This is a genomic window from Kribbella sp. NPDC054772, assembly GCF_053611945.1.
On sequence record NZ_JBSHBJ010000004.1, the window covers coordinates 200,471 to 256,125 of the forward strand.

Here is a 55,655-nt window from a genome sequence, read left to right on the forward strand (position 1 = left end):
GGGCGACACTGCCCCGCGGGACGACCGATGGAGGGCGGATGTGACTGAACTGGCGAAGGTAGCGGTAGGCGCGCACTTGACTTACCCGCACGCCAACGGGTTTCACGCGGGTGGCGATCGACTGGCGACCGTGCGCTGGGATCCCGAGCGGCTCGCGTTCGGGATCGCGAGTGTGCCGTGGCGGGACCCGCGGAGCCACGACGTACGCGAGATCTGTACGGTGCTCGGCCAGCACGACGGCGAGGGAACCGTCTGGTTCGACGTCGCGCGGTCAGCCGAGCGGCTGGTTGGGGTCTGGGCGAACGCTCTGCACCTCGTTGATCTCGCTGATGAGGCCAGCACACCTGAGACCGTGTACCGCGCGCCGTACGGATGTACCCTGCAGGCCCTCGTCAGCATCAATGCCGCGGGTGATCGAGCGCTCATCTCGGAGGAGTGGCCGGGATCGTTCCGGTTGCTCGAGGTCGATCTCGCGACGGGTGCTGTCGAGGAACTGCATGACCGCACGTGGTGGGCGAATCATGCGCACTACTGCCCTGCCGACGAAGGGTGGATCGGTTTCTCGCACGAAGGGACGGCAGACTCTGTTCCGGATCGGGTCTGGGCGCGGCACGGGACGGAGCTGCCCGCAGGTGGCTGTGTGCTCACGCAACCTGAGGACCTGTTTTTCGGACATGAGCGTTGGGCGCACCACGCGGTCGGCGCGGTCGTCGTTGCCTATGGCATCAGTCCGGGCGAGCGACGAGGGCTGTACTGGACCTCGCCTGACGAACCCGCGGGACGGCTGCTCTCGCGCGGCGACCGATTCTGGCACTGCGATATCAGCCGGGACGGGACGCTGGCCGTCGTCGACACGACCGGCCCGGCCGATCAGCCGGGGACAGGGTGGGACGGTGGAAACACTTCCGACGTACTGCTGGTCGATCTCCGTGACGGTCGCACGACGCCGCTCGCCCGCACACTCGCGACTCGCCATCCGGCCCACCCGCACCCGATCTTCGCGCCGGATGGATCAGCAGTCCTCTTCAACAACCTGGACCCCGACGGCACGGTCTCCATCAGCCGGGTCGACATTTGAGCCCGTCCGGAAATATTGTCCGCTGATCGAGCAACGCAGTCCAAGGACTGGTGTGATTCCGGTCGGTACCGTCCGTGGAATGGAAGCTGAGCAGAGAAACGGGATCGGTCGGAGGGCGCTTCTCAAAGCCACGTCGATCGCGGCGGGCGGGATTGTCTTGGGGGCGTCGAGCGCGGCCGAGGCTGCTGGGATCCCCAGTAAGCGTCTGGTGCCGATGAATGACCGGAATATCCGGTCCCAGGGTCGCTGGCAGGAGCAGGCGAACGGGGACATCTACGGGTATTACCAGAGTGGGCTGGAACTGGACTTCACCGGGACGGCTATTTCGCTGACGCTCGAAGGTGCTTGCCGGCTGCTGTACCGGGTGGATGGTGGCGCGGTTCAGCGAAACATCACGGACACCGCGACGGAGACGACCGATGGTCCGCATCCGACCGTCGCCGCTCACGACAAGGTTGCCATCAACTTGGCGACGTCGATTCAGCAGCACTTGCCGGCGTGGCACTGACCTCCAGGGCGATTCGTGGAGGTTGTCCGTCTTCCCACGCGCGGGACCATTCGGTGGCGAACTCGAGGTCGGGGACGCGGCCTTGTCGCAGTACGACGGTCTTCGAACCAAGCAGCCGGCGTGCGGGGACCTGTCTGAGGTCGGCGACGACCTCCGCGAAGCGGTGGCCGGCGGGTTTGACGTGGTTGTCGATGTCGAGGAGCCCGAGGCCGTACTCGAGGTCCGCGAACCCGCCGTACTCGGGGCGGATGTCGTGCGAGGCCCACCAGGACAGGGCGGTGACGCCAGGGGCCGACACGGCGTGGCGGAGCAGTCGTTCGGTGGCGTCCTCGACACTGACGCCGGTGACCCACTCGGGGGCCACGCCGATCTCCTGCACCCAGATCGGTCTCGGTGTCGCCTGGTGTGCGGCGGCGACGTGGGCGAGGTACGAGCCGATCGACCAGGCGAGGTCGTTGTCCTCACCGAAGTGGCCGAGGAAGCCGCTGAAGTACGGCCAGGCGTGGACTGTGGTGATGTCCGGCTCGTTGGCGAGCAGCGCCGGACTGAAACCGGTCTGCGACGTGGTCCATGGCTGGTGGTCTGCTCCGAGCACGACCGGCAGCCCGGGCGCGGCAGAGTGCGCAGCGGCGATCAGCGTTCGCGCCCAGGCGTCCAGGTCTGCCGTGGTGATCGTCTCGGTCTCGAACCCGACCAGCATGTTCGGCTCGTTTCCGAGATCGATGCCGGCGCCCGCCGGGTGCTCACCAACCAGCTCGGTGATCGCGGTGATCAAGGTACTGGCGCCTGTGACCGCCACAGGGTCGGTGAAGAGGTTCTTCCCGGTGAGCCACGGCGGACGGAACACCCACCCGGAGAGGAAGCCGTTGAGCACCGTGACCCAGACATCGAGACCGACTTCCTCCGCACGATCCAGCAGGATGGACAGCCGGGACATGGCGGTCGCCGAGACCGTGGTCGGGAACGGCTGGAAGACCGGCCAGATGCACTGGATGCGGACGTGATCGCAGCCGAGCACGGCGATCGCGGCGAGGTCCTCGGCGATCGAACGCTCGTCGAAGTCGAGCCACGCATTCCACCACTGCTGCCGCGGTACGTAGTTGACGCCAAAGGCCGTGCGGTCCAGGTCGATCATCATCCAGTCTCTCTGATAGGCGGTCATTGGGACTCCTCGGGGTTGCCGGGTTTCCACGCGAGGACCTGGCCGCGCTCGGTGAGTCTGGCCCGCAAGGTTGGGATGTCGATGTCTTGTACGTCGGTTCGCGCCCGGAGTGATTGCACCGCGGCGACGGCCGCGGACTCGGCCAGCACACAGAACACGGGCTCCATCCGCGTCGCGGCGTACCCGATGTGGGTGGCGGAGAGGCAGACCGGGACCAGCAGGTTGCCGCAGTCGGTGGGCTTCGGCGTGATGGCCCGGTAGGGGATCGGATAGGGACGGCCGGTTCCGAGATGGCCGCCGATGAACATGTCGCCCTCGGTCGCCACGCCGACCTGCCCGGTGGCGGGGTCGCGGTGTGCGATTCGTCGTACCGGATAGACGTCGACTCCGAACAACGCCAGTCCGATGCTGTCGGCTGGTTCGGCCAGGTTGGCGACGTCTGCATGGGTGACGGTGTATTCGCCGTCGAGCCGGCGTGAAACCCGGACGTACAGCTGCGGTGGCCACCCGTCGGTGTCGGGGAAGACACTCGCGTCCATTCCGTACGCCGCGGTCTCGGCGCGGAAGTCCGCGGGTACGGCGGGATCCGTCGACAGGAAGTGGTGGAGGCCGCGCAGGTAGTCGATGTGGTCACGCCAGACTCGCGAACGGGTGTCCCAATCGCCGTCCTGGTACTCGCGACTCACACCGACCGGGGCGTTGGTGATCAGGGAGCCCCGCTGGTAGTTGTACTCACCCGAGTTGAGCCAGCCGGGGAAGATCCCGCGGAGCGCGTCGAGGTCGGCGCCGAGGTGGGTGACGTACCGCCGTACCAGCTCGTAGTCAGCAGGCGAGTAGTCGTCGGGCGGAGTGATCTCCTTGCGCGACGCGGCGTCGGTCGTCACATAGAAACGGAAGTTGTAGGCCTGGGCGTACTCGTCCGCCGCGCCGCGAGGGCGGCCGTGATCCGCGTCGAGCAGGGGCAGCAGACCACTGGTGCTGTCTCCGGGGACGACGTATGGATCGATCGACGTCCAGTTGGTCACCGGCTGGACACCTGCGATTTCTTCGCCGAACTCGTCCCGCGACTCGCGCCCGATGCGGTAGGGGACCCCGGCCAACGCCATGAGGTCACCTTCGTACGACGCGTCGATGAAAACCTCCGCCCGTACGTCGATGTCCGGCACCGACCCGCCGGCCGGCAGTGGGACACCCCACTCGTCGGGAGTCGAGGTCTCCAGGTGCACCGCCGTGATGCGGTGACCTTCGCGGGTGACGGAGCGGACGCGGCGCTCGAAGTACACCTCGATCCCCGCATCGGCGATCCATTGATGGAAGGCACGCAGTACGTCGTGCGGGTGCTCGCCGAAGCCGAAGACAGCGTCCTTCGTCAGGCCGCCGACCGCGGCCGGAATCGGGCAGTCCTGCCGGGGTTTGATCCCCGCGCTGAGCATCCCGCCGAGCCATCGGCCCGGCTCGATCATGACGACGGACGCACCTTCCTGATGCGCGGTCATCGCCGCGACACAGCCCGCGGGGGTGCCGCCATACACACAGACATCGACCATGCCATGCACTCTGCCGCGGTGCCTGCGTCGCGTGGGATAGCCAATCTGAACGTCTGCATGTACTTTCTTGCCGTACCGACGCTGGACGGTTACCTACACTGCTCGCTCATCATTGCGTGCCATTGCCGGATGCGCCTTCGCTCCGGTTGACGGTTTGTTGGACGAAGTTGAACGGCACTGATCGCGCCGGCGTCGGTCAGTCGACGACCTGCGCGTTGAAGCGGGCGCCACTCACCGGAAGCGCCGGCTGGGCTTCGGCGGAGCTGTGGTAGCGGGCCTCGCCGGTGCGGGCCCGGTTGCGGTAGGCGGACGGGCTGAGGCCGTAAGCGTTCTTGAACCGACGGGCGAAGTACCCCGCGTCCTCCCAACCGACGCGGGCGCCGATCTGAGCGACCGGTTCGTCGGTCTGCACCAGAATTCGGGCGGCCGCCTGCGCTCGCAGCCGATTGAGGTACGCGATCGGGGGAGCGCCGAGCTCGCGCTGGAACAGGCGGACGAGGTGGGTCCGTTCGGTGGTGGTGGCGGCGGCGAGCTGTGCCAGCGTCCAGGACCGGCCGGGATCGTCGTCCATCAGCTGGGCGGCGCGGGACACCGCCGGGTGCGGCGGGGCGATCGACCGGCGATGGATCGCCTGCTCTGGCGACCAGGAGCGGTTCAGGATGTCGAGATAGATCAGCAGGTGGCCGACGAGCTCGATGCGGGAACGCCGTGCGTGGGTCGTGTTGCTGATGCTGTGCAGCTCGGCGATCGCGAGGCTCATGTCGTACCGGCCCAGCTCGACGCGTTGTGGCAACGGGAGGCTCGACTTGTGTACGGTCTGCATCAGCGGCAGCTCGGCGTCGAGGAACGACAACGTCCCGTCGATCAGCTCGGGTGCGACGAAGCTGTCGAAGACCACGAGGTCCTCGCACTGCGCGTACCCGTGCCACTGGCTCGGCGGTACGACGATGACGCTACCGGGCCCGATCGGGTGGTCCCCGTCGGCCGCGATGTGGACTCCGCGGCCCTGGGTGACGAGCGCGATCTCGAAGAAGTCGTGGTCGTGCGCCGCGACGTCCGCCGGCATCCGATGCCGGTCCGCCCACACCGGGAGGCCGTCCGGATTGAACACGGCGGCCCGCTCGTAGCGAGGCTTGTTGCGGCTGCTGGCCACTTCTGTCCTACTTTCCCTCAATCTGAGCGAAGGTGCGATCTCTCGGCCGTCAATAACATCACATCGTCAGCAACTCTGACAGAGCACGAGATCCGCTGATTCCCGACGAGGAGTGCACCTATGTCCCAACGCGACGTCGCGATCGCGGCGTACTACTTCCCCAACTTCCACGTTGACCCGCGCAACGAACAGTGGCACGGCGAAGGGTGGACCGAATGGGAGCTGGTGAAGCGCGCCGAGTCCCGGTTCGAGGGGCATCTGCAGCCGCGCGTTCCGCTGGACGGCTACCTGGACGAGGCGGATCCGGAGGTGATGGCGGGCAAGATCGCGATGGCGACCGAGCACGGTGTCGACGCGTTCCTCTTCGACTGGTACTGGTACAGCGGCCGCCCGTACCTCGAGCGCCCGCTCGAGGCGGCGTTCATGCCGAACGCGGCGGCGCACGACATGAAGTTCGCTGTCATGTGGGCCAACCATCACTGGAGCAACATCCATCCGTGGAAGTCCGCCACGCCGGCGACCCACCTGGAGTCCGGCACTGTCGACGCTGAGCAGTTCGAAGCAGCCACCGACTACATCATCGAGCGGTACTTCGGGCATCCGGCGTACCTGCGGATCGACGGCGCCCCGTACCTGTCGATCTACGAGCTGGCGACCCTCATCGACGGGCTCGGCGGCGTCGACGAGGCCAAGGCCTCGCTCGACGGTCTGCGCGAACGTGCCGCGCGGGCGGGGTTCCCCGACATCCACCTGAACGCCGTCATCCGGGAGCGGCAAGTGCTTCCGGCCGACGGCATCGCGTTCGACGGCCCGACCTTGATCAGCCGCCTCGGCTTCGACAGCGTCGCGTCGTACGTCTGGGTGCACCACCACCCGATGCCGACCCTGCTCACGCCGTACGCCGACATGCGCGAGCAGGCCGCGGACGGTTGGAAGCGGTACGCCGCCGAGTACGACCAGCCGTACTACCCGAACATCACGGTCGGCTGGGACTCGTCACCGCGCACTGTGCAGTCCGACAAGCTCAACCCCGCGTTCGGCTACCCGCACACGAACATCATCTCCGACGCGACGCCGGAGGAGTTCGGCCGCGCGCTGGAACAGGTTCGCGCATTCGTTGACGAGACCAACGTTCCGCTCGTCACCATCAACGCGTGGAACGAGTGGACCGAGGGCAGCTACTTGGAGCCGGACACCCTGCATCGCCACGGACACCTCGAGCAGATTCGCCGGGTCTTCGGAGCCAAGGGCTGATGGCTCGAGAGCTGTTGCCGTACACCGGCTGATCCCGCCGGCACACCGCGCTCGACACCCTGGTGAAGACATGGCGCAGCAGCGGCGGCGACCTGATGCGCAAGGAGTACGAAGAACGGCTGCAGAACCGGCAGCACGGGAGCCGACGTGTGGGACGTCGACTCGATCCGGCCAGACGTCGCTCGCCGCGGCCGCCGGGAGGCGGTAGGTCGGTTGTCCGGCCGGACAGGACCTTGGGCCCTGGGGTGGGCGGGACCGTGGGGTCACGATGAAGGTGTGTGCACCGTTCGGGTGGCCGGGAGGGGGTTCCGGTGAGTACGCTGCTGGATCGTCTGCACCGCTTCCGCCCTGTGGGCACACCAGGAGGCGCCGGGCCGGTCGGCGTACCGGTCGATGGTCGCGGTGGGGTTCCGGCCGAGCTCGTCGCGGTGTTCGAGGCGCTCGACGGTGTAATCGCCGAGTGCGACGAACTGCGTACACGCGTGACACAACGAGCGGCTGAGACGGTCGTCGCCGCGCAGGTCGACGCTGCCGGACTGGTGGCAGACGCGCGGGCCCGGGCGGTCGGCGAGCAGGCGGAGGCCGCCGCTGCGGTGACAGCCCGTGGCGACGCCGCAGTGGAGCAAACGCTGGCTACGGCGACAGCGGAAGTCACTCGTCTCAGGGTCAGTGCGAGGCAGCGGATGGACGGGCTGGTGGACCTTGTGCTGGATCGGCTTCGGGCTGAGGCTGGAGCCGACCTGTGAGCGCGGGCTGGGTGGCGGCGACCGTTCGGGTGAAGGCCATGGCCCGCCGCCGCGTCGGGGCGGGCGCGGCCCGCGAGCTCGCACTCGCCCCTGGCCTCGCTGACGCCCTCGGGCGGCTCAGCGGTACGGCGTACGCCCGGGCGGCCCGGCCCGGAACGAGCCTGGCGGACGCCGAGTGGCTCGTCGAGGCCGCGGAGTTGTGGCAGTTGCGGGTGCTGTCCGGCTGGCTTCCCAGCTCGGCGGTCGGCCTGGCCCGGGTACTCGCCGGCCGGTACGAGCTGGCCAACATCGTCACGCACGCTCGGGCGTTGGCCGAGCCTGGGCCGCGCAGGATGTACTACGAGCTCGGCAGCCTGGCCATGTCCTGGCCGAGAATCGGGGCGACGACGTCAGGACCGGGCCTTCGCGCTGCTCTGGCGGCCTCGCCGTGGGGCGATCCCGGCGACGCGTCCCCGGAGGCCCTGCACGACGTCCTGTTGCTGCGCTGGCTACGCATGGTCGCGACCGAGGCCCCGGCCGCGGTCGAGTGGGCGACAGGTGCGGCGGTCCTCCTGGTCGCCAAGCAAATGCTGGCGACAACTAGCGGGCCGACCGGCCGGATGGTAGCGGCGGCGGCTCCGCTGATCGGCTCGGACTGGGTGCGGGCACGATCCGTGGACAGCCTCCGAGCTGCGGTTCCGGTGGCAGGTCGGTGGATCCTCGACGGGGTCGGCGAACCGGCCGGTCTCTGGCGGGCCGAAGCCGGTCTGACCGCCCGGATCGAGTCGGACGGCTTCCGCCTCCTACGGCACGGGACGCCTGGGACGGACCCGTTCGTCGGGGCCGTGGCGGTCCTGGCCGTCGACGGCTGGCGGGTGCGAGTCGCGCTCGGTGACGCGTCGAACGGCACCGGTCCGGGGGAGGTGCTCGGTGTCGTGGCGTGACGCCGTCCGTCCGGTACGGATGCAGCGGATCGCGATGGTCGTACAGATCGAGCATCTGCGCGAGTTGCTCGACCGCCTGAGCTCGACCGGCGTCGTCGAGCTGGATCCGGTTCCCTCCGACATCGAGACCGCCGTCGTCGCGGACCGCCGGCCTGAGTGGTCGGCACGTGAACTGGAACTGCGGCGGCGCTCCGCACAGGCGGTCGATCACGGACCGGTGACAGCGCTACTGGGCTGGGCTCCCGCGGCGGCACTGCCGCAGGTGAGTCAGGTCCTGGCGCCCGTCGGCGGCGCCGCCGTACCACTTCCGTCGCCCCCCGGCGTCCAGCCGCCGACGTTGCTGCGGCAGCAGGGCCGCGGGCAGTCGTTCGAGGTGCTCGTGCGGACCTACACCACGGTCCCGTACGCCGATGTCGACCCGGCGCTGGTGGCCGGACTCGCCTACGTGGTGATGTTCGGGATGATGTTCGGCGACGTCGGTCACGGCCTGCTCCTGCTCCTCGGCGCCGCGATCCTCCGCAGCGGCCGCTTCGCCCGGCTCGCCAAGGTCCGGCCGGCCTGGCCGTTCGTGGCCGGCGCCGGTGCCGCCAGCATCTTCTTCGGTGTGCTGTACGGCGAGATGTTCGGACCGACCGGGTTGGTACCGGTCGTCTGGCTGTCTCCGGTCGACGACATCGTCCCGCTGCTGCTGACCGCGATCGGAGTCGGCGCGATCCTGCTGGCCGGCGCGTACGCGCTGGGCATCGTCAACCGCTTCCGCGAAGGCGGATGGGGTTTCGCGCTCTACGCCCGGACCGGGATCGCCGGAGCATTGCTCTTCCTCGCCTTGGGTGGCGTGGTCGGCGGTGTCTACTTCGACAACGCCGGGGTGCTGATCGGGGCCGTTGTGATCGCGGTCGCCGGCCTGGCGCTCACCTTCATCGGACTCCTGACCGCCGCGGGCGGTGGCGGCGCTGGTGTCGCGCAGGCCGCGGTGGAACTGTTCGACGTCGTCGTCCGGCTCAGCTCGAACGTCGTCTCCTTCGCCCGGCTGGCCGCGTTCGGCCTCACGCACGCGGCGCTCGGCGCGATCGTCTGGGCAGGATCCGTGGCGTTGTGGCAGACCGGCTCTGCGTCGGGACGCGTCGGCGCGGGTCTCGTGCTGGTCGTGGGCACCGGCGTCGCGTTCGCGCTGGAGGCGCTGGTGGCCGGCATACAGGCTCTTCGACTCGAGTACTACGAACTGTTCTCCCGCGTCTTCGACGTGGACGGGCGTCCGTTCCGGCCGTGGCGATTGCCCGCGGACGATCTGGAGGTGACATCGTGAGGGAGTTCCTTCGGCGGCATCCCCGGGCGGCGATCCTGCTGGCCGTGCTGAACGTCGCGCTGCTGAGCGTGGCTGTCGCCGTGCTGATCGCCATTGTGACCGCCGACGGGGGCTTCGCGGCCGGTCGGCCCGCGGCGACGGCCGCCGCCACCCAGGCTGCCGCGACCAACGGGTCCGCGTTGATCGGTGCGTCGATCGCGATGGCCGGATCGGCCATCGGGGCAGGGGTCGCGGTCGCCTACACCGGTGCCGCCGCACTGGCCGCGATGAGCGAACGGCCGGAGCTGTTCGGTCGCGCGATGGTCGTGGTCGGCCTGGCCGAGGGGATCGCGATCTATGGGCTGATCGTCGCCATCATCCTGGTGGGGCAGGCGCGATGACCCGGGTCGGGGTGCTGGGCGAGCCGGTGCGCACGGCGGGCTACGGTCTGGCGGGCGCACGGTTGCTGCCGGCAACTACGGAGGCCGAGGTACGGCGGCTGTGGCACGAGCTGCCCGCGGAGATCGGCATCGTCCTGCTCACTCCCGCCGCGGCGGAGGCCTTGGACCCAGGTTCGCTGGAGTCTGCGACCGTGCTCACGGTGGTGCTGCCGTCGTGAGCCGGTTGCCGCCGCCTGCTGACACGGCGCTCGAACCGGTGCGGCGAGGGTTGCTGTTGACGGCGCGCGCCGATGCAGCCACCGTGGCGCGTGATGCGGACTTGCAGCGAGACGCGTTGCTCGACGAAGCACGTCGTACGGCCGATGAGCTCGTCGCTGCCGCCCGCAGAGCGGGGGAGGACGACGCGACGGCGGTCCTCGCGACGCGGATGAGGCAGCGCCGGCGGGAGGCGCGGCAGGCGGTGCTGTCGGTGCAGCGTGAACTGTACGACGAGCTGCGCCGCCGGTGCCGGGCGGCCGCGGCGGCGCTGGTCGATCACCCCGAGTACGACGTACTCCGTCGGCGACTGGCCAACCGGGCCCGGACCCAGCTCGGCCCGGCCGCCACGGTCGGCGAGGCGTCTGCGGGAGGGGTGCTGGCGTCGGCGAGGTCCGAGCGACTCGACCTGAGCCTGCCGACGCTGGCCGATCGCGCACTGAACCGATCCGGGGCGGAGATGGCCGACCTGTGGACGCCCTGACGGCAACCGGCCGGATCCGCCGGGTCAACGGTCCACTGGTCGAGGCGAACGACGTACCGGGGGCCTCGATGTACGAGGTGCTCGAGCTCGGCGAACGCCGGATCCCGGCCGAGGTGGTGGCGATCGACGGTGCGACGGTCACCCTGCAGGCCTTCGAGTACACCGGCGGCCTGACGGTCGGTGACGTGGTTCGCCGGACCGAGCGCCCCTTGTCGGCGCGCCTCGGGCCGGGCCTGCTCGGGCGGGTCTTCGACGGACTGCTGCGTCCGCTGTCGACTGCTCCGACATGGTTGTCGCCACAGACCCTTGAGCCGGACGCCTCGGCGGCCGACGGCTGGCACTTCGAGCCTGCTGCGGAGCCGGGGTGCGCGCTCGGACCGGGCGCCGTGTTCGGTGTGGTGAGCGGGGCGGGTGCGGTTGAACATCGCGTCCTGGTGCCACCCGGGGTGCGTGGCGAACTGCGGTTCGTCGCGGCGGCGGGCAAGGTCCGCAACGACGACGCGGTTGCCCGCGTCGGCGACGTCGAGGTCGGATTGTTCGAGCAGTGGCCGGTTCGGCAGGCCAGGCCGTTCGCGGCCCGCGAGGAGACGCTGGTCCCGTTGCACACCGGTCAGCGGGTACTGGATCTGATGTTCCCGATCGGTGCGGGGTCGGCCACCGCCGTGCCGGGCGGCTTCGGCACCGGCAAGACCGTGCTCCTCCAGCAAATCACGAAGTGGTGCGACGCCGACGTGATCGTTTATGTGGGCTGTGGTGAGCGAGGCAACGAGATGGCCGACGTGCTCGGTGAGTTGGCCGAGCTCGCCGATCCCCGCACCGGCGGCCGCATGATCGACCGCACAGTGATTCTCGCGAACACCTCCAACATGCCGATGATGGCGCGCGAGGCGAGTGTCTTCACTGCGATCACCGTCGCGGAGTACTACCGGGACATGGGCTATCACGTCGTCGTGGTGGCCGATTCGACGTCGCGGTGGGCGGAGGCGCTGCGGGAGTTCGCCTCGCGCACGGGGGCGTTGCCTGCCGAGGAGGGCTATCCGGCCGATCTGTCGTCGTCGCTTGCCGCCTTCTACGAGCGGGCAGGCCGGGTGCATACCGAGGGTGGCCTGGTCGCGGCGGTCACGGTGGTCGGTGCGGTTTCCCCGCCCGGCGGGGACCTGACGGAACCGGTCACGACCGCGACTCAGCGCTTCGTCCGCGGTGTCTGGTCGCTGGACCGTGATCTTGCCTACTCCCGGCACTACCCCGCCGTCAGTTGGTCGGCGTCGTACTCCCACGACGCCGCCGCCGTGGGTGCGTGGCAGGCCGGTCATGGCAACCAGGGCTGGACTTCGCGACGAGCCCGGGCGATGCAGGTCCTGGCCGAGGCCGCGCGACTCGCCGAACTCGCTGAGATCGTCGGTACCAGGACACTGCCCGGGCGGGAACGGATGACGATCCTCGGCGGCCGGCTGCTCAGAGACGCTGTCCTGGCCCAGAGTGCGCTGAGCCCGATCGATGCGAGTTGTTCGGCCGACCGTGGATCCGCCTTGCTGCAATGCGTTCTCGACGTCATCGACCGTTGTATGACGTTGATCGACCGCGGAGTGGCCGCGGCCGAACTGGAGGAGTTCGACTGGGGGCCACTGATCCGGGCGCGCGAGGAAGCACCGGCGCCGGCTGACCTGGACGGTCGCCGGACGGCGCTGATGGCCGCGTTGGAGGCGTTGGCATGAGCGCGCAGGTCGAGTACGGCGCGGTTCGGTCGCTGCACGGATCGCTGCTGGTGGTGAGTGGGGTCCGTGGTGTGGGGTGGGACGAGTCCGCCGTGGTCAGGATCGATGACGGTGTCGACAACGGCACCGAGCGGCACGGTGTGGTCCTGGAGATCGCTGACGATCTCGCCGTACTGCAGGTGCTGGAAGGGACGGTCGGTCTGCGTCCGGGTGCGGTCCGGGTCCGTTTCAGCGGCAGCCCCTTCCGGATTCCGCTCGGGCAGGGCTGGCTCGGCCGGACCTGCGACGGCCGGGGCGAACCGCTCGACGGAGGGCCTCCGATCCTCGGCGCGGCACTGGCCGCGGTGAACGGGTGGCCGCTCAATCCGGTCGAGCGCGAATCACCGCGGGAACCCGTGCTCACGGGGGTGTCCGGCATCGATGCGCTGACCACGGTCGTTCGCGGGCAGAAGCTGCCGATCTTCTCCGTGCCGGGACTGCCACACCTCGAGCTCGCGACGCAGGTCGCGGCCCAGGCCGCGGTCGGGGGCGATCCGTTCGTGGTGGTCTTCGCAGCGATGGGGCTGCCGCACGCCGACATCGACTTCGTCCGTGCGGCACTGGAGGAGCGGGCGGCCGCGGGTGAGCTCGTCATGGTGCTGAACAGTGCGAACGACCCGGTGATCGAGCGACTGCTGACGCCACGGATCGCACTCACCGTCGCCGAGCATCTGGCCTTCGTCGAAGGCAGCCATGTCCTGGTCGTCATGTGTGACATGACCAGCTACTGCGAAGCGGTCCGCGAGGTCGCGGCAGCACGCCAGGAGATCCCTGCCCGGCGGGCGTACCCGGGGTATCTGTACAGCGATCTGGCGTCGTTGTACGAGCGGTGCGGCCGGATCCGCGGGCGACCTGGATCCGTGACGATCATGCCGGTGCTCACGATGCCGGCCGGCGACATCACGCATCCGGTGCCGGATCTGACCGGGTACATCACGGAGGGCCAGGTCGTACTGGCGGCGGATCTGAATGCCCGCGGTCTGTACCCGCCGCTCGACGTACTGGGCTCGTTGTCCCGCCTGATGCGCCACGGTGCCGGCCCCGGACGGACCCGGGACGATCACCTCGAGATCGCCGCCCAGGCGATCGCGGCGCTGGCCCGAGCCCGGCAGGCCGCCGAACTGGCGGATCTGATCGGTGCCGGTGCGCTGAGCGACACCGATCGCGGATACCTCGCCTATGCGACGGCGCTGGAGGATTCGTTGCTCCGGCAGCGCCCGAACGAGTCTCGTGGGCTCGACGACACGCTGGATCGGCTCTGGCGCGCGGTCTCCGTACTGCCTCGTCGTGAGCTGACCATGGTGTCCGGCGCGATGCTGGCCGAGCACCTTCCGGATGGCGCGGGATGACCGGACCGACGACGGGACGTGCCGGCCGGCTGGCCCTGACGGGCCGGCTCGCGACAGCCCGGCGGGCGGTCGAGCTGCTGGACCGCAAGCAGCGCGCTCTGGCGGCCGAGTGCGAGCGGCTCGAACTGGCCGCCGGACGAGCCGGAGAAGCCTTCGAGCAGGCAGATCAGGTGGCGACGATGTGGCTGCGCCGCAGCAGTTCTCTGGACGGTCAGCGGGCATTGCTCGACTCGGGACCGGGAGCAACTACTGAGGTCGTCGTCGGGTACGACGTGACCATGGGCGTGCGGCATCCGACCAGCGCGGAGGTCGAGTTCGGGCCCGAGCCTGCAGTGGTAGGAGGTTCAGCCCTGGTCTTCGCCATGCGAGCGCACCGTACGGCGCTCGCCGCGGCGGTCCGGCTCGCGGCCGCCCGACGCGCCGTCGCGCTGGTGGCGGCCGAACTGGCGCTCACCCGCCAGCAACAGCGAGCCCTCCAACTGCGCTGGATCCCGAAGCTCGAACGGCGCCTGGCAGAGCTGGCGCAGCGCCTCGACGAGTCGGAGCGCGAGGAGAACGTGCGGCTTCGTTGGGCGGCTCGTCACAGCGGGGGTTCGGAGGACTCATGAAGCACCGGTCCCAGCGGCGGGTCGCCTGTGGACGGCCGGATCACCGCGGTGATCGTGGGTCAGCGGCGGCTGGTGCGGTCGTTCATGTACGTACGGGCCGACGCAGTCGTAGGGCGGCACCCGATGGCAGATTGGTCATGCCGGAGGCGAAGGCTGTATCGCAGTGAACGCTGTGCGTGAGTGTGATGATTCGTGACAACCGTCCGGAGGTCCTGGGCGTCATCTGGGCGTCGCGGGTTTGATTGCGTGTCGGAGTGGGGGTGGCCGCGATGGGGCAGGGTGTGGAGCCGACCGGTCAGCGCGGCGCGCCCGGGATCGGGGGAGCTGCGCGTCACTCGCATCGGGCTCGGACTACGACCCGGGCGATGGGCGAGACACTGCTGGCCGCGTTGGTGCCCGGTCTGGGCTTCGTCATCGGTGGCCGGCGGCGGCTCGGTGCGTTGGTGATGGCGTTGGCGGCCGGGCTGGTTGGGTTTGGTGCGTACGTCGTGTTCGTCCGGCGTGATCTGGTGCTGGAGTGGGCGGTTGATCCGAATCGGTTGCTGGTGGCAACCGGTGTCGTCCTGGCGCTCGCTGTCGGGTGGATCTGGGTTGTCGTGGCCTCGCACAAGCTCTTGCGGCCACTGTCGTCTTCGGTGCCGAAGCGGTTGGTCGGGTCGGCGTTCGTCGGGTTGATCTGTTTCGCGATCGGCGTACCGTCGACGCTCGCGGTACAGACCGTGATGGCGCAGCGCGATCTGGTGGGCAGCGTGTTCCAGTCCGAAGGCAGTTCGAGGTCGGCGACCCGGCCGGCGGTGAACACCAAGGATCCGTGGGCGGACACGCCGCGGCTGAACATCCTGCTGCTCGGCGCCGACAACGGCGCGGGCCGGACCGGGACCCGCACCGACACCGTGATGGTTGCCTCGATCGACACCCACACCGGCGCCACGAAGCTGATCTCGCTGAGCCGGAACTGGATGCGGATGCCGTTCCCGAAGAGCTCGCCACTGCACCGGAAGTACCCCGACGGGTTCTGGGACCCGAACCTGGGCGATGTCGAGCAGCCGCAGTACTACCTCGACGCGATGTACGACACGATTCCGAAGCAGTACCCAGGTCTTCTCGGTCAGACCGACAACGAGGGCGCGGACGCGGTCAAGCTGGCTGCTGGCGCGGCGCTCGGGCTGGACGTCCAGTACTACATGCAGGTGAACCTGGCCGGCTTCCAGCGGATCGTCGACGCGGTCGGCGGGATCACGGTGAACGTGAACTACCCGGTGCCGATCGGCGGCGAGTACGGGATCGGGCCGGGCGCGAACGCGCCGAAGAAGCCGTCGGGTTACATCGAGCCGGGAGCGAACCAGCACCTCGACGGCTACCACGCGCTGTGGTTCGCTCGCGGTCGGTACGGGCTCGACGACGCGTCCCGGCAGGAGCGGCAGCGCTGCACGGTCCGCGCGCTGGTGAGCAGCGTGAGCCCGGGGACCCTCGTGACGCAGTACCAGCAGATTGCTGCGGCGAGCCGGCAGATGTTGCGCACCGACATACCGCAGGAGTTGCTGCCGGCGTTCGTTCAGCTGGCTCTCAAGGTGAAGTCCGCGGGTGTGTCGACCGTGAACCTGGACCCGAACAAGAACTTCCCGACCGGCCGGAACCCTGACTACGCGGCGATCCGCAAGCTCATCCAGCAGGCGATCACCCCGCACACCGCCAGGAAGCCGTCACGGGCGAACCCGGCTGTGACCCCGCACACAGCGCAGAACCTCGACGACGCGTGTGCCTACCATCCGGGGAACAGGCGCTCGTAGCCGCCGTGATCCGGGTGACTACCGCGCTGTTGGCGTGCTGCCTCCGGTCGGGCAGGTCACGATCGAGAACGGGTCGCCGAGCCGTCAGGGCACGCGGTGGCCCGCGGTGCGGAAGAGTTCGTACCACTCCAAGCGGGTGAGCGGGACGTCGGAGCCCTGTGCGGCGCCGGCGACGCGCTCGGGGGTCGTGGTGCCGAGGACGACCTGCATCTGGGCCGGGTGCCGCGTGATCCAGGCGGTGGCGATCGCGATCGGCGGTACGTCGTACTGCTCGGCGAGGCGATCGATCACGGCGTTCAGCTCCGGGTACTCCGGGGAGTCGAGGAACGGGCCGGTGAAGAACCCGGCCTGGAACGGTGACCAGGCCTGCACCGTGATGCGGTTGATGCGGCAGTAGTCGAGGACACCGCCGCCGTCCACCACGACGGCCTGGTCGAGGCCGGCCATGTTCGCGGCCACGCCCTGCGCGACGATCGGCGCGTGCGTGATGGACAGCTGTAGCTGGTTGGTCACGAGCGGCTGGCGTACGGCGGTCTTCAGCAGCTCGATCTGCAGCGGCGTGTGGTTCGACACCCCGAAGGCGCGGACCTTGCCGGCCGCCTCCAGGTCGTCGAACGCCCGCGCGACCTCGGCGGGCTCGACGAGCGCGTCCGGGCGATGGATCAGGAGTACGTCGAGGTAGTCGGTGCGCAGCGCCCGCAGTGAGTCCTCCACGGAGCCGACGATGTGCTCGTAGGAGGAGTCGTACCCGGCGTCCGGGACGATGCCTGCCTTGGTCTGGAGCGTGATCTCGGCGCGCTCGGACGCCGTCAGCTTGAGCGCCTCCGCGAACCGCTGCTCGGCGCCGTGCAGCCCAGGACCGTACACGGCGGCGTGGTCGAAGAAGTCGATGCCGGCGTCGCGCGCGGTCCGCACGAGGGTACGGATCTCGTCGTCGGTCTTGCTCCCGATCCGCATCAGCCCGAGGGTCACGTTCGGGACGGCGAGGTCGGTGGCGCCGAGAGGCACAGTCTTCATCGAGGGTCCTTACCAGGTCGGGTACCGATGACGGAGCGAGCCTACGTGCCCACCACCGGAGCCCCGGCCGGGTGGTCACTTCCAGGTGTCGGTGATCGGTGCCGCGTTCGCCGCGGCGCCGGCGTGCGGCAGGCCGTACATGTCCTCGACGGTGCGCAGGACGCGGAAGTGGTCGATCCGTTCGTCGTAGCTGCCCGGCTTGACCTGCTGGCCGTCGACGATCGTCGCGATCCGGTTGCCGCTGGAGTTGTCGTCGTCCTCATCGAACGTGGTGATCAGCAGACTGTTGTGCGTCGCGGCCCACTGGACGTACCCGTCGAGGTGGCTCTTGAGCCAGCCGTCGCCGGTCTCGGTGGAGCAGTCGTGCATGTCGTTGCACAGGTTGGGGATGACCCACGACACCGTCGGTAGGTGGCTGTAGTCCGTCGGGAAGTCGCTGAACGGTTTGCTGTCCGCCGCCGGCACGTTGGTGAAGTTGACCCACGGGACGTGCTTGCGCGCGTACCGTCCCGACGTACACGCCGTCGATCCCGCGGACGGCAGGTCGTCGGAGTAGCCCGCGAAGGTGAGGCCCTTGGCGATCAGCTCGGCGCCCTCGTTGTCGGTCGAGAAGGTGTTCGGGCACGAGTCGTCGGTGACACCCTGGTTCGCGCCGGAGAACAGATCCAGGTAGTTCGGCTGGCTCGGGTGCTCGATCGCGTACGAGTTGGTGAAGCTCGCTCCGCTGGACGCGAGCTGGTTGAAGTACGGCGCGTTGCTGTTGCCGAGGATCGATTCGGCGCCCGTGTTCTCGAACAGGACGATCACGACATGTTCGGGCCGCGGCACAGTTCGGGCCGCACCACCGGATGACGGTGCACTGGGCGGGGCACTCGATGGTGCGGTCGACGGAGCAGTCGATGGTGCGCCTGACGGGGTACAGGCAGTGACGATCGCGGCGACTGCGATTGCGGGACCGAGGATGCGCACCGGACAGCAGCTCTCAGGTGTGCGCTTCGACGGTGGTGAGGAAGGTGGTGAGTTCGGCGAGGTACTGCGGACGGTTGTCGCGGCGTACCGAGTGACCGGCTCCGGCGATCTGCACCGCACGGAACTCGCCGGCCGCGGCTCGCGCGCAGTCGTCGGCGTACTCCGGGGAGATGAGGCCGCCGCGCTCGGTGTCACCATGGATCAGCAGCACGGGACACGTGATCGAGGCCAGCAGCTCGGTCAGGGCGATCGGTTGCTGGAACGTGAGGTCGAACAGGTGCGGGTTGACCTGCGCCTTCGACACGGCCCAGGGCTCGAGCTCGTCGTCGGGCCAGTCGGGATCGTCGGCCCGTCCGCGCGCGACACGTGCTTGAAGGTCGAGGGCCCGGAGCCCGGCGAGCCAGTCCGGCTCGGGCCACGGTTCGTCCTGATGGTTGCCCGGGGCCCCGGTCGGCGGATCCTCCAGTACGACGGCGCGCACCAGCTCCGGCCTCGACGCGGCCAGGTACGCGGCCGCCATCGCCCCCATCGAATGCCCGACCACGACAACGTCTCCGTCGCCGGGCTGGCTCGACAGGACGAGAGCGGCGTCGTCACGGTGCGCGGTATAGCGCACAGGCTCCTCAGGAAGCCCGGACTCACCGTGCCCACGCGCGTCGATCGCGAGCGTCCGCACCCCCGGCAGTGCGCGGATCACCGGCCCCCAACACTCCGCCGAGTCCGAGAACCCATGCAGAAAGGCGACGTCCGCCGCCGCCTCATCGGTCCGGTACCAGGCCAGATGCCCCGTTCTCCCTCGCATGCCACCCATGGTTTCATCCGCCGCACCCCCGGAGGAAGTCATTGCGGGACCGCTCGGGGGCTGTTGCGTTGGCGGGTGGAGATGAAGTGGATGGCTGTGGCGAGGAGGCAGAGCCAGGTGAGGGCGAGGGTCCAGCCGGCGAGTACGTCGGTGGCCCAGTGGTAGCCGAGGTACACGCGGCTGAGGCCCATCGCGATGCTCAGGACGACGGCGAGCGCCGTACCGGCGATCTTGAGGGCTCGGGAGGCGGCTGAGTACCAGAGCAGGCCGGCGAGCAGTAGGAAGAAGGTCGTGCCGCTGAGCGTGTGGCCGGACGGGAAGGAGAAGCCGGTGTTGACGGTGCCGATCACCATGCTCGAATCGGGTCGGTGACGGCCGATCAGGAGTTTGATGATCGTGGTGAGGAGCGCGGCGCCGCTCATGCCGACGAGGAGGATGATCGAGGATCGCCAGCGGTGGGTCAGGAGTCTCAGCAGGCCGGCGACGATCACGGTGATCGCGGTGAGGACCGGTACTCCGCCGAAGAAGGTGATTGTCTGGGCGAGTTTGCTCAGTCCCGCGGTGCGGTGCGCGACGAAGTCCTGGGTCAGGTGCGGGTCGAAGGCAGCGAGTCCGTCACCTTCGACGACAGCGTCCGCCTGGACGACGAATCCGATCGCCCCGAGGAGGGCCACCAGCAGACCGAGCACCACACTTCGTGACAGCGGCCACAAGGCCTTCGGCTCGGGGGAACGTGGCGGTGATTGCGGTTCCAGAGGGATCAGCCGCCGTCGGGATCGATGCGGTAGCCCATGCCGCGAACGGTCTGGATCGCGTTCCGTTCGAACGGCGCGTCCAGTTTGAGCCGGAGGTACCGGATGTAGACCTCGACGACGTTCGGGTCGCCGTCGAAGGCCGGGTCCCAGACGTTCTCCAGGATCTCGCCCTTGCTGACCGTCTCGCCGCGGTGCCGCATCAGGTACGCGAGCAGGCCGTACTCGCGGCGGGTGAGGACGATCTCCTGGCCGGCCCGCTCGACCCGGCGCCGAACCGGGTCCAGGCTCAGATCGCCGGCGCTCATCACGACCGGCCGCTCGGGCGCTCCACGGCGGATCAGGGCCCGCAGCCGGGCGACGAGGATCATGAAGCTGAACGGCTTGGTCAGGTAGTCGTCGGCGCCGAGGTCGAAGGCGTCGGTCTGGTCGTAGTCGCCGTCCTTCGCGGTCAGCATCAGGACCGGGGTCCAGACGCCGCGTTCGCGGATCTGCTCGAGCACTTTGTAGCCGTTGAGCTTGGGCAGCATGATGTCGAGCACGATGACGTCGTACGGGTGTTCGGTCGCGGCCCACACGCCGTCCACGCCGTTGTGGACGACCTCGACCACGAAGCCGTCCTCGGTGAGCCCATGCCGGACCGTCTCGGCCAGGGGGATCTCGTCCTCGACTATCAGTACCCGCATGTTTCCAGTGTCCGACCCCTCAGCTGAGAGCAACCTGAGTCGGCCCGCGTGACTCAGCTTTCTCTCAGAGTAGCTCCGGACCGCGTTCTCAGGGGAGTGGCAGCATCACCGTCGCCGTGGTGCCGCCGTCGTCGGCCGGGCTCAGGGTCACGGTGCCGTTGTGGGCCTTGATGATCTCCCGGACGATCGCGAGGCCGAGGCCGGAGCCCCCGCTGGCCCGGGCGCGGCTCGTGTCCAGGCGGACGAACCGCTCGAAGACCCGTTGCCGGTCCCTCTCCGGGATGCCGTCGCCGTCGTCCTGGATCGTGAGCAGGGCGTGACCGTCCTGTGCCGTCGTACTGAGCCGGACCGTGCTGTGCGCGGCCGTCGCGGCGTTCTCGACGAGGTTGCGGATCAGCTGGCTCAGTCGCAGGGGATCGCCGAACACCCGGACCGGGTGTACGTCGCCCACGACCTTGATCTGGTTGCTCTCGCGGAGCCGCAGGATCTCCATGTCCACCAGATCGTCGAGGTCGACCTCGGTGCGATGCATCGGCAGGGCGGCGTCGTCGGCCTTCGCGAGCAGGAGCAGGTTCTCGACGAGGCGCCGCATGCGCTCGGCCTCGCCTTTCATCAGGTGGTGCAACTCCTGCCAGGTCTGTCCGCGGGCGGAGGCCTCGATGACGTCGAGGCCGGCGGCGATGGTCGCGAGCGGAGACCTGAGCTCGTGGCTGGCGTCGGCCACGAAAGCACGCTGGGTGGCTTGTCCGGTTTGCAGGCGGTCCAGCATCTCGTTCATCGTCGCGGCGAGGCGCGCGATCTCGTCATCGGTCTGCGGCACGGGCACCCGTTCGGTCAGGTCGCTGGACTCGATGCCCTGCACCCGCCTCCGGATCCGTTCCACCGGCCTGAGCGCCTGCCCGGTGAGCAGCCAACTCGCCGTACCGACCACGAGCAACAGCACCGGAAACCCGATCAGCAGGTACTGCGTGACGGTCGCGAGCGTCGATCGCTGCGTGGCCACGGATGACGCGACCACGACCGAGTACGTCTGACCGCCGTACTGGACGCCGCGCGCGACGATCAGGTAGTCGTGATCGTCGTCGAGCAGCCGCATCTCGCCGACCTCGGCCCGCTGCACGGTGTTCGCGGCGGGTTTCAGGTGCGTCAGCGGCGCCGACTCCGCCCGCGCGGACGAGGCAGCGACCACCTTCCCCGAACTGTCCAGCACCTGCACGATCTGACTCGCTCTGGTCGTCTTGGCGAGATCGGTACCGAGGTTCTCGACGCCCTCGTCACTCACCTGGGCAGCGACGTCGGCCGCGCGCCCGTCGGCCGCGTCGGACACCGCGGAGATGAGACCTCGCTGCAGCAGGAACAACAGGAGAGCGGCGCCGACGGCCATCGCCACCGCGACGACCAGAACCGCGGCCGCGGTTGATCTGCTCCGCACGCTCGCGCGGTTCAGTCTGGAGATCGCGTTACGCAGTCCTGACAACTGGAGCTCCCTGTCCTCTGCTCGTTGGCTCCTCCGTCCCGGCCATCGTCGCAAGGGACAGCGGTGCAGAGGCGGACGCTGCATCAAGTGTCGCGTCCGGAGCCTGAGGGCCGCCTGAGAGGCCGTCCCGGGATAGTTGCTGTCGGCACCGGGAAGGATCGTGGTGGCTCAGCACACTCTCAGCCGGCAGTACCTAGCGTCGACAGCATGATCGCCGACAGTCCCAGCACGCAGTCGCTGTCCGGTTGGGGTCGAACGCTCCGCCGGACGGCCGAGGTCCGAAGACCGGCCCTCGAATCCGGGCTGGTCGACGTGGTGCTGTCCGAGCCCAGGATCACCGTGCGCGGCGCGGGCAAGAGCTACGGTGACGCGGCGTTGCCGGGGGAAGTCGCCGATGACGGAGTCGTGCTGGACCTCACCGGTCTGGACCGAATCAGTGCGTTCGATGAGCGGAACGGCATCGTCGTCGTCGAGGCCGGTGTCCTGCTGAAGGACCTGATCGACCAGACGCTCCCGTTGGGCTGGAAACTGCCGGTGGTCCCCGGAACCGAGCGCGTCACGGTCGGCGGCGCGATCGCCAGCGACGTCCATGGGAAGAACCATCCGGGAGCAGGGTCGTTCGGACACCATGTCCTGTGGATCAACGTACTGCTCTCCGACGGCAGTGCGGTTCGGATGTCGGCCGGCCAGGATGCCGACGGTTTCTGGGCCACGGTCGGCGGTATGGGCCTGACCGGGGTCATCCTGCGTGCCGCGATCCAGTTGCAGCGCGTGGATACCGGCTGGATGGTCAGGAACCGCGTCCGGACCCACTCGCTGGACGAGACCGTCGAGGCGATGCGTACGGCGGCCGCGCGGCAGGAGCTCGATCCGGATCGGCACGTGATCGCCTGGCTCGACGCGAACGCGCGGGGCAGCAGAGCCGGGCGGGGGATCGTCGACGAGTACTACGACGCCTCGACACTCGATCTACCTGGTGTGGTCGCGCCGTTCCCCGAGACTCGCGTGACGAGTACGCGCGAACTCCGATCGTTGCCAGGACCGGGGGTCGTTTCCGCTGCGACCATCGCCACGGCGTCCGCCGCGCGCTGGCACTTGACCAGGTCGGCCAACTCACAGCTCGTCGCCAGGCGTACGGCGCTCTGCCCGCTCGATCGTGCCGACGCGTGGCCTGCGGCGTTCGGGCGCCGCGGCATGGTCCAGTACCAACTCGCCGTACCGCCGGATGAAGTCGGGGTGCTCCACGAGGTGCTTGCCTTCTTCAGCACTCATGGGATGACGCCGGCGCTGGCGACCTTGAAGAACCTCGGGTTCGGTACGGCGGGGCCGCTGACGTTCCCGATTCCGGGCTGGACGCTGGCCGTCGATCTGCCGGCTCGGTGGTTGCACGACGCCGGCGCGTTGCATCCGATCGACAAGGTAGTGGCCGGTGCCGGTGGTCGGGTCTACCTGGCAAAGGACGCGGTCACCGATGCCGAGTTGATTCCCGTGATGTACCCGCGGCTCCCGGACTGGCAGCGCACTCGAAGCCAACTGGACCCGGCTGGGGTCTGGACGTCCGGGCTCGCCGAGCGACTGAAGCTGCTGTCATGACCGGTTCGGTGCTCCTTGTGGGTGGATCGTCCGAGATCGGGATGGCCGTGCTACTCCGATTGCTCGGACCGGCGCCGCGCCGGGTGATCCTGGCCGGTCGGCCCAGCGGAGAGCTCTGGAACAACGCCGAGAAGCTCCGCGATGCGGGGTACTCCGTGACGACGGCAGAGTACGACGCCGGGCTCGACTCCGCGGAGATCGACGGCATGCTCGAGCACGCGTGTGCGGAGCATCCGCTCGAACTCGCGATCGTCGCCGTGGGGTCGATGTCCACGAAGTCGTTCGCGGAGGGCGTGATCGTGAACGGCTTTGCGGTAGCGCTCCTGCTCCGCGCATTGGTACAGCGCAAGCCTCAGCAGATCGTGCTGTTGTCCTCGGCGGCCGCGGTGCGTCCGCGGCAGTCGATCGCGGAGTACTCGATCGGCAAACAGTTGGCGGACTCAACGGCAGTCCTGCTGGCGCGACAGGCCGCGGAGACCGGCGTACAGCTGCTCGTCGTCCGGCCCGGCTTCGTCACGACCCGGATGACCGCCGACCTCGCGAAGCCCCCACTCGCAACGGATTCCGAGCATGTGGCTCGTCGGGTCGCCGCGGCCTTGGACGGTCGCAAGACGATCATCTGGGTGCCGCGCCCGATGGGCTTCGTCGTACGGGCGTTGGCTCTGGTACCGCGACGGCTGCTGCCCGTTGCCTGGCGGTGACTTTCTCCGTGTCCTCTCAGGACGGCCTCGATCTACTGGGGTCATGAAGCAGAACGCTCGGAGGCGCAGGCGGCGGGTGCGGAAACGGTGGATCGCACTAGCCGTCTGTCTGCTGATGGTCGTTCCCGTGGTGTCGTACGTGCGGGCGTTGCTGTACCCCGGAAACGCCAGCTTCTCGGTCCGGACGGTGGAGTGGTTCCGCGATCATGGCGGCGGGGTGGTGATCGACACCATCGAGACCTGGAAGTACTCCCACCAGCAACCGTCGGCGACCGGAGCGCCGATCGACACCACCACCCCGGAGACCACCTCATCGCCAAGGCCCGGCCGGCCGGCTGTTCACGCGAGTACGGCCGCTCTGCCCGTGGTTCGGCTGCTGCCGAAGCCGTTCGCGCACGAGGGGACCTGGGCGGTAGCGCGGCAATCACGGTCCGGCGTGCCCGTGGTGTGGACGACCTGGTTCCGGCCCGATCCCGGGCACTTGCCGGTCACGGCGGCAGCGGCCTTGTTGCCGCGGGGGACCTATCACCTGCACCTGATGCCGGGGACGCGGGAGCCGGTCGTCGGAATGGCGTCCAAGGAGGGGTACTCCGTTCCGCCCGCCGACCGTTCCGCGTTGGTGGCGACGTTCAACGCCGGTTTCAAGATGAAGGATTCGCACGGCGGATGGTGGACGAACCAGGAGCCGGCGGTGCCGCTGGTCGACGGTCGCGCGTCCGTGGTGATCATGCGCGACGGTTCGGCGCGCATCGGTACCTGGAACCAGACCGTGGGGATGACCAAGGATGTGGTGGCGGTCCGGCAGAACCTCGATCCGGTCATCGTCGACCACCAGATCGTTCCCGGCCTGACGGTGAATGCGAACGGGCGCTGGGGAACGGTGCGCAGCCAGTTCCAGTACACCTGGCGGTCCGGGCTCGGGACTGATGCCCACGGCAACTTGATCTACGTCGCCGGCAACAAGCTGACCCTCGCGACGCTGGCCGCCGCCATGGAGCAGGCGGGCATCGTGCAAGGTATGGAGCTCGACATCCATTCGGCGATGGTCAGCTTCGACATCGAGCAGCCCGGGGCGAACGGTGCCGTGACCGGGCAACGGCTGCTGCATTCGATGAACTCGCCGACGGATCGCTACCTGGTTGCCGACCAGCGCGACTTCTTCTATGTGACTGCGTCATGACCGACCTGCAGACCCGCACCTCGGTCGTGCGGCACGAATCCACCGCAAGGGCGTTGCTGCGATTGAGCCGGCCGCAGCAGTGGCACAAGGCGGTGATGGTGTTCGCGGCACCAGCGGCCGCAGGCGCCCTGACGTCTCCTGTCGTGCTGCTGGAGGCTGCCCTCGCCGCGGTGGGGTTCGTGTTGCTGGCGGCGGCGATCTACGCCTTCAACGACATCCGGGACGCGCCCGACGACCGGCGGCATCCGCGCAAGCGCTTGCGGCCGATCGCGTCCGGTTCGCTGAGTCCGACGATGGCCGTGGTGTTCGGCGTGACCGCTGCGCTGCTCGGGCTCGCGATCGAAAGCAGCCTGGGATTGTCGACGTTCGCGCTCGCCGCGGCGTACCTCGCCTCTCAGGTGCTGTACGTCCTCGGGCTGAAACATGTCGCGGTGGTCGACCTGATGATCGTCGCCCTCGGCTTCGTCCTCCGCGCGGCGGCCGGCGGGACGGCGACGGGGATCCCGGTATCGCATTGGTTCCTGCTGGTGTCGTTGTTCGGTGCGATGTTCCTGGTGACTGGAAAGCGGAAGGCCGAGCATGTGTCGGCCACCAATGCGGTGAGCAGGCCGGTACTGGCTGCTTACCCAGCGTCATGGCTCGACCAGGTGATGACCGTGGCCTTGCTCGGTACGGCGTTGTCGTACGGGATGTGGGCCTTCCAGTACCTCGGTCACGACGTACTCCGCGAACTTCTGGCGATCTCGTTCGTCCCGTTCCTTACCGGATTGCTGCGCTACGGGCTCCTGGTCTCGACCGGCCGTGGGGAAGAACCCGAGCACGAGATCTTCCACGACCGCGTGCTGTTGATCGCGGGCCTCACCTGGGCAGCGCTGCTGGCCATTGGGATCTATAGCGGCTGACACGCCATTTCTCTCAGGTCCCGCTCAGGAGAGCGTCGGTACGGTCCTGTCGACACCCGCACCGACCGAGGAGAGCAGTTGACGCACGGCGTGACGATCTGGGACTCGCTGGTCCTGGGGGTGGTCGAGGGGCTGACGGAGTTTCTGCCCGTGTCGAGCACCGGCCACCTGACCATCGTGTCCAAGATGCTCGGACTGTCGATCGACGATCCGGCGGTGACCGGCTACACCGCCGTGATCCAGGTCGGGGCGATCGCTGCCGTCGTCCTGTACTTCTGGAGTGACATTCGGCGGATCGTGGTTGCCTGGGTCCGAGGCCTGGCCAACCGGGACGAGCGGACCGACTTCGACTACAAGATGGGCTGGTACGTGATCGTCGGCTCGGTGCCGATCGGTGTCGTCGGCTTTCTCGCGAAGGACATCATCTCGGGTCCGCTGCGGAGTCTGTGGTGGGTCGCGGCAGGCCTGATCGTCTGGTCCCTCGTGATGGTCCTGGCCGAACGGTTCGGGAAGCGGACCCGTCCGTTGACCCGGATCCGGATGCTCGACTCGGTGGTGATGGGCGTGGTGCAGTGCGTGGCGCTGATTCCCGGGGTGTCGCGGTCCGGCGCGACGATCTCGGCCGGTCTGTTTCTCGATCTGGATCGCGTGGCGGCGACCCGGATCGCCTTCCTGCTCGGCATCCCGGCGCTGGTCGGGGCCGGTCTGTACGAGCTGAAGGACGCCCTGAGCGGTGGCACCGGGGCAGCGGCCCTGGTCATCGGGACGGTCGTGAGCTTCGCGGTCGCGTACGCGTCGGTCGCCTGGTTGTTGCGCTTCGTCGCCAAGCACTCGATCGAGGTGTTCGCGTTCTATCGTGTCCTGCTGGGTACCGCGCTGTTGGTGGTCCTGACCAGTGGCGTGGTCTCGGCCACGTAGTACGACATGAGAGCGTCGGAACGCTGTTGGGCGGTGCTGCTCGGGGCACTGGGGTTCTTGGCGCTGAGTCTGGCTCTTCCGTCGAACGCGACCGCGGCGCCGCCGGCCGACCCCCAGGTGATCGTGCTCGGCGTGGGCGGGCTCGAGTGGTCCGACGTCTCGGCTTCCGCGACGCCGAATCTGTGGCGTCTGGTCGGGCAGTCCGCGGTCGGGGCCGTATCCGTGCGTACGGCGGACGTGACCAGCTGTCCCGCCGATGCCTGGCTGACGCTCAACACCGGCGTACGGATGGTTGCGCCGCGGACGAATGGAATCTGTCCCGATCCCGCTGAGTTGGTGTCGTCGCAGGGGAGTACCAGCGTCTCCCGATGGTCCGAGATCGGGAGGCTAGGCGCCGATTCGTCGTACAACCCGGAGCTCGGTCTGTTGGCGGCCGGGGCCGCGCACCGCGGTTGCGCGAACGCGGTCGGTCCTGGAGCCGGCCTCGCGCTCGCCGACGCCCAAGGTCACGTGGCGCGCTATGCCCCGCGACTCGACAGTGCCGATCTGAGCGCGTGTCCGTTGACCGTGGCCGACCTCGGGAGTCTTCCGCAGGGCCAGGGGCGTCGCGCGGCCCTGAGCGCGATGGACGCCGAGATCGGCAAGGTAACCAGCGCGCACCCGCACGCCGAGGTTGTTCTGGTTGGCATGGCCAACGAGTCGACACCGCACCTGCAGACGTTGTTGGTGCACGGCGGCGGCTTCCCAGCGGGCTGGATCGAGGCGAATTCGACCAGGCAGCGCGGGCTCGCGCAGCTGACCGACGTCACCCCGACGATCCTCGCAGGGCTGGGCGTCGACGCGCCGCCTCGAGCCGTCGGTTCGGTACTGCGGACCTCGCCCGGTGCACCGCGTGATCCGCAGGCGCTGGTCCGTGAGCTGAGCCAGTTCGACCGCGCCGCACAGACCATCGACGGCAACATCGTCGCGTTCTACTGGTTTGTGGCCGTCGGCGCTTTGGTCGCCAGCGCGCTGTTGATTGCATTCCGCCGGCCGCAGTGGCTGCTGCTCGTCGCCGCCTCGTTGCCAGTGGCATCCTTCTTGGCGAACCTGACCCAGTGGTGGCGGTTCTCCCGGGCGGGCATCGGTCTGTGGGCGAGCGCCATCGGGTGGGCGGTGGCGATCGGGACTCTGGCTCGGTTCGGTCCGTGGCGGCGACATCGCCTCGGGTCGGCAGGGTTCGTGGCAGCAGTCACGGCCGTGGTTCTGGCGGTGGACATTGTGACCGGGTCTCGTCTTCAGCTGTCGAGTCTCTGGGGCTTGTCACCGCTGGACGCGGGCCGGTTCTACGGGTTCGGAAACGTCGCGTTCGCAGTCTTCGCGGTGAGCGTGCTGATCGCCAGCACGTGGATCGCCAGTCTGCTGATCGGCCACGGGCGCCGTCGATGGGCCGTGGCGGCCGTCGCGGGGATCGGTGCCGCGAGTGTGGTGGTCGACGGGTGGCCGTCGTACGGCGCCGACTTCGGGGGAGTGCTCGCGCTGGTCCCTGGCTTCGCGGTCCTGATCGCGGCGGTCGCGCAGATCCGGCTCCGAACCCGGTGGGTCCTGGTCACCGCCGGAGTCGCAATCGCGGCGGTCGTGGGGATCGCGCTCGCCGACTGGTCCCGGCCCGCCGGGAGCCGGACGCACCTGGGCCAGTTCGTCCAGCAGGTCATCGACGGAAGCGCCGGCAGCACGGTGCGGCGCAAGCTCGATGCCAACGCGCAGTCGTTCATCGACCGACCCTGGATCGCCGTTCTCGTCGCTGTGATCGTGCTGGTCACGGTCGCACTGGTGACCCGGCCGCAGCGATTCCGAGCGCTGCGCGCCGACGCGGCCTTCGCCGCCGAACCGTTACTCCGGCCGTGCATCGTGGCATGTCTGGTCACCGCGGTCGTGGGTCTGATCGTCAACGACTCCGGCGTCATCATCCTTGGTGTCTGCTGTGCGGTCGCGGTCCCGCTGCTCGTCGACGCCTTGGCCTTCAGCGATCATGGCCTGACGATCGAGCCAGTACGTCCCGATCGTCAACCGCGCCGCGGCGCGGCCTGAGCGAGTTCTGGTCGGTCTCGCTCAGGCCGTCAGAGGTCAGCCGAGGGTTTTCAGGAGGGCGTCGATCGCCTGCTTCTCGGCCGCGGGGCTCTTGGTCTCGCGGACTGAGGTGAACAGGGCGTCGTTCTCGTTGTCGATGAAGGCCCAGGCATTCTTGTCGAGCGGTTCGAGCTTGTCCTGGTCGTCGTCCCAGGCCTTCTCGTAGGCGTTCACGGCGCCGTTCAACGCGCCCTGATCGTTCTTCGCGAGATCGGTCCGCATGCTACGGACCAGTGCCTGGTAGCGAGCGACGTCGGCCTTCGGGAAGTGCGCGACGGCCTGCGCCGACGTCAGGTGGATCTTCGCGCCCGGGTTCGGGCCCTCGTTCTCGGCGGCCGCGTTCGCGTGCGGCTGGGCGGACGCCCAGTTGAGCAGGACCGCGGCCGCGACGGCGGAGGCGAGCATGACGCCGGCCATCGGCCACTCGCGTCCCGGCCGGTGGTACTTCGCGCTCTGGTCCCGGTGCTGATGGCCCTCGATCACGTCGGACTTGGTCAGCGTCAGATAGACGACAGTCGCCAGAATGGCCGCCAGAAAGATGATGCTGGTCACCAGCGTCCCCAGTCCCAGGCCCTTGTCCGGGACCTTCGGCGAGGCGAGCCAGTCACCGAGGTTGGCTCCGAGCGGGCGAGTGAGGATGTACGCGACCCAGAACGCCAGTACCGGGTTCGCGCCGAATCGCCAGCAGCTGACGACGATCGCGATCAGGGCGAGCGGCAGCAGGACGGACACACCCGGGCTCCACCCGGTCAGTTCGAGCGTCCAGTCGCCGGCCGCCGTACCGAGAGCGAACGTGACCAGGACGGCCAGCCAGTAGAAGGCCTCACGGGGCCGGGTGACGATGCTGTGGATCGACAGCGTGCGCTCACGGGCCCACCAGATGCCGAACACGACCGCGAGTCCGATGCTGAACACCGTGGTGCTGATCCACAGCGGTACGCCGAGTTGGTCAGTCAGGATGTCCGTGTACAGCGTGCCGGTCACGCTGACGACCACGACTGTCAGCCAGTATGCGGCCGGCTGATAGCGCGACCGGGTCATCTGCCAGATCAGGACCGTGGCGAACACCACGGTGAAGATCACTGCGGTGGCGATGAGTCCCACGCCGAGCTGCATGTTGATCCAGTCGGCGAAGCTCTCACCCACGGTGGTGCAGAGGATCTTGATCAGCCAGAACCAGATGGTGACCTCGGGCACCTTGTTCAGCAGCACGCGAGGCGCCGCCGTACGGGATGCAGTTTCTGTAGTCATGCCGGCCAGACTTGCCTATTCCACCTGCACACAACCTGACTACGAATCGGTCAGGTGCGCGGCAATCGGACCTCGACGTGACCGTTGCCTTCCGCAAGCGCCCGTACGCCGATCCCGGTCGCCGTCGCGATCCGCCGTACGACGGCCAGCCCCAATCCGTGCCCGCTCGTCGCGCTGTGGCCGGGCGTGAACGCACGCTCGACGTCCTCCGGATCGAAGCCCGGCCCGTCGTCGAGGACATGCACGAGGACGTCGGCTCCGGCTGTCTCGACGACCAGCGACACCTTGGTACTGGCGTGCCGCGTGGCATTGTCGAGCAGCGGGGCGAGCACGGACAGCACGACCTCTGCGGGTACGGCGACCTCGACATCCGTCGGCCCGTCGACTTCGACGCCCGTCGACTTGTCGGCCGGTATGGCGCGACTCTCGACGGCTTGGCGGATCACCGGACGCAATCTGCAGGAGGAATCACGGCGGCTCCGTGTGCGGGCGGCATCGAGGATCGTGCTCACCGCCGTCGCGAGGCGATCGGATTCGGTGAGGACGACCTGTGGATCGACCTGTGTTCCCGAGATTTCCGCGAGCTGAGCCTCGCCACGCAGTACCGTCACCGGCGTGCGCAGCTCGTGGGCGATCTCGTCGGTCAGCCGGCGCTCGTCGGCGATCGTCGCGGACACGCGGTCGAGCAGCCGATCGAACGTCTGGGCCAGCTCACCGAACTCGTCGCGCGGCGGTCCGAGGCCGAACCGCCGGTCCGGATCGTGGTCGCCCCATTCGTCCGCCAGCGCCGACATCTGGTGGACGACACGTAACGCGCGGCTCACCCCGACGTACGCCACGACGCCGGCGAGGACGATGACGAGCGCACCGAGGATCAGGGACATCACCAGGTTGCGCTGCTCGGACTTCTCGAACGGTGCGAGGTCGACCATGACCACCACGGTGACCTTGTGTCCGGGGACCGCCAGCGGTTCGGCGTACAGGAGGTAGTGGCCCGTCGGCAGGAAGTCGTTGCGGCCGGTCAGTCCCAGCCGCTCAACCGCATCTGCGACGGTCGGGTGCAGCTCGCCGTCGATCAGACGGCCGTCGGAGACGACCCAGGCGACGGTGTCGAAGGCGTCTCCCGCGCCCTCGACCAGGGTGATCTTTCCGTTGCCTGATTCAACGGTCGCCGCGACGGCGTCGGCCCGGGTCCGAGCGAGCGTACGCGTGTCGGTCTCGGTCGCCCGCGAGGCGAGCACATGGCTGAGAACGATCAGTACGGCGACAACGAGCGTCGCCGTGAGCACCGCCAGCGAGACGATCCGCGCCCGGAAGCCGGTCAGTCCCATCGGTAGCCGACCCCACGCACAGTGCCGACCCGCTCAGCCACCCCGAGGCGGTCCAGTTTCACCCGCAACCTGCGGAGGTAGGAGTCGAGTGTGTTCTCACTGACCTGAGCCCCGTGCGGCCAGCCCGCCGCGACCAGCGAGTGCCGGCGAACGACCTCACCGGGCACGGAGATGAGCCGCCCGAGCAGCCGGAACTCGGTCGGCGTCAGCGACTCGCCGGCATGCCCCCGCCGTACCTCGTGACTCGTCGGATCGAGCACCACCTCATCCGCCGCAACCGCAACCGTGGTCCGCTTCAGCAGCGCGCGGACGCGGACCAGGAGCTCCGGGATGTCGAACGGCTTGGTCAGGTAGTCGTCCGCCCCGGCCTCGAACCCACTGACCTTGTGATGAGTACCGCCCAGGGCCGTCAGCATCAGAACCGGCGCATCAACGCCGCGCGCCCGCAACGCGAGGCACACGTCCCGCCCGTCGGCGTCCGGCAGCCCGATATCGAGGATCACAACCTGCGGCTCCGGCACGAGCCGGCCAAGCATTTCCCCAGCCGTCGCCGAAGCAACCACCTGGTGCCCATCCCGCCGCAAGGCCCGACTCAACAGCCCACGCAGCGCCAAATCATCCTCACACACAGCAACCCTAGGCATCGAAGCACCGTACCCACCCCCACCTGAGAACCATCTGAGCCGAAGACCGTCGCCCGCGGCTCTCAGATCGCCCGCCCAGCCCGCCGAGTCGTGGCGAAAGGCGGACACCCGCGCCGTCGAGTCGTGGGTTCTGGTCGGTGTTTCGGTGCCAGGGGCCACGACTCGGCGGGTGTACGTCGGCTTGGGGTGCACGGCTCGCGAGGGGATGTCGTACCGGACCGGCAGCGCTCGAGCGAGCCGACCGGCTCGACGTGGCCGTGAACACGGAGGAGGGCCGTCGCGTTCACGTTGTCGTACTCCGAAGCGGGGATCGGCGCATTCTTTTGGAGGTGCATGGGGTAGGTCGCTTGGTGGTTGCGCGGAGCCGAGTCGCTCGAGCGCGTCCTGATGTAAGCGTTTGAGCGAGGGGCCGTGTCTGGTTTGATGGTGGGGTGTTGCGGAGTTGGAAGTTTGCGGTGGGGTTCTTGGTGATGGGGCTGGTTTTCGGCGGCTGGTCTTGGACAGGCGGTTCGCGGGGTGTGGCCGTGGTGGAGCTCGTGGTGTGCGTGCTGCTCGGGCTGCTGTTTTCGCCGGTGGCGTTTCCGCGGTCGGTGAGTGTGGCGGAGGCGGGGCGGGCGGGGAAGCCGATCGTCTACTGGCGGCCGGGGTGTCAGTTTTGTTTGCGGCTGCGGTTCGCCTTGCTCGGCTCGGCCGGCGGAGCTTCGTGGGTGAACATCTGGTCCGACCCGAAGGCGGCCGCGGCGGTGCGGGCGGTGGCGGACGGGAACGAGACGGTGCCGACCGTCGTGGTCGGTGGCGAGAGCCGGGTGAACCCAGCGCCGCGCTGGGTGCGTGACCAGCTGCCCTAGAAGCGGAACGGAAGCCAGGGCGAGACGATGAAGAACAGTTGCACGACCGCGAGCGCGATGATGGCGGCCGGTGGGTTGAGCAGCGAGATCGACGCGGCCAGCGCGTAAAGAGTCTGGGCGACCACGAGCCGACGCCGGATCAGGAGCACGGACTCGGACCGCTCCGCGAGGCCGGCCCGCATGACGTGGACGACCTGCCAGCCGAGCGTGACCCCGAGACCGAGCAGATTCGCCCAGTAGACGCCCACGGCAAGCGCCAGGTGAACGTGTGAGGACAGTACGGACGCCGAGAACGGCAGCGTCGACACGAAGAAGAGGAACGCCAGCACGGACCACGCCAGCGTTCGGTCGGAGCGCTCGCACACGTTCAGCAGCGTGTGCTCCGCCAGCCAGAACGTGCCGAGCATGGTGAAGCTCAGCAGGTACGCCGCGAACTGCGGCCCGAGCGCCTGCAGCTCAGTCCAGAGACCGCTGTTGGTCGTCGCCTCGGTGCCTTCGGGTAGGCGTACGTCCAGGACCAACAGGGTCATCGCCACGGCGAAGACACCGTCAGCCAGCGTCCGCAGCCGTTCGGCGTCGCGCCCGGACAGTTGGTTGTAGCTGGTCCCCACGTCCACCATGCCCATAGTGTGCACGCCGAGAAGTACCACCGAGCGCGCACTCAGCGACCGAGTTCGCGCCCGGCGCCCGGGGTCCGTCGAACAGGGGGATCAGGCGGCGGAGTTCGTCATCGGAGACGGTGCGTCCGTAGTCGGCGAGTTGGAAGGTCTCCGCATGCTGTACGGCGTTCGCGCGCGCCTCACCGTAGTACTTCGCGAGTGAAAGCGGCTTGAAAGTGGGAGCGGGCAGGCTCAGCAGCCACGGATCGAGGAGGTGCCGATGGGACGATTCCTGGAGATGCTGCTCGCCTTCACCCGCTCCTGGCTGTCACCCACCGGCCCGCTCCACGAGCCGGATCCAGCTGCTGAGGAAGAACCCCACGACTCTCCACCGACCGCCGATCAGCCCGAGCGCAGCGAGTGACCAGCGGTGCGGGGTTCCTCGTTGCCGACGCGGATCTGGCACGCCACCCGCGGCGCACTTCAACAGCTGAACCAAGCTGACCACGTCTGCGGCCTCCCACCGCGCCCGTCCTGTCCGGATCCCGCGAGGACTCGATCGCCCTAGTGCACCCCAGGCCCCTCGGCCGCTCCGATGGCCGGGGCGCGGTCGGCGGAGACGGGATGGCCGAAGATGTCGCGGCCGCCGTTGGACGGGATGACCGTGCCGGCGCCGAGTGCGGGCGAGCCCGCGCGGAGGCGGTAGCCGGCGAGGTCGGCGATCCCGGTCGCGGCGCCCGGCCCGGCGAGCAGCGGATCAGCGGTCGAGCCGCCCGGGTTCGCGAACGTGCCGCCGATGTTGACGAGCAGGTTGTACGACGGGCGGACCGACGTACCGGGCTGGAGACGCATCGCTGCGGAGCCTGCGCCTTGTTTGACGACGATGTTGTTGTCGAAGCGGACGTTGTGTGGTGCCGTCGTGTTCTCGTTGATCACCGTCATCGAGTGACCCGCACCGACGTAGATCGTGTTGTTGTAGACGTGTGCGCTTTGGAGCGGGCCGGAGCACATCTCGACTCCGCGGTACGAGTCGTTCTGGCTGACGTTGTAGCGGACCACGGCGTTGGCGACCCGGCCGGCGGCGTTGCAGAGCAGCAGGAAGCCGCCCGCGTTGTCGTGGCTGTAGTTGTACTCGAACACGGTGCCGTCCGTGCCCTGGTCGACGTCGAACGCCATCCCGTCGCGCGTGGTCTCACCGCCCGACACTTCGTTGTGGCGGAACGTCGTACCGTCGGAGTTCCACGGCCACATGCCGGCGTTGTAGCCGGTCGACCGGCGCTGGAAGCCGTCGATCCGGTTGCCTTCCACGAGCGCGTCCTTGGCGGTCAGGACCACGATGCCGTCACCGCCGACATCCCGTACGTCGTTGCCGCGAACAACGATCCGCGTGTTCGGGGTCCACGGTTTGGTGAACGGCGCCACGGAACCGACCACGGCCCGCTGCTCCCACTGCGACGGCACCAACCGGATGCCGCCCCGGTTGACGCCGGCGACGTGGTTATTGGTGACGGCGACGTCGTCGAAGTTGCTCTCGCGCACGTCGCCGACGACCGAGAACAGGATCCCGTCGCTGCCGCCGGTGCTCTTCGTGTCGTCGCCCCAGATGTCGTGGACGAAGAGGTTGTCGATCACGTAGTGCCGGCCCTGGCCGTAGTCCTCCAGCAGGACGTGGACGCCGCGCCGGTTGCTGCCGGGGTTGGCCGCGTTCGTGACCTCCAGGTCGCGCACCTCGATCTGCTGCGTGTTCCGCAACAGGACGGCGTCCGGGGCTCCGTTCCCGTCGATGACCGGCCGCGCCTGGCCGGCTCCGTACGCGCCGATCCGCACCGGGGCGCCGGCCACACCCGCGCCGGACGGAGCAAGGGTGCCGACGCACCGCGAACCACGTTTGAACAGCAGGGCTTGTCCAGCGTGCAGTTGTACGGCGTTCGCGGCGGCGAGCGTGGTGAGCGGCCGGGCCGCCGTACCGTCTCCGGAACCGCTGCCGGAGCAGTCCACGTGGATGACACCGGTGCCGTTATCGGCCGACGCCGGCGCCGACGGAACTGCGAACGACAGGCAGCCGACCGCGGCGACCGCGGACAGCAGACGGGTTCTGGAGAACATAGGGCGGCTCCGATCGCGATGCGCACTGCTGCGCACGAATAATCAGTATCGAACACAATTAGGCACCCCTGACAGAGTGTCAACGGTTCGCCCAGACTTTTCTTCGGAGTCTTGGCGTAATACCGGGAACGGCCGGCGACAAAAGAGCAAGGACGTCGTGCCGCGGTCGTGTGACGGTGCGGACTGGCTGTCGGAGCTGTGGTTGAAGTGGCGGCGGGCGGTGCCGGATCGTCTGTTGGAGTGATGCCGCCTGTTCTTAGCGGCCGATGGCTTGGGCGGGGCCTAGGCCTAGGGTCTTGCGGGCGGTGTCGAGGAGTTCTTCGCGGGCGCCGCGTCGGCGGAGGCGGAGTTGTTGCCACTCTTCCTCCGACGGTAGGCCGTTCGATGCGAACACGGCGCTCGACACCTGATGGCCGGCCTCGTGCAGGCGCTCGGCGGCGAGTACGACGTCGCTCGGTGCGAGCAACCGCAGCCTGGTGAGCGCGTCGATCTCGGTACGTCGCGCCAGCTCGCTCTCGTGACGATGTTCAGAGAGATCGTCACGCCGCGAACGAGCGTCGTACACGCGCTGCCCCGGGCCCGAGAAGCTCGCGTCGAGAAAGGTCACCAGGGTGTCGGTCATCGCTTCGCGACGCCACCGGCGTTCCTCCCGACGACCGCCGACGAACAGCGAAAGCCCGGACAGGACAGCGGCGATACAAGCCGCGGTGGCGGCAATCAAGTCAGGCATGAGCACCTTGCACTGTGGACCGTTCGGCGGACGCTTACAGCGGAATGCTGTAGAGGATGAAGCCGCGGTTTTCGGCGACCTGGTCGTAGAGGTGGCGGGCGGTGGTGTTGGACTCGTGGGTCGACCAGTAGACGCGGGCGCAGTCGTGGTCTTTGGCCCAGGTGGTGACTGCTTGGATGAGGGCTCGGGCCGCGCCTTGGCCTCGGGCCTCGGGGGCGGTGAAGAGGTCCTGTAGGTAGCAGGAGTCCGCGGCCGTCGTACTGGCGTGCGTCAGGAAGTGCACGATGCCTACCAGTTGCCCGTCCAGGTAGGCCCCGAGTGCGTGGACCTCGTCGTCCCGTTCGAACCTGAGCCAGGCCTCGTCGAAGAACGCGTCCGGCATCGTCCGGCCGTAGAACTCGTTGTAGCCGGCAAACAACGTCTGCCAGGCGGCGCGATCGGAGGGTCCCAGACGGTCGATGGTGAGCACCGGGACACTCTATGTCCCGCGCTAGTCGAGGTAGCCGGTCTCGGGGTTGATGCCGGAGAGGAAGGCGCGGACCGCCTGCTCGTGGTCGGCCTGCGTCCGGAGGTGCTGCTGCGGGCCTGATTCGCTGAAGCCGTAGCCGGGGTTCGGGCCGGAGACCCAGTCGTAGTCGTAGGTACCGGGGTGGTCCTGGCGTACCGAGACCTCGAAGAGCTCACCGTCGACCCGGAGCCTTTCTGTATACATATGCATCTCCCAGAGATCGTCAGTAGGCGGAGGTGTTGCGCGGCTGAAGGTTAGGTGACCAGGCCAGCTTCTACCTCACCCCGGCCACCCGCGCCGCCGAAGCCATCGCTCGCCGCACTCCTCGCACCTAGGTTTTCCATCGCGGCACCAGGTCTTGACAAGCTTGCGCAAGTTGCCGCAATCTTGGGGAAACCTTGGCGCAACCTTTGGGAGCCTTCGTGAACCCCACCCTGACCGACGTGGCGCAGCGTGCCGGTGTGTCGCTGTCCACCGCGTCCCGGGCCTTCAGTGACCCGGACCGGATCGGCCGGGACACCCTGCGCCGGATCGTCACGGCCGCCGAGGAGATCGGGTACGTCGCCTCGGCAGGCCGCCGCTCGCGCTCCGCCGGCTTCCCGACCCGGTCGGCCACGGTCGCGATGATCGTGCCGGACATCGGCAACCCGGTGTTCGCGAGCTTCGTGAAGGCGGCCCAGGCGCACGGCTGGAACCGGCGGCAGACCATCGTGCTGACCGACACCGACGGCAGCCCGGACCGCGAGCGGGAGATCATCGGCGAGCTCCAGGAGCGGGTCGACGGGTTCATCGTCTGCTCGCCGCGGCTGCCCGCGCACGACATCGTCGAGCTGATCGGCGACACCCCGCTGGTGCTGGTGAACCGGACGAGCGACGAGACGAACAGCGTCGTACCGGATTCGGCCGACGGGCTGCGGCAGGCGGTGGAGTACCTGCGCGTCCTCGGGCACGAGCATGTCGCCTACGCGCAGGGGTCGCCGCTGTCGTGGTCGAACCAGAACCGCGTCGGCGCGATCAAGGACCTCGCCGAGCAGTCCGACATCGAGCTCGACCTGATCGGCTGGCAGGCGGAAACCGTCGCCGGTGGTCAGGCCGCGGCGGCGAGTGTCGTCGCGTCCGGTGCGACCGCGGTGATCGCGCACAACGACCTGATGGCGTTGGGCATCATGGCCGGCGCCGTCGCACTCGGCGTCGAGGTGCCCGGCGACCTGAGCGTGATCGGCATCGACGACACGCCGCTCGCGGAGGTCGCCCGACCGACCTTGACGAGCATCCAGGTGCCGATGTCGCGCGCCGGCGTGGTGAGTGTCGACATGCTGCACCAGCGGCTGAGCGCCGATCCCGGGGACCAGCCCGCGGAATCACGGGTCGTCACGTTGCCGACCCAGTTGGTGGTCCGGCAGAGCACTGGCCCGGTGGCCGGTTGGTCGCCCGCGCGCCGGGGGAGCGAAGCATGAGAATCGTCGTCACGGACCCGAACCTGCTCCCGCTCCGCGAAGAGTTCGAGGCGCTCCTGCCCGCGTCCACCGAGGCTGTCTGGTTGCCCGACGACCTCCTGAGCGCGCTGCGAACCGCTGACGTGCTCGTCGGTCCGGCGTTCACACAGGAGATGGCCGACGCCGCGCCCGGCCTGCGACTCGTGCAGGTCGCGGGCGCCGGGACGGATCGGATCAAGGCGTCCGGAGTCCCGGTCGCGAACACGTACCACCACGAGGACTCGATCGCGGAGTACATCGTCTGGGCCTTGATCGGTCTGCGTCGCGAGCTTCCCCAAGCAGACCAGGCGCTCCGGCAGGGACAGTGGCGCTCGCCCGTCTACGACCGCGGGCTCGAGCAGCCACAGACGTTGCAGGGGGCATCGATCGGCTTCCTCGGGTTCGGTCACATCGGTCGCGCGACGTGGCGAGTGCTGCGAGCGTTCGGGGCGCGGGCGCAGGTGGTGACCGCGAGCGGCAAGGCCGACGCGGACGACCTCAACTGGGCCGGCGACACGACGCGACTTCCCCGTCTGCTGGAGGAGTCCGACGCGCTCGTCGTCTCCGCGCCGCTCACCGAGTCCACCCGCGGCATCATCGGTACGCCGGAGCTGCAGCTGCTCGGGAATCACGCCGTACTGATCAACGTCGCCCGTGGGCCGCTCGTGCAGGAGGACGCGTTGTACGACGCTCTGCGCGACAAGGTGATCCACGGCGCGGCCCTCGACGTCTGGTACTCCTACCCGTCGGACGGCGACCGCGGCGCGCCCGCGAACCGTCCGTTCGGTGAACTCGACAACGTCCTGCTGACGCCGCACCTGTCCGGGATCACCCGGCAGACCTTCCGCGGCCGCGTCCACGACATCGCCGCGAACGTCAACGCCCTTGCCGACGGCAAGCAACTGCGTAACGTCGTCCAACTCTGAAGGCACGCACATGAGCGATCGCATCATCGCCGCCGAGGTGATCCTGACCAGCCCCGGCCGCAACTACGTCACCCTCAAGATCCAGACCGCCGACGGCGTCGTCGGGTACGGCGACGCCACGGTGAACGGCCGTGAGCTCGCCGCGGCGAGTTACCTGCGCGACCACGTCGTCCCGCTGCTGATCGGACTCGATCCGGCGCGGATCGAGGACACCTGGCAGTACCTGTACCGCGGGGCGTACTGGCGCCGCGGACCGATCACGATGGCCGCGATCAGCGCCGTCGACCTCGCGCTGTGGGACATCAAGGGCAAGGCCGCGGGCATGCCCGTGTACCAGTTGCTCGGTGGCGCGGTGCGCAACGGAGTCCTCGCCTACACGCACGCTTCCGCGTGGGAGCTTCCGCAGTTGCTCGACGAGGTGGACGCGCGCCGGGCCGACGGATTCCGAGCGGTGCGCGCGCAGTCCGGCGTACCAGGGCTGGAGACCGTGTACGGCGTGCATCGGGAGGCCAGCGGTTACGAGCCGGCGAAGCGTGGTGCGTCTCCTGTGGTCGAGTCGTGGGACACCGACGCGTACCTGCGCCACGTTCCCGCCGTACTCGCGGCTGTTCGCGAGCACGTCGGACCTGAGCTGGCGTTGCTGCACGACGCGCACCACCGGCTCACGCCGCAACAAGCCGCGCGGCTCGGCAAGGCACTGGAACCCGCGGACCTGTTCTGGCTCGAGGACGTCACGCCCGCCGAGAACCAGGCGGCCCTGCGTCTCGTCCGGCAGCACACGACGACGCCGCTGGCCATCGGTGAGGTCTTCAACTCGATCTACGACTGCAAGGACCTGATCACCGAGCAGCTGATCGACTACATCCGGGTCGCCGTCGCCCACGCGGGCGGGATCAGTCACCTGCGCAGGATCTTCGCGCTCGCCGACGTGTACCAGGTGAAGGCCGCGCCGCACGGGCCGTCCGACGTCTCGCCGGTGTCGTTCGCCGCGAGCGTCCACCTCGGGCTCTCGACGCCCAACTTCGGGATCCAGGAATACATGGGGTACGACGCGCTCGCGCACGAGGTCTTCCCGCACGCGTGGTCCTTTGCCGACGGGTACCTGCACCCGGGGGAGGCGCCCGGACTCGGCGTCGAGGTGGACGAAGCACTCGCCGCGAAGTTCCCGTACGAACCTGCCTACCTGCCCGTCGCGCGTCGCCTCGACGGCAGCGTGACCGACTGGTGACCGCGATGAACCGCACCACGGTCCCCGCACACCTGCTCAGCAGCAGGCCGACGAGCTCGGGCATCGTGCATCTCGGCCTGGGCAACTTCCACCGCGCACACCAGGCGGTCTACACGGCGCAGGCCGGTGACGGGTGGGGGATCCTCGGCGTCGCGAGCCGCTCGGCGGCCGTCGCGGACGCGATGAACGCCCAGGACGGCCTGTACTCCGTTCTGGAGCTGTCGCCCGCGGGATCGTCGATCTCGGTCCCCGGCGTGCACACCGGCGCGATCGTTGCCGCTGACAACCCGGGCGCGGTCGTCGACGCCATCGCGGACGAGGAGACCCGGATCGTCTCGATGACGGTGACCGAGCACGGCTACTGCCTGGACCCGAGCACGCATCGCCTCGCACTCGACCACCCGGGGATCGCGGCCGATCTCGCCGGCGCCACCCCGACGACCGTGATCGGCCAGATCGCGCGCGCCCTGGAGCACCGGGCCCGGACGCACGGGGCGCCGATCACCGTCCTGAACTGCGACAACATGCAGTCGAACGGTACGCAGACCCGCGGTCTCATCCTGGAGTTCCTGCAGGCGGCGCGCTCCGGCGCGATCGACTGGGTCGCGGAGAACGTCGGCTTCCCGAACTCGATGGTCGATCGCATCGTCCCCGCGACCACGGACGCCTACCGAGAGACGGCGTACCAGCTGCTCGGGGTGCGCGACCGGAGTCCGGTGCCGGCCGAGCCGTTCACGATGTGGGTGATGGAGGACCGGTTCACCGCCGGACGCCCGGCCTGGGAACGCGCCGGCGCGACCTTCTCCGACGAGGTCGAGGCCTACGAGCTGGTCAAGCTCCGGCTGCTGAACGGCACCCATTCCCTGATCGCGTACCTCGGTGCGCTCGACGGACGCGCGACGATCCCGGAGGCCCGGGGCGTCGACTTCATCGAGTCCGCCGCCCGCTCGGTGCTCGAGGACGAGTACCTGCCGACGATCACCCTGCCGCGCGACTTCGACGTCGAGTCGTACGTCGCCTCGCTGTTCGATCGTTGGTCGAACCACGCACTTGGTCACCGGACCCAGCAGGTCGGCACGGACGGCTCGGTGAAACTGCCGCAGCGTGTTCCCGAGCCCGCCCTGCAGTTGCTGGGTCAAGGTGTGATGCCGGAGCACCTGGCTCTCACCGTGGCCGCCTGGATGTGTTGCGTCGTACCCCTGCCCGGTTTCGATCCCGGTCCGCACGCGCGGGCGATGGTCGATCCGGCCCGTGAGCGGCTCGGGGCGCTCGCGGCGCGGTCCCGTAGTACGGAGGACCTGATCCGGTCGGTGATCGGCCAGGTGTTCTCCACCGAACTTGCCGAGAGCAACGAGTTTGCCCGGCGCGTCACCGACTATGTCGCCGTCGTCACCCGCGACGGCGTCCGCGCCGCGGCCCGCGAGGCCGCGCGCTCCCGAACGTCCCGGCCGCAGGCCTCGCCAGCTGCCTGAGACCCCTGAAGGATCCGCCATGGAAACGATCCACACCCCTCGTCCGTCCCAGCCCGAACCCTCGAAACAGGAGGTCCGCCGGGCCGCGTTCGCCGGCCTGATCGGCACCGCTCTCGAACAGTACGACTTCGTCATCTACGGGACCGCCTCGGCGCTGGTCTTCAGCCACCTGTTCTTCCCGAACATCTCGGCGACGGCCGGTCTGCTCGCCAGCTTCAGCGCCTACGCGGTCGGCTTCTGCGCCCGGCCGCTCGGCGGCTTCTTCTTCTCCCGGTACGGCGACCGGCTCGGGCGCAAGTGGATCCTGGTGGCCACGCTGACCCTGATGGGCGTCGCGACGATGGCGATCGGCGTCCTGCCGACGTACGAATCGGTGGGCGTGTGGGCGCCGATCCTGCTCGTGCTGAGCCGGTTCCTGCAGGGCTTCGGCGCGGGGGCCGAGCAGTCCGGCGGCGCCACGCTGCTGACCGAGACCGCGGCCCGCGGCAAACGCGGCCGGCTCGCGGCGCTCGTGATGACCGGTGCGGCTGCCGGTACGGCGCTCGGCGCGGGAGCATGGGCACTGGTGCAGTTGCTGCCCGAGGATCAGTTGCTGTCGTGGGGTTGGCGGGTCGTGTTCCTGAGTAGCGCGTTCGTCACGATCGCGGCGTACATCCTGCGGCGCCGGTTGAAGGAGACGCCGGTGTTCGCGGAGATCAAGGCCGAGCGGGCCGCCGCTGCCGCGCCGGTGCGTGAGGTGTTCCGGAACGGCAAGAAGGCCGTCGCGCTGGTGACGCTGATGACGGTCGGGTTGAGCGTCCAGTCGTACACCTACCAGGTGTTCATGGCGTCGTACCTCAAGAGCACGGTGAAGATCGACGCGCAGACGGTGCCGGAGATCCTGCTGGTCGGCGCGATCTTCGGCGGCATCGGCGCGGTCGTCCTCGGGTACCTGTCTGACCTGTTCGGACGGCGCAGCGTGTTCCTCGCGATCGCCGGGTTGCTGCTGGTGCTGCCGGTCCCGACGTTCGTTGCCTTGAGCACCGGGAATCTCGCGATCATCTACGTCGCGATGATCATCGGGTTCGTGTTCGCCTGCCAGGGCGGGGTCGCGGTGACGATGAGCTACTTCCCGGAGCTGTTCGGCAGCCGGTACCGGTACGCCGGTGTCACGCTCGGCCGTGAGTTCGCCGCCGTACTGGGTGGTGGGTTCGCGCCGCTGATCGCCGTCGCCCTGATGGGTGAGTTCGACTCCTGGGTGCCGGTCGCGATCTACATGACCCTGGCGATGGCGATCACGTTCGGCGCCGCGCTGTTCGCGCCGGAGACCAAGGACCGCGACCTGCTCGCCCCCGAGAACGCCACCGACGGCGCGCTGGTGACGCGCACGTCGACGGCCACCGCTACGGCCTGACCCGTTGACCACCGATCCGAGGAGCGTCATGAAGGCGATCGTCATCCAGGGCAAGCTCGACCTCGTCGAGCTGGACGTCCCCACCCCCGAGCCGGCGGCCGGCCAGGTCCGCCTCCGGATGGCGTACGGCGGCATCTGCGGATCGGACCTGCACTACTACCACGAGGGTGCCAACGGCTCGTTCGTCGTCCGCGAGCCGTTGGTCCCGGGCCACGAGCTGTCCGGCACTGTCGACCTCGACCCGTCCGGCGACCTGGCACCAGGCACCCCGGTCACCATCCACCCCGCCACCTTCGGTACGCCGGAACGCGGGATCGAGGACCGGCCGCACCTGTGGCCGAACGGCGCGTACCTCGGCAGCGCCTCGACCTGGCCGCACACCCAGGGCGGGATGTGCGAGTTCGTTGTCGTGAGCAAGGACATGGTCCGGGTCCTGCCCGCGTCGCTGCCGCTACGCCGCGCCGCGCTGGCCGAGCCGCTGGCTGTCGCTCTACATGCCCTCGAGATCGCCGGCGGGGTCGCGGGCAAGAGTGTGCTGGTGTCCGGCTCGGGCGCGATCGGACTCCTGGCCGCCGCTGCTGCGCTCGCGGCGGGTGCGACCGAGGTGGTCACGACCGACGTACTCCCAGGTCCGTTGCAACGGGCCAGGGAGCTCGGCGTCCACGGCACGCTGCAGGTCGGGACCGACGAGATCCCGTCGATGGCCTTCGACGTGGTCCTCGAATGCACCGCGGTTCCGGTGGCGATCACCGCAGCCCTCGAGGCCGCGCGCCGCGGCGGCACCGTCGTCCTGGTCGGCATCCCGGCCGACGAACCACGCCCGGTGAACCTCGCTCCGGTGGTATCCCGCGAACTCCAGGTCCGCGGCACGCTCCGCTTCAACGACGAGATCGATCACGCGATCACCCTGCTCGACCAGAACCCCCACCTCGAACAGATCGTCACGCACGAGTACCCAGCCGCAGAGGCGGTAGAAGCCTTCGCCACGGCCACCAACTCCAACACCTCAGGCAAGGTCCTCCTCACCCTCTGGCCCTGAGCCCGGAGTTCTCACCCGATCTGAGGTGGCTGGCCGGCGCGTTGTCGATTGAGGGACAGCTGGGACGAGGCTGCTGTGGGGGAGTTGGTCGAGGAGTCGAGCGGGCGTCCAGGCGGCGCCTGGCCGGCCATCATGGAGTGGAGGTGCGCGACCTCCGGAGGTACGGCGCTTTCGGCCGCGATCTCGCGCAGGGTCGTCAACGCCTCCGCCGCAGTAGGGCGGTCGCCCGGATCCTTGGCGGTCATGTCAGCGACCAGTTGGTCGAGCTTCGGGGGCACGGTGTCGAGAACCTCCGCCAGCCGAGGCACCCGAGCGTCGATCTGCGCCCACCGGTCGTTCGCGTTCTCGAACACGAGCCGACCCGTCGCTGCTTCGTGCAGGATCAGCCCGGCCGCGTAGACGTCCACCGCGGGGTCCGGGACCGGTCGCACGAAGTTCGGGCGGCGGTTGAGCAGGGCGCCGTGAGCATCCGCTGACTCGGGAGCGGCGTACCCCCAGGTGCCCACCGTGTGCTCCACCTCCGGGTCGCCGCGCCGCGCCGTACTGCCGAAGTCGATGAGACGGATCTGCCCGTCGTCGGCGATCATCACGTTCTCGGGTTTGACGTCGCGATGCACCAGGTCGGCCGCGTGGATGGTTCGCAGCGCGTCGGTGAGCTGGATCCCGACCTCGGCCACGCGGCGGGCATCCATCGCGCCGTCGGCGTGCATGCGGTCGTCCATCGTCCGCCCCGGGACCAGCTCGGTCGCGAGGTACGGCGTGAACTCGGTGCCGGACGCATCGACGTCGAACGCACGCAGGAGGTTCTGGTGCTCGAACCGTGAGGCCGTCTCGAACTCACCGGCGAACCGCTTCAGGATGTACGGAAGGTACTCCGCGCGAATCGGCATCTTGAGCGCGACATCGGTGCCCCTGGTCAGGTCCCTCGCCGACCAGATGGTGCTCGCTGCGCCCTCACCGATCCTCCTCGAGAGCTCGTAACGACTCGGCAGTACAGGTGCGTACTCCGGCACCAGAAACTCTGCGATGATCGCGACCCTTCAGATTCGACCGCCTACTGAGCCGGCAGATTAGCCTCCCAACAGACCATCCGACGTTTGTTACTGTGATGTCTCGACAGATCTGAGGGAGAACAGACGTGGTGGGTGACGACGACATCTCCGGGTGAATCCCGAGGTGACAGGCCGCTGGCTCTTGAGCTGTGGCCTTTTCGTCGTTTTGTCTTCCTGTCTTTCCGCTGAGCGGCGCCGTTGCGCGCTCGGCGTCTCATCTTGGGGTTTCTGCATGTCTGTCTCTTTACAGGCCTTCGACCTGGTTCGTACGTTCGGTGCGCGGCGGGTGCTCGACGGCGTATCACTGACCGCGCAACCCGGGCATCGGATCGGTCTGATCGGCGAGAACGGGGTGGGGAAGACCACCCTGCTGCGGCTGCTGGCCGGTCGGGACGAGCCGGATGGCGGCACCGTCGTACGGCCGGCACAGCTGGGGTTTCTCGAACAGGAGTTGCCGTTCGACCCTGCGCAGACGGTGGCCGACGTACTCGATGATGCTCTTCGGGAGGCGCGTCACGATCTCGCTGAGCTCGATCGGTTGTCCGCGGCGCTGGCCGACAGACCGGATGATGCGGAGTTGCTGACGCAGTACGGCGATTTGCTGGAGCAAGCCCATGACCGGCAGGCCTGGGATGCGGATCGACGTGCCGCAATCGTGCTGGCGGGGATCGGGTTGGGGGAGCTGCCGCACGATCGGGCGCTGGGGACGTTGTCCGGTGGCGAGCGCGGGCGGCTGGCGCTGGCCGCACTTCTCGTACGCCGGCCCGCCGCGTTGCTGCTGGACGAACCGACCAATCATATTGACGATGCGGCTGCCGGGTTCGTCGAGGAACAGCTGCGGGGCACGCAAGGTGTCGTGGTGGTGTCGAGTCACGACCGCGCGTTCCTCGACGCGGTGTGCACCGACATCGTCGACCTTGACCCGGCGGTGGACGGCCCGGTGCGGTACGGCGGCAACTACACGGCGTACCAAGACCAGAAGCGGGCCGAACGCGATCGCTGGCGACGGCGGTACGACGAGGAACAGGCCGAGCTGGATCGGCTCCGAGTCGCGCTGGTCGAGACCGTGTACGACGTCGCGCCCGGCCGGCTGAAGCGCGACAACGAGAAGATGGGCTTCGGTCACACCACGGGGCGGGTTCAGAACCAGATCTCACGCCGGGTCCGCAGCGCCGCGGCCCGCCTGGAGGTGCTGGAACGCGACCAGGTCCCCGAACCGCCCACCCCGCTCCACTTCCATGCGTCCCTCACCACACCGGCCGCCGAAGGAATCGAACCGCTGGTGTCCTTGCGCGACATCGACGTTCCGGGTCGGCTCGCGCTGCCTCGCCTCGATCTGCGGCTCGGTGACCACCTGCTGATCTCGGGGCCCAACGGTGCCGGCAAGTCCACGCTGCTCGCCGTGCTCGCCGGCCACTTGGAGCCTACGGGCGTGGTACGTCGACGGACCGGGCTCACGGTCGGTCTGCTGACCCAGGACACCGTGTTCGAGCACGCGGATCGCAGCGCCCGCGAGACCTACGACCTCGCACTGGGGGAGGAGCGGGCCGAGGCGATTCCGCTGAGCAGTCTCGATCTGCTTGCTCCGCGAGACCAAGAGACGCCGGTGGGGCGCTTGTCAGTAGGCCAACGCCGCCGGCTCGCGCTGGCTCTGCTGATCGCCGATCCACCCGAGCTGCTCCTCCTCGACGAGCCGACGAACCACCTCTCCCCGGCCCTCGCCGGCGAACTGGAACTCGCCCTCGGCACCACACCCGGCACCACCGTCCTCGCCACCCACGACCGCTGGCTCCGAAACCGTTGGCCCCACCCACAGCTGCGCCTCTGAGAGCGTTATCCGACGAGGGCGGAGCCGAAGACCCAGTCGGAGGTCTGGGCGATGAAGTCGATCGGAAAGCCCGGCGTGAAGTCAGTGGCTGCTTCCAGACGGGTGATCGCTTCTGGTGGGAGAGTGAGGTCGGCGGCGGCGAGGTTCTCGCCGAGTTGCTTGGTGGTGCGCGCGCCGACGATCGGGTGAACCCGCGGGGAGCGACTCATCGTCCAGGCGATCGCCACTTGTGAAGGGGTTGTGCCGAGCTCGTCGGCGACTTCTTGGACGACCTGGGCGACGGCGTGATCCTTGGCTGACAGGGATTCCGCCGACAGACGGCCCTCGGCGGCCGGCGTCGCGCGGGTGTACTTGCCGGACAGGACACCGCCGCCCAGCGGGCTCCACGCGGTGACTCCGAGATCGAGGGCCTCGGCCATCGGCAGGAGCTCGCGTTCGATGTCGCGTTGCAGCAGGCTGTACGGGACCTGCAGTCCGATGAACGGACTCCACCCGTGCCATTGGGCCAACGTGTTGGCGCGTGCCACCACCCACGCGGGTGCGTCCGAGATTCCGACGTACAGAACCTTTCCAGCCTGTACGGCGTCGTCGAGTGCTCGCATCGTTTCCTCGAGCGGTGTGTGCTGGTCCCACATGTGCACCCAGTACACGTCGACGTAATCGGTGCGCAGGCGGCGCAGGCTTGTCTCCAGGGATGCGCGCAGGTTCTTTCGGTGGTTCCCGGCGGCGTTGGGGTCGGCACGGTCGCGGGAGACGGTGTACTTCGTTCCGAGGACGAGCGACTCGCGGCAGCCGTCGAGCAGTTCGCCGAGGAACTCCTCGCTGGAACCGGCGCGGTAGTTGATCGCGGTGTCGATCATGTTGCCGCCCGCCTCGGCGTACAGGTCCAGCATCTTCCGGCACTCCGGCAGCGGCGCGCCGACCCCGCCCTGCTCGCCGAACGTCATCGCGCCGAGGACCAACTCGGAAACCCGGAGCCCACTCGCCCCCAAGGTGCGGTACTTCATGCCGTCGTCGATCCGGCGAAGAGTTCGGCGGCGCGGTCGGCGAGTTCCCCGGCAGGTACGTCGCGCAGGTGCTGATCGACTGCCCAGCGGTGACCGGACGGGTCGAGGAACTGGCCGGTGCGGTCACCCCAGAAAGCGTCGTGCAGCGGCTGGAAGATCGTCGCGCCGGCCTGCAGTGCGCGTGTCCAGGCGAGGTCGGCGTCGGCGACCTGGAGGTGGAATGCGGCGGGCGTGCCGCCGAGCGCGGCGGGGGTGCGCATGCCCTGGTCGGGCATCTCGCCGGCCACGGCGAGGATCGTCTTGCCGACCCGGAGTTCCACGGTCAGCGTGCGGCCATCGGGAAGCGTGAGGCGGCTGGTCTCCCGGGCGCCCAACGCTTCGGCGTACCAGGAAGCGGCCTGGTCCGGGTCGTTGACGACCAGATGAATCGCGATCTCAGTCACGTCCTCACCATACACACTGTATGGTCAGGACGTCCATACACAGTGTCCGGACACTTATGATGGGTGCCATGCCTGCCAAACGCACAGTGCGCGACGCCCGTCGATCAGCGGCGGCTCCGGCTTCCGCGGAACTGCGGGAGCGGATCCTGTCCGGGACGCGCGAGTTGCTCCGGGACCACCGGTTCGACGCGCTCAGCGTGGCCGACATCCTGACGGCCGCCGGTGTGTCCCGGGCCAGCTTCTACTTCTACTTCCCGAGCAAGCAGGCCGTGCTCGCCGACCTGGTGCGCGATGCGGTCACGCAGGGGCAGCGGGCGGCGCGCCCGTGGATCGACCGGGAACAGGATCCGGTCGACGCGCTGCGGTCGGGCGTGGCCGATGGTGCCCGGCTGTGGCTCGACAATGCCGGCGTACTGATGGCCATCGTCGAGAGCTGGGGATCCGACGAGGGACTGCGGGAGCTGTGGCTCGAGCAGATGAACCTGTTCACCGACGCCGCCACCGCGCGGATCGAATCCGACCCGCAGGCGCGCGAACGACTCGGCTCGACGGAGGCGCGCGCCGTCGCCGCCTCGCTGACCTGGATGGGGGAGCGGCTCTACTACCTCGCCGCGGCCAAGGTCCCGCCGTTCGACGACGAGGAAGTCCTCATCGACACCCTCACCACCGCCTGGACCTCGATCCTGTACGGCGATGCGCCGCGGGCTGACGGCCTCGCGGGTTAGTCGAGCGGGGTGTTGGGGAGGCAGCCGCAGGAGGTGCGGTGCATGACCATCGGCTCCAACGCGGGTGTCCGCGATGCCCGTTGCGGGAGGGTGTCGGTGGTGGTGTGGGGAGTTGTGCTGGTCGTTCTGGGTGGGTAGTGCTCCCCGGTCGTGCAGGGGCGGCCTCGGCGGGGTCAGCTAGCGCTGTTTCTGGCGGACGTCGAGGCTGAGGCTGATGGTGAACGCGGCCAGGATCAAAACGGCACCGATCAAGGTGATCGCGGTGTCGCCGAGGGATGTGGCCAGGAGGATCACGGTCAGTACGGCGAGCACGGTGACGACGGCGGCAGCGATCTTCCAGTCGTCGCCGATGATGAAGTCGTACCAGAACTGCCCGAACGCTTTGAGGTACTTCACGGTGCGACCTCCACGGTGACGGCTGCGGCTGGTTTGCGGAGCGCGGCGATAGAGATCCGGCTGAGCAGCAGCCAGGCGGCGAGCAGCACCAGGATCATCAGGTCGTGGCCCGGCCAGGCGAGGCTCTCGTGACCGGTCCGGAAGATGCCGATGCCCTCGACGGCCCAGTACGTCCCGAAGGACGCGAGCAGCAGACCCACGCCGTACTTGAGCAGGTTCTCGTTGATCATCGACAGCGGGCGGCGGAGCGCGACGGCGATACCGAGGACGACGACGACCGCGGCGAGTGCGCCGGCCGCGGCGACCGGGATGTTGTTCGCGTTCAGGCCGAAGGTCAGCACGATGAACACGACCTCCATGCCTTCGAGGAAGACGCCCTTGAACGAGACCATGAAGCCGAACAGGTCGAGGCCGCCCTTGGTGTCACCGGCGGCCTTGGCCGCTTCGACCTCCTCGCGGTAGATCGCGTCCTCGTCGTGGACGGCCTTGCGGCCGGACGATCTGAGGATCGCCTTGCGCAGCCACTGCAGGCCGAAGATCAGCAGCAGGCTGCCGATCGCGAGCTGCAGCGCCGATTCCGGCAGCCACGTGGTCAGCGCGTAGCCGGCCGCGAGCGTCACGACGGCGAGGACGCCGAGTGCCGCGAAAGTGCCGGCCAGCGCGGACCGCCAGCCGCGGGTGTACCCCATCGCCATCACGATCGTGGTGGCTTCCACCATCTCGACGAAACACGCGACGAAGGTCGCGATGATCAAGCCCCAGGTTGCCGCGTCCATCCGCTACTCCCAGTCTGCTGAAACAGATGCTGCATGAAACAGTAGTTACATCAGCAGGTGGGCGTCAATGGTCCAGGCCCCGGCGGTGCAGAATGTCAGGCCTGGCCTTCGGTGCGTTCGTACACGTCGGCCTCGAACTCCTCGAGCAGTCGCTCACAGTCGGCGACCTTGCTCCGCGCGAGATCCTTGCCGTCGGCGCCCATCCAGTCGCGGCCCTCCACCTTGGCGAGCCAGCGGCGGAGCTTCTCCAGGTCCTGGCGGATCTCCTCGGCTTCCTCGAAGGTGTAGTTCTCCCGGAAGCGCTCGAACTCGATCTCCTTGACGAACTTGGTGTCGCACTCCTCGACGATCTCGGCGTACTCCTTGGCCGACTGGGTCCGGAAGCCGTCGACGAACTGCTCCCGGACGTCGTCCTCGACGTCGGTCAGGGTGAGGAAGACACTCGATCCGCCGAGCTCGGTGACGCGGTCGCGGACCTTGTCCATCCCGGCGCGCAGGTCCTCGCGGTCCGGCAGCACGCAGACCGCCTGCTGCACGTAGAAACCGCCGAGCCGCTTCAGGTCCCGCCAGACGGCGACCCGGGCCCGGGAGGACTCGCTGGGCACCTTGTAGATGAGCAGCAGCCAGCTCTCCGGCTTCCGGGTCTTCGTACGTCGGGTCGTCGCCATGTCGCACAGGCTATCCGCTGATCCCATGGCGCCCTGAACGGCAGAGTCCTATGACAAGCCGGTGCCGACGGCCAGACCGATCGCGAACGTCACCGCGGCGGACAGGCTGCCGAGCAGCAGTTGGCGGCCACCGCCGTACCAGAACGGGCGGGCGGTGATCTTGCCGACGATGCCTCCGGTGACGACGAGGCCCAGTGCGCTGAGCAGGAGCGCGGGCAGCACGCTGCCGGCCCCGAAGACGAACGGGATCAGCGGAATCACCGCACCGATGGCGAAGGCCGCGAAGGAGGAACCCGCGGCGGTCCACGGGGACGGCAGGTCGTTGGGGTCGACGCCAAGCTCTTCGCGGACGTGGACGTCGAGCGCGACCTTCGGGTTGGTCGTCAGCTCGTGCGCGACCTCGGCGGCCAGCTCCGGACGCAGACCCTTGGCCTCGTACATCAGCGCGAGCTCGCGTTCCTCTTCTTTCGGGTGGATCTCCAGTTCGCGCTGCTCCACGGCGATCTCGGCCTTGATCAGCTCGGACTGGGACGACACCGAGGTGAACTCGCCGGACGCCATCGAGCAGGCGCCGGCGACCAGACCGGCGAGTCCGGTGACGATCACGACCTTGCCGGTCGCCCCGCCGCCGACCACGCCGGCGACCAGGGCGAAGTTCGAGACCAGGCCGTCCATCACGCCGAACGTCGCGGGCCGGAGCCAGCCGCCGGTGACGTCGCGATGTGAGTGGTGCAGCTCGGGAACCGGCTGCTCCGCGATTTCCGCCGTCATCAAGAACGTCCTTCCGAAGGTGAGGTGAGGCTTGCCGCAGTGAGGTTTGTGTAACCTCAGTTCTAGCGAAGCATCTGTTACATAACTCTATTCGTTATGTCTGATCGAGGCAAAGCAGCCAGTCGGTGCACGGCGTCGGCCATCGCGTGCCACGGATCGGGCTCGGCGACAGGTGCGTCCGAGCCGAATTCGAGAGAATCTCGGCGCCCTCTACCGTGCCGCCTCGAATGGCTCGAAGCCATCCACTGACTCACTCTCGCCACCCACTCGCCCATCGCCGATCTGAACGCCAAGGCCGACGAACTCCTGCCCGAGGCTCACACGCTGTCAGGCCGGCGACTCCTCGTTGCCGGGACGGTGCGCGGTGAGAAAACGGCACTGTGCACCGGGACGATCGCGGAGCATGATGTTGGGTGTGGAGTCGGCCGATCGGACCCAGGCATCTCACGCGGAGGAAGGGCTGTCCGCGGTGACCGGGGAGAAGACGGCCGCGGACCTGTTCTCACGCCTGGCCACGGAGTTGCACGACTCCGGGGGCGTCTGCGAGACGGTGCAGGCGGTGGTCGAGTTCGCGCTGCTGGCTCTCGGGTGCTCGCATGCAGGCGTGGCCCTGGCGACCAAGGGGTCACCAGAGGTGCCGGCGACGACCGACCCGGTGGTGGAGGAGATCTACCGGTGGCAGATGGTCCGTGGAGTCGGCCCGCTGGTGGAGTCGATACGCGAGCGCCGGACGATTCTGGTCCGTGACACGGCCGCCGAGACCCGGTGGCCGGCCTGGTGTGCCAAGGTGCTTTCCCTTGGTGTGCACAGCGTTCTGGACATCCCGTTGACAACGGCTTCGGGCACGGTCGGCGTGCTCGGGCTGTACAGCGCGAGCGCGGATGCGTTCGACGCCGACGACGAGGCGATCGCGCAGATCCTCGCCAGGCATGCGTCAGTCGCGGTCGCGAGCGCGCGGACCGAGGAGAACCTCGCGCGTGCGGTCGACAGCCGGAGGCTGGTCGGTGAAGCGATGGGGATCCTGATGGAGCGGTACGGCGTGGACGGGGATCGGGCGTTCGCGATCCTCCGGAGGTATTCCCAGGTCACCAACACCAAGCTGCGTGAGGTCGCCGCGCAGCTCATCGACACCCGCCGGTTGCCGCCGCACCCCTAGCGACCAAGGAACGCTGGCGGTAGGTGCTCAGGCTCCGGAGTCGGATTCGCTGGCAGGGAGTTCCTCGAGGGCGGCCCTGATCCCGGCCAGCGCCTCGCTGAGTTCCGCGTCGACGGCCTCGTCGTGGTTGGTTCGCACGCGCACCGTGAGCTTCGACTCGTTGTCGGCGACGAAGTCGACGGTCAGCTCACCGGCGTACTCGTGCGCACCCTCGGCACCCCACCGGAGCACCCGGTCCTCGTCGATGACGTCGATCCACCCGGCCTCGTGCCCGACCCCAGTGGTCGTGACGTCGACCTCTTCGTGCACTGGTTGATGCGGTAGCCGAAGCTCCAGGCCCTGGGCCTCGACCGGGCGCGGCCTGGTCCGGCGCATCGCGGTCATCCAGGGCAGGTAGTCGGGAAGGTGGTCCAGATCGGCGAGCCGGTCGAACACCACGTTCGGCGCGACGTCGATCCTCGTCCAGGCTTCGTGGTCACCCATGAGAATGCTCCCTCCGAAGGCGCAGTTCAGGCAGGACCTCGATGCGGCAGAGGTTCATCAAGTCAACGATGCGCCCCAACACGCGGAACGTACACCTCACCGGCTGATTGGCCAGGGCGGTGGCGGGTACCGGACGGACGGTGAAGGGAGGCGACGATGCCTGCGGGAGCGAATCGGAAGCGTGAGCGGCAGTACGAGCACATCAAGGCCGGCCTCGAGGACCGTGGCCGGAGCGCGGACGTTGCCGAGGAGATCGCGGCACGGACCGTGAACAAGGAGCGCGCCCGGTCCGGCGAGGCGACGCAGACGAGCCGGAGTTCGACCGACGACATCTCCTCCAGCCGGCGCGGTGGGTTGCGTTCGCACAGCGGGTCCGGGGGCCGGACCAAGGCGCAGCTCTACAACGAGGCCAAGGACAAGCACGTCAAGGGCCGCTCGAAGATGACGAAGGCCGAACTGGCGAGGGCCGTCGGACGGTAGTCCGCGGCGACCCGGCAAGGGTAGATGTGGTGAGTGGAACCGTGAGTGAGACTCATCCGTCGGCGGTGGCGATCGGTCGGTTGGCGACCGAACTGCAGGATGCCGACGGGGCGGAGCAGACCGTCGAAGCGGTGGTGCGGTCCGCGGTGCGGATCGTTGGGTGCACCTACGCCTCGATCGTGCTGACCGACGGCCGGCAGAGCCTTGACCTCACGGCGTTGTCCGACCCGAAACTGGCGGCGCTGCACCAGGACCAGGTCGACCTCGGGGAGGGTCCGCTGATCACCGCGGCGCGGGAGGGCGAGGAGCTGGTCGTTCCGGACGTGCTGATCGAGACCCGCTGGTCGCACGACTGGACGAACAAGGCGCTCTCGGCCGGGATCCGCAGCGTCGTCCACGTGCCGCTGATGGCCGGGAACAGTCCGTCGGCGGTGCTGAGCCTGTTCAGCGACAAGCCGAACGGGTTCGACGTCGACGACGTCGCGATCGCGCACGTCCTGGCCAGTCACGCGGCCGCGGCGATCGCGGCCGCGTGGGACGAGTCCGACTCGGTCATGGCGGTCGACGCCCGCGAGCTGATCGGCCAGGCGATCGGCATCCTGATGGAGCGGTACCACCTGGACGACGGCCGCGCTTTCGAAGTACTCCGGCGGTACTCGCAGGACTCCGACCGCACGCTCCGCGACGTGGCGCACGAGCTCACGGACTCCCACAACTCACCCGGGGACGACACCGGCTCGAACCCCGACGGAGCCTCGCCGGACTCGTGAGATGCTGGCCGCGCGGCGGCATCCCAGACGGCGAGGGGGAGTATGAGCAAGCGGCGCGTGACGTCGACCGACGTCGCGAAGGCGACCGGAGTGTCCCGGTCGTCGGTGTCGCTGGTGCTCAACGGCCGCGGAGACGGGATGGTCGAC

General features: G+C 68.6%; 58 protein-coding genes (1 of these 58 cut by a window edge). 33 read left to right on the forward strand and 25 right to left on the reverse strand.

The genetic code is table 11. The annotated features are described in order from the left end of the window. The first annotated feature begins 40 nt into the window (after positions 1-40). Positions 41-1,078, forward strand: coding sequence for an oligogalacturonate lyase family protein (locus ACWGID_RS09065; protein WP_452195864.1), 1,038 nt, complete (start codon positions 41-43; stop codon positions 1,076-1,078). 79 nt (positions 1,079-1,157) lie between these two features. After that, the gene (locus tag ACWGID_RS09070; protein ID WP_452195865.1) at positions 1,158-1,586 is read left to right on the forward strand and encodes a hypothetical protein; all 429 of its coding nucleotides are present in this window, start codon (positions 1,158-1,160) and stop codon (positions 1,584-1,586) included. On the opposite strand, the gene ACWGID_RS09075 is transcribed toward ACWGID_RS09070, so the two are convergent. The 3 genes from ACWGID_RS09075 to ACWGID_RS09085 all read right to left on the reverse strand — a co-directional run bounded on the left by ACWGID_RS09075 (position 1,540) and on the right by ACWGID_RS09085 (position 5,448). After that, positions 1,540-2,748 carry a glycoside hydrolase 5 family protein gene (locus tag ACWGID_RS09075; protein WP_452195866.1) on the reverse strand — a complete coding sequence of 403 codons (1,209 nt, stop codon included), beginning with the start codon at positions 2,746-2,748 and terminating at the stop codon, positions 1,540-1,542. The genes ACWGID_RS09070 and ACWGID_RS09075 overlap by 47 nt on opposite strands. Then, positions 2,745-4,295 carry an FAD-dependent oxidoreductase gene (locus ACWGID_RS09080; protein WP_452195867.1) on the reverse strand — a complete coding sequence of 517 codons (1,551 nt, stop codon included), beginning with the start codon at positions 4,293-4,295 and terminating at the stop codon, positions 2,745-2,747. Before ACWGID_RS09080 ends, ACWGID_RS09075 begins: the two co-directional genes overlap by 4 nt. A 196-nt stretch (positions 4,296-4,491) precedes the next feature. Continuing rightward, positions 4,492-5,448: a helix-turn-helix domain-containing protein gene (locus ACWGID_RS09085; protein ID WP_452195868.1), complete on the reverse strand. Its 957-nt coding sequence runs from the start codon at positions 5,446-5,448 to the stop codon at positions 4,492-4,494. A 120-nt stretch (positions 5,449-5,568) separates the two neighbouring features. On the opposite strand from ACWGID_RS09085, the gene ACWGID_RS09090 reads away from it, so the two are divergent. From ACWGID_RS09090 to ACWGID_RS09140, 11 genes are all read left to right on the forward strand, one after another. After that, the gene (locus ACWGID_RS09090) at positions 5,569-6,702 is read left to right on the forward strand and encodes a glycosyltransferase WbsX family protein (protein ID WP_452195869.1); all 1,134 of its coding nucleotides are present in this window, start codon (positions 5,569-5,571) and stop codon (positions 6,700-6,702) included. A 311-nt stretch (positions 6,703-7,013) separates the two neighbouring features. Continuing rightward, positions 7,014-7,448 carry a hypothetical protein gene (locus tag ACWGID_RS09095; RefSeq protein WP_452195870.1) on the forward strand — a complete coding sequence of 145 codons (435 nt, stop codon included), beginning with the start codon at positions 7,014-7,016 and terminating at the stop codon, positions 7,446-7,448. Continuing rightward, positions 7,445-8,371 carry a hypothetical protein gene (locus ACWGID_RS09100; RefSeq protein ID WP_452195871.1) on the forward strand — a complete coding sequence of 309 codons (927 nt, stop codon included), beginning with the start codon at positions 7,445-7,447 and terminating at the stop codon, positions 8,369-8,371. Before ACWGID_RS09095 ends, ACWGID_RS09100 begins: the two co-directional genes overlap by 4 nt. Further along, complete coding sequence (locus tag ACWGID_RS09105; RefSeq protein WP_452195872.1) at positions 8,358-9,677, forward strand: V-type ATPase 116kDa subunit family protein; 1,320 nt, start codon at positions 8,358-8,360, stop codon at positions 9,675-9,677. The genes ACWGID_RS09100 and ACWGID_RS09105 overlap by 14 nt, the downstream gene beginning before the upstream one ends. Further along, positions 9,674-10,057, forward strand: coding sequence for an ATP synthase subunit C (locus ACWGID_RS09110; RefSeq protein ID WP_452195873.1), 384 nt, complete (start codon positions 9,674-9,676; stop codon positions 10,055-10,057). The genes ACWGID_RS09105 and ACWGID_RS09110 overlap by 4 nt, the downstream gene beginning before the upstream one ends. Next, the gene (locus tag ACWGID_RS09115) at positions 10,054-10,275 is read left to right on the forward strand and encodes a hypothetical protein (RefSeq protein WP_452195874.1); all 222 of its coding nucleotides are present in this window, start codon (positions 10,054-10,056) and stop codon (positions 10,273-10,275) included. The genes ACWGID_RS09110 and ACWGID_RS09115 overlap by 4 nt, the downstream gene beginning before the upstream one ends. After that, a complete protein-coding gene (locus ACWGID_RS09120) occupies positions 10,272-10,796 on the forward strand; it encodes a hypothetical protein (protein WP_452195875.1) in 525 nt (174 codons plus the stop codon). The genes ACWGID_RS09115 and ACWGID_RS09120 overlap by 4 nt, the downstream gene beginning before the upstream one ends. Continuing rightward, a complete protein-coding gene (locus ACWGID_RS09125; protein WP_452195876.1) occupies positions 10,784-12,511 on the forward strand; it encodes a V-type ATP synthase subunit A in 1,728 nt (575 codons plus the stop codon). Before ACWGID_RS09120 ends, ACWGID_RS09125 begins: the two co-directional genes overlap by 13 nt. Further along, positions 12,508-13,899, forward strand: coding sequence for a V-type ATP synthase subunit B (locus ACWGID_RS09130; RefSeq protein ID WP_452195877.1), 1,392 nt, complete (start codon positions 12,508-12,510; stop codon positions 13,897-13,899). The genes ACWGID_RS09125 and ACWGID_RS09130 overlap by 4 nt, the downstream gene beginning before the upstream one ends. Continuing rightward, positions 13,896-14,507: a V-type ATP synthase subunit D gene (locus tag ACWGID_RS09135; protein ID WP_452195878.1), complete on the forward strand. Its 612-nt coding sequence runs from the start codon at positions 13,896-13,898 to the stop codon at positions 14,505-14,507. Before ACWGID_RS09130 ends, ACWGID_RS09135 begins: the two co-directional genes overlap by 4 nt. 365 nt (positions 14,508-14,872) lie before the next feature. Next, the gene (locus tag ACWGID_RS09140; RefSeq protein WP_452195879.1) at positions 14,873-16,297 is read left to right on the forward strand and encodes an LCP family protein; all 1,425 of its coding nucleotides are present in this window, start codon (positions 14,873-14,875) and stop codon (positions 16,295-16,297) included. An 84-nt stretch (positions 16,298-16,381) separates the two neighbouring features. Here the strand turns inward: ACWGID_RS09140 and ACWGID_RS09145 are convergent, their stop codons facing one another. The 6 genes from ACWGID_RS09145 to ACWGID_RS09170 all read right to left on the reverse strand — a co-directional run bounded on the left by ACWGID_RS09145 (position 16,382) and on the right by ACWGID_RS09170 (position 22,000). Continuing rightward, complete coding sequence (locus ACWGID_RS09145) at positions 16,382-17,314, reverse strand: aldo/keto reductase (RefSeq protein WP_452195880.1); 933 nt, start codon at positions 17,312-17,314, stop codon at positions 16,382-16,384. 75 nt (positions 17,315-17,389) lie between these two features. Beyond that, on the reverse strand, positions 17,390-18,142 hold the full coding sequence (locus tag ACWGID_RS09150) for an alkaline phosphatase family protein (protein ID WP_452195881.1): 753 nt from the start codon (positions 18,140-18,142) through the stop codon (positions 17,390-17,392). Between the two features lie 154 nt (positions 18,143-18,296). Then, entirely contained in the window at positions 18,297-19,085 is a 789-nt protein-coding gene (locus tag ACWGID_RS09155; protein WP_452195882.1) for an alpha/beta fold hydrolase, read from the reverse strand. Between the two features lie 38 nt (positions 19,086-19,123). Further along, a complete protein-coding gene (locus ACWGID_RS09160; protein ID WP_452195883.1) occupies positions 19,124-19,774 on the reverse strand; it encodes a phosphatase PAP2 family protein in 651 nt (216 codons plus the stop codon). Between the two features lie 71 nt (positions 19,775-19,845). After that, a complete protein-coding gene (locus ACWGID_RS09165; RefSeq protein WP_452195884.1) occupies positions 19,846-20,523 on the reverse strand; it encodes a response regulator transcription factor in 678 nt (225 codons plus the stop codon). Between the two features lie 88 nt (positions 20,524-20,611). Further along, complete coding sequence (locus tag ACWGID_RS09170) at positions 20,612-22,000, reverse strand: sensor histidine kinase (RefSeq protein ID WP_452195885.1); 1,389 nt, start codon at positions 21,998-22,000, stop codon at positions 20,612-20,614. A 207-nt stretch (positions 22,001-22,207) separates the two neighbouring features. Here ACWGID_RS09170 and ACWGID_RS09175 point away from each other — a divergent pair, with 207 nt between their 5' ends. From ACWGID_RS09175 to ACWGID_RS09200, 6 genes are all read left to right on the forward strand, one after another. Continuing rightward, positions 22,208-23,593: an FAD-binding protein gene (locus tag ACWGID_RS09175; RefSeq protein WP_452195886.1), complete on the forward strand. Its 1,386-nt coding sequence runs from the start codon at positions 22,208-22,210 to the stop codon at positions 23,591-23,593. After that, positions 23,590-24,294, forward strand: a complete 705-nt coding sequence (locus ACWGID_RS09180) for an SDR family NAD(P)-dependent oxidoreductase (RefSeq protein ID WP_452195887.1) — start codon at positions 23,590-23,592, stop codon at positions 24,292-24,294. The genes ACWGID_RS09175 and ACWGID_RS09180 overlap by 4 nt, the downstream gene beginning before the upstream one ends. A gap of 43 nt (positions 24,295-24,337) precedes the next feature. Then, positions 24,338-25,474 carry a hypothetical protein gene (locus tag ACWGID_RS09185; protein WP_452195888.1) on the forward strand — a complete coding sequence of 379 codons (1,137 nt, stop codon included), beginning with the start codon at positions 24,338-24,340 and terminating at the stop codon, positions 25,472-25,474. Next, on the forward strand, positions 25,471-26,376 hold the full coding sequence (locus ACWGID_RS09190) for a decaprenyl-phosphate phosphoribosyltransferase (RefSeq protein ID WP_452195889.1): 906 nt from the start codon (positions 25,471-25,473) through the stop codon (positions 26,374-26,376). The genes ACWGID_RS09185 and ACWGID_RS09190 overlap by 4 nt, the downstream gene beginning before the upstream one ends. A 90-nt stretch (positions 26,377-26,466) precedes the next feature. After that, positions 26,467-27,294 carry an undecaprenyl-diphosphate phosphatase gene (locus ACWGID_RS09195; RefSeq protein ID WP_452196102.1) on the forward strand — a complete coding sequence of 276 codons (828 nt, stop codon included), beginning with the start codon at positions 26,467-26,469 and terminating at the stop codon, positions 27,292-27,294. Between the two features lie 6 nt (positions 27,295-27,300). Next, entirely contained in the window at positions 27,301-29,364 is a 2,064-nt protein-coding gene (locus tag ACWGID_RS09200) for a hypothetical protein (RefSeq protein WP_452195890.1), read from the forward strand. A 36-nt stretch (positions 29,365-29,400) separates the two neighbouring features. Here ACWGID_RS09200 and ACWGID_RS09205 read toward each other — a convergent pair whose 3' ends face one another. Genes ACWGID_RS09205 through ACWGID_RS09215 form a run of 3 tightly spaced genes read right to left on the reverse strand, consistent with a single transcriptional unit; the run spans position 29,401 to position 32,629 of the window. Then, positions 29,401-30,654, reverse strand: coding sequence for a COG4705 family protein (locus tag ACWGID_RS09205; protein ID WP_452195891.1), 1,254 nt, complete (start codon positions 30,652-30,654; stop codon positions 29,401-29,403). A gap of 50 nt (positions 30,655-30,704) precedes the next feature. Next, the gene (locus ACWGID_RS09210; protein ID WP_452195892.1) at positions 30,705-31,985 is read right to left on the reverse strand and encodes an ATP-binding protein; all 1,281 of its coding nucleotides are present in this window, start codon (positions 31,983-31,985) and stop codon (positions 30,705-30,707) included. Beyond that, positions 31,976-32,629 carry a response regulator transcription factor gene (locus ACWGID_RS09215; protein ID WP_452195893.1) on the reverse strand — a complete coding sequence of 218 codons (654 nt, stop codon included), beginning with the start codon at positions 32,627-32,629 and terminating at the stop codon, positions 31,976-31,978. The genes ACWGID_RS09210 and ACWGID_RS09215 overlap by 10 nt, the downstream gene beginning before the upstream one ends. A 524-nt stretch (positions 32,630-33,153) precedes the next feature. Here ACWGID_RS09215 and ACWGID_RS09220 point away from each other — a divergent pair. Continuing rightward, a complete protein-coding gene (locus ACWGID_RS09220) occupies positions 33,154-33,477 on the forward strand; it encodes a glutaredoxin domain-containing protein (RefSeq protein ID WP_452195894.1) in 324 nt (107 codons plus the stop codon). Here ACWGID_RS09220 and ACWGID_RS09225 read toward each other — a convergent pair. Then, positions 33,474-34,097: a TMEM175 family protein gene (locus ACWGID_RS09225; RefSeq protein ID WP_452195895.1), complete on the reverse strand. Its 624-nt coding sequence runs from the start codon at positions 34,095-34,097 to the stop codon at positions 33,474-33,476. The two genes, ACWGID_RS09220 and ACWGID_RS09225, sit on opposite strands and share 4 nt — an antisense overlap. 259 nt (positions 34,098-34,356) lie before the next feature. On the opposite strand from ACWGID_RS09225, the gene ACWGID_RS09230 reads away from it, so the two are divergent. After that, positions 34,357-34,500 carry a hypothetical protein gene (locus ACWGID_RS09230; RefSeq protein WP_452195896.1) on the forward strand — a complete coding sequence of 48 codons (144 nt, stop codon included), beginning with the start codon at positions 34,357-34,359 and terminating at the stop codon, positions 34,498-34,500. Between the two features lie 140 nt (positions 34,501-34,640). Here the strand turns inward: ACWGID_RS09230 and ACWGID_RS09235 are convergent, their stop codons facing one another. The 4 genes from ACWGID_RS09235 to ACWGID_RS09250 form a co-directional block, all read right to left on the reverse strand. Beyond that, positions 34,641-36,182 (reverse strand): right-handed parallel beta-helix repeat-containing protein, encoded by a 1,542-nt coding sequence (locus tag ACWGID_RS09235; RefSeq protein WP_452195897.1) that lies wholly within the window; start codon positions 36,180-36,182, stop codon positions 34,641-34,643. 256 nt (positions 36,183-36,438) lie between these two features. Continuing rightward, on the reverse strand, positions 36,439-36,912 hold the full coding sequence (locus tag ACWGID_RS09240) for a hypothetical protein (RefSeq protein ID WP_452195898.1): 474 nt from the start codon (positions 36,910-36,912) through the stop codon (positions 36,439-36,441). Between the two features lie 34 nt (positions 36,913-36,946). Next, a complete protein-coding gene (locus tag ACWGID_RS09245) occupies positions 36,947-37,381 on the reverse strand; it encodes a GNAT family N-acetyltransferase (RefSeq protein ID WP_452195899.1) in 435 nt (144 codons plus the stop codon). Positions 37,382-37,402: 21 nt separating this feature from the next. Beyond that, positions 37,403-37,624: a hypothetical protein gene (locus ACWGID_RS09250; protein WP_452195900.1), complete on the reverse strand. Its 222-nt coding sequence runs from the start codon at positions 37,622-37,624 to the stop codon at positions 37,403-37,405. Between the two features lie 218 nt (positions 37,625-37,842). Between ACWGID_RS09250 and ACWGID_RS09255 the strand changes: the two genes are divergently transcribed. From ACWGID_RS09255 to ACWGID_RS09280, 6 genes are read left to right on the forward strand one after another with little or no spacing between them, the layout of a single operon-like run. Beyond that, positions 37,843-38,877, forward strand: a complete 1,035-nt coding sequence (locus ACWGID_RS09255) for a LacI family DNA-binding transcriptional regulator (protein ID WP_452195901.1) — start codon at positions 37,843-37,845, stop codon at positions 38,875-38,877. Beyond that, positions 38,874-39,821, forward strand: a complete 948-nt coding sequence (locus tag ACWGID_RS09260; RefSeq protein ID WP_452195902.1) for a 2-hydroxyacid dehydrogenase — start codon at positions 38,874-38,876, stop codon at positions 39,819-39,821. Before ACWGID_RS09255 ends, ACWGID_RS09260 begins: the two co-directional genes overlap by 4 nt. A 10-nt stretch (positions 39,822-39,831) precedes the next feature. Further along, a complete protein-coding gene (gene manD, locus ACWGID_RS09265) occupies positions 39,832-41,049 on the forward strand; it encodes a D-mannonate dehydratase ManD (protein WP_452195903.1) in 1,218 nt (405 codons plus the stop codon). A 5-nt stretch (positions 41,050-41,054) separates the two neighbouring features. Further along, entirely contained in the window at positions 41,055-42,521 is a 1,467-nt protein-coding gene (locus ACWGID_RS09270) for a mannitol dehydrogenase family protein (protein ID WP_452195904.1), read from the forward strand. A gap of 19 nt (positions 42,522-42,540) precedes the next feature. After that, entirely contained in the window at positions 42,541-43,914 is a 1,374-nt protein-coding gene (locus ACWGID_RS09275; protein WP_452195905.1) for an MFS transporter, read from the forward strand. Between the two features lie 28 nt (positions 43,915-43,942). Then, positions 43,943-44,953 carry a zinc-binding dehydrogenase gene (locus ACWGID_RS09280; RefSeq protein WP_452195906.1) on the forward strand — a complete coding sequence of 337 codons (1,011 nt, stop codon included), beginning with the start codon at positions 43,943-43,945 and terminating at the stop codon, positions 44,951-44,953. Positions 44,954-44,964: 11 nt separating this feature from the next. Here the strand turns inward: ACWGID_RS09280 and ACWGID_RS09285 are convergent, their stop codons facing one another. Next, entirely contained in the window at positions 44,965-45,966 is a 1,002-nt protein-coding gene (locus ACWGID_RS09285; protein ID WP_452195907.1) for a serine/threonine-protein kinase, read from the reverse strand. A gap of 271 nt (positions 45,967-46,237) precedes the next feature. Between ACWGID_RS09285 and ACWGID_RS09290 the strand changes: the two genes are divergently transcribed. Further along, on the forward strand, positions 46,238-47,833 hold the full coding sequence (locus ACWGID_RS09290) for an ABC-F family ATP-binding cassette domain-containing protein (RefSeq protein ID WP_452195908.1): 1,596 nt from the start codon (positions 46,238-46,240) through the stop codon (positions 47,831-47,833). A gap of 5 nt (positions 47,834-47,838) precedes the next feature. On the opposite strand, the gene ACWGID_RS09295 is transcribed toward ACWGID_RS09290, so the two are convergent. After that, complete coding sequence (locus ACWGID_RS09295) at positions 47,839-48,840, reverse strand: aldo/keto reductase (RefSeq protein ID WP_452195909.1); 1,002 nt, start codon at positions 48,838-48,840, stop codon at positions 47,839-47,841. Next, positions 48,837-49,283 carry a VOC family protein gene (locus ACWGID_RS09300; protein WP_452195910.1) on the reverse strand — a complete coding sequence of 149 codons (447 nt, stop codon included), beginning with the start codon at positions 49,281-49,283 and terminating at the stop codon, positions 48,837-48,839. Before ACWGID_RS09300 ends, ACWGID_RS09295 begins: the two co-directional genes overlap by 4 nt. A 68-nt stretch (positions 49,284-49,351) precedes the next feature. Here ACWGID_RS09300 and ACWGID_RS09305 point away from each other — a divergent pair, with 68 nt between their 5' ends. Continuing rightward, complete coding sequence (locus tag ACWGID_RS09305; RefSeq protein ID WP_452195911.1) at positions 49,352-50,008, forward strand: TetR/AcrR family transcriptional regulator; 657 nt, start codon at positions 49,352-49,354, stop codon at positions 50,006-50,008. 177 nt (positions 50,009-50,185) lie between these two features. Here the strand turns inward: ACWGID_RS09305 and ACWGID_RS09310 are convergent, their stop codons facing one another. The 4 genes from ACWGID_RS09310 to ACWGID_RS09325 all read right to left on the reverse strand — a co-directional run bounded on the left by ACWGID_RS09310 (position 50,186) and on the right by ACWGID_RS09325 (position 52,619). Then, positions 50,186-50,404: a hypothetical protein gene (locus ACWGID_RS09310; protein ID WP_452195912.1), complete on the reverse strand. Its 219-nt coding sequence runs from the start codon at positions 50,402-50,404 to the stop codon at positions 50,186-50,188. Further along, positions 50,401-51,180 carry a COG4280 domain-containing protein gene (locus ACWGID_RS09315; protein WP_452195913.1) on the reverse strand — a complete coding sequence of 260 codons (780 nt, stop codon included), beginning with the start codon at positions 51,178-51,180 and terminating at the stop codon, positions 50,401-50,403. Before ACWGID_RS09315 ends, ACWGID_RS09310 begins: the two co-directional genes overlap by 4 nt. A gap of 95 nt (positions 51,181-51,275) precedes the next feature. After that, a complete protein-coding gene (locus ACWGID_RS09320; protein ID WP_452195914.1) occupies positions 51,276-51,848 on the reverse strand; it encodes a Chromate resistance protein ChrB in 573 nt (190 codons plus the stop codon). A 48-nt stretch (positions 51,849-51,896) separates the two neighbouring features. After that, positions 51,897-52,619, reverse strand: coding sequence for a VIT1/CCC1 transporter family protein (locus ACWGID_RS09325; protein WP_452195915.1), 723 nt, complete (start codon positions 52,617-52,619; stop codon positions 51,897-51,899). 403 nt (positions 52,620-53,022) lie between these two features. On the opposite strand from ACWGID_RS09325, the gene ACWGID_RS09330 reads away from it, so the two are divergent. Beyond that, the gene (locus tag ACWGID_RS09330; protein ID WP_452195916.1) at positions 53,023-53,775 is read left to right on the forward strand and encodes a GAF and ANTAR domain-containing protein; all 753 of its coding nucleotides are present in this window, start codon (positions 53,023-53,025) and stop codon (positions 53,773-53,775) included. 27 nt (positions 53,776-53,802) lie between these two features. On the opposite strand, the gene ACWGID_RS09335 is transcribed toward ACWGID_RS09330, so the two are convergent. After that, positions 53,803-54,258: an SRPBCC family protein gene (locus ACWGID_RS09335; protein ID WP_452195917.1), complete on the reverse strand. Its 456-nt coding sequence runs from the start codon at positions 54,256-54,258 to the stop codon at positions 53,803-53,805. Positions 54,259-54,414: 156 nt separating this feature from the next. Here ACWGID_RS09335 and ACWGID_RS09340 point away from each other — a divergent pair, with 156 nt between their 5' ends. The 3 genes in view from ACWGID_RS09340 to ACWGID_RS09350 are tightly spaced (at most 42 nt apart) and all read left to right on the forward strand, a layout consistent with a single transcriptional unit that may run on beyond the window. Further along, on the forward strand, positions 54,415-54,738 hold the full coding sequence (locus tag ACWGID_RS09340; RefSeq protein ID WP_452195918.1) for a plasmid stabilization protein: 324 nt from the start codon (positions 54,415-54,417) through the stop codon (positions 54,736-54,738). 41 nt (positions 54,739-54,779) lie between these two features. Continuing rightward, a complete protein-coding gene (locus ACWGID_RS09345) occupies positions 54,780-55,508 on the forward strand; it encodes a GAF and ANTAR domain-containing protein (RefSeq protein ID WP_452195919.1) in 729 nt (242 codons plus the stop codon). A gap of 42 nt (positions 55,509-55,550) precedes the next feature. Continuing rightward, positions 55,551-55,655 carry the start of a LacI family DNA-binding transcriptional regulator gene (locus ACWGID_RS09350; protein ID WP_452195920.1) on the forward strand. It continues 924 nt past the right edge of the window, so only the first 105 of its 1,029 coding nucleotides appear in the window; the start codon lies at positions 55,551-55,553; its stop codon lies beyond the right edge, outside the window.

Bases quoted from the DNA above. Each gene is read 5' to 3' on its own strand.
- ACWGID_RS09275 (WP_452195905.1), top strand. From the start codon at position 42,541: ATGGAAACGATCCACACCCCTCGTCCGTCCCAGCCCGAACCCTCGAAA.
- ACWGID_RS09235 (WP_452195897.1), bottom strand. From the start codon at position 36,182: ATGTTCTCCAGAACCCGTCTGCTGTCCGCGGTCGCCGCGGTCGGCTGC.
- ACWGID_RS09140 (WP_452195879.1), top strand. From the start codon at position 14,873: ATGGGCGAGACACTGCTGGCCGCGTTGGTGCCCGGTCTGGGCTTCGTC.
- ACWGID_RS09180 (WP_452195887.1), top strand. From the start codon at position 23,590: ATGACCGGTTCGGTGCTCCTTGTGGGTGGATCGTCCGAGATCGGGATG.
- manD (WP_452195903.1), top strand. From the start codon at position 39,832: ATGAGCGATCGCATCATCGCCGCCGAGGTGATCCTGACCAGCCCCGGC.
- ACWGID_RS09340 (WP_452195918.1), top strand. From the start codon at position 54,415: ATGCCTGCGGGAGCGAATCGGAAGCGTGAGCGGCAGTACGAGCACATC.
- ACWGID_RS09295 (WP_452195909.1), bottom strand. From the start codon at position 48,840: ATGAAGTACCGCACCTTGGGGGCGAGTGGGCTCCGGGTTTCCGAGTTG.
- ACWGID_RS09225 (WP_452195895.1), bottom strand. From the start codon at position 34,097: ATGGTGGACGTGGGGACCAGCTACAACCAACTGTCCGGGCGCGACGCC.
- ACWGID_RS09260 (WP_452195902.1), top strand. From the start codon at position 38,874: ATGAGAATCGTCGTCACGGACCCGAACCTGCTCCCGCTCCGCGAAGAG.
- ACWGID_RS09080 (WP_452195867.1), bottom strand. From the start codon at position 4,295: ATGGTCGATGTCTGTGTGTATGGCGGCACCCCCGCGGGCTGTGTCGCG.
- ACWGID_RS09145 (WP_452195880.1), bottom strand. From the start codon at position 17,314: ATGAAGACTGTGCCTCTCGGCGCCACCGACCTCGCCGTCCCGAACGTG.
- ACWGID_RS09070 (WP_452195865.1), top strand. From the start codon at position 1,158: ATGGAAGCTGAGCAGAGAAACGGGATCGGTCGGAGGGCGCTTCTCAAA.
- ACWGID_RS09335 (WP_452195917.1), bottom strand. From the start codon at position 54,258: ATGGGTGACCACGAAGCCTGGACGAGGATCGACGTCGCGCCGAACGTG.
- ACWGID_RS09135 (WP_452195878.1), top strand. From the start codon at position 13,896: ATGACCGGACCGACGACGGGACGTGCCGGCCGGCTGGCCCTGACGGGC.
- ACWGID_RS09185 (WP_452195888.1), top strand. From the start codon at position 24,338: ATGAAGCAGAACGCTCGGAGGCGCAGGCGGCGGGTGCGGAAACGGTGG.
- ACWGID_RS09175 (WP_452195886.1), top strand. From the start codon at position 22,208: ATGATCGCCGACAGTCCCAGCACGCAGTCGCTGTCCGGTTGGGGTCGA.
- ACWGID_RS09115 (WP_452195874.1), top strand. From the start codon at position 10,054: ATGACCCGGGTCGGGGTGCTGGGCGAGCCGGTGCGCACGGCGGGCTAC.
- ACWGID_RS09270 (WP_452195904.1), top strand. From the start codon at position 41,055: ATGAACCGCACCACGGTCCCCGCACACCTGCTCAGCAGCAGGCCGACG.
- ACWGID_RS09315 (WP_452195913.1), bottom strand. From the start codon at position 51,180: ATGGACGCGGCAACCTGGGGCTTGATCATCGCGACCTTCGTCGCGTGT.
- ACWGID_RS09250 (WP_452195900.1), bottom strand. From the start codon at position 37,624: ATGTATACAGAAAGGCTCCGGGTCGACGGTGAGCTCTTCGAGGTCTCG.
- ACWGID_RS09230 (WP_452195896.1), top strand. From the start codon at position 34,357: ATGGGACGATTCCTGGAGATGCTGCTCGCCTTCACCCGCTCCTGGCTG.
- ACWGID_RS09240 (WP_452195898.1), bottom strand. From the start codon at position 36,912: ATGCCTGACTTGATTGCCGCCACCGCGGCTTGTATCGCCGCTGTCCTG.
- ACWGID_RS09205 (WP_452195891.1), bottom strand. From the start codon at position 30,654: ATGACTACAGAAACTGCATCCCGTACGGCGGCGCCTCGCGTGCTGCTG.
- ACWGID_RS09130 (WP_452195877.1), top strand. From the start codon at position 12,508: ATGAGCGCGCAGGTCGAGTACGGCGCGGTTCGGTCGCTGCACGGATCG.
- ACWGID_RS09090 (WP_452195869.1), top strand. From the start codon at position 5,569: ATGTCCCAACGCGACGTCGCGATCGCGGCGTACTACTTCCCCAACTTC.
- ACWGID_RS09280 (WP_452195906.1), top strand. From the start codon at position 43,943: ATGAAGGCGATCGTCATCCAGGGCAAGCTCGACCTCGTCGAGCTGGAC.
- ACWGID_RS09305 (WP_452195911.1), top strand. From the start codon at position 49,352: ATGCCTGCCAAACGCACAGTGCGCGACGCCCGTCGATCAGCGGCGGCT.
- ACWGID_RS09325 (WP_452195915.1), bottom strand. From the start codon at position 52,619: ATGACGGCGGAAATCGCGGAGCAGCCGGTTCCCGAGCTGCACCACTCA.
- ACWGID_RS09320 (WP_452195914.1), bottom strand. From the start codon at position 51,848: ATGGCGACGACCCGACGTACGAAGACCCGGAAGCCGGAGAGCTGGCTG.
- ACWGID_RS09165 (WP_452195884.1), bottom strand. From the start codon at position 20,523: ATGCGGGTACTGATAGTCGAGGACGAGATCCCCCTGGCCGAGACGGTC.
- ACWGID_RS09215 (WP_452195893.1), bottom strand. From the start codon at position 32,629: ATGCCTAGGGTTGCTGTGTGTGAGGATGATTTGGCGCTGCGTGGGCTG.
- ACWGID_RS09190 (WP_452195889.1), top strand. From the start codon at position 25,471: ATGACCGACCTGCAGACCCGCACCTCGGTCGTGCGGCACGAATCCACC.
- ACWGID_RS09075 (WP_452195866.1), bottom strand. From the start codon at position 2,748: ATGACCGCCTATCAGAGAGACTGGATGATGATCGACCTGGACCGCACG.
- ACWGID_RS09290 (WP_452195908.1), top strand. From the start codon at position 46,238: ATGTCTGTCTCTTTACAGGCCTTCGACCTGGTTCGTACGTTCGGTGCG.
- ACWGID_RS09155 (WP_452195882.1), bottom strand. From the start codon at position 19,085: ATGCGAGGGAGAACGGGGCATCTGGCCTGGTACCGGACCGATGAGGCG.
- ACWGID_RS09330 (WP_452195916.1), top strand. From the start codon at position 53,023: ATGATGTTGGGTGTGGAGTCGGCCGATCGGACCCAGGCATCTCACGCG.
- ACWGID_RS09200 (WP_452195890.1), top strand. From the start codon at position 27,301: ATGAGAGCGTCGGAACGCTGTTGGGCGGTGCTGCTCGGGGCACTGGGG.
- ACWGID_RS09210 (WP_452195892.1), bottom strand. From the start codon at position 31,985: ATGGGACTGACCGGCTTCCGGGCGCGGATCGTCTCGCTGGCGGTGCTC.